Raw genomic sequence first — 52719 nt, 5'->3', positions numbered from 1 at the left:
GCCGTGGTCGGCGCGGCGGCGGTGGGCGCCGCGGCCCCGCTCGGCGTCGCCTCCGTGGTGGCCGCCACCGGCGAGGTCGCGCCCGCGCCGTGCGCCGTGCCGGCCTCCGAACCGCCGACGGCCTTCACGACCGCGACGATCCCGGCGATCAGCAGCAGCACCAGGACGATCGTCACCACGGCCAGCCGCCGTCGGCCCTTACGCGGATCGGCGCCCGCCGCCTGCGTCGCACCCAGCGTCCACTCGCTGGTCACCGGCCGGATCGGCTCGGTCTCCGGCGCCGCGGGCGGGGCTGGCTCCGCCGCGGGGACCACCGCCGGGACGGCCGCCGGCTCCTGGTCCTTCGCCTTGCTGCCGACCCGCACGGTCCCGAGCAGCCCGCCGATCGTCCGCTTCGCGGTGCCATCGGGGGACGGCGGCTGCTCCTCCGCCTTCTCGCCGGTCTTCTCGGCGGCCTTCCGGTCGGCCTTCGCCACCGGGGCGGGAGCCGCAGCCGCCGATCCGGCGGCCGACTTGACCGGCATCGCGTGCTCGGTCGTCGACTCGGCCTTGGCGGTGGCCTCGGCGACGACCCGCTTGAGCATCGACCGGGTCTGCGAGGCGTCCAGCCGGTCGGCCGGGTCCTTCTCCAGCAGCCCCTCGATCACCGGCAGCAGCGCCCCGGCGTTCTTCGGCGTGGCGAGCTCCTCGGTCATCACCGCCGTCAGGGTGGCCAGCGCCGACCCGCGGTCGTACGGCGGCCGGCCCTCCACCATCGCGTACAGCGTGCCGCCCAGCGACCACAGGTCGGCCGGCGGCCCGGGCTTCTGCCCACGCGCGCGCTCCGGGGATATGTACGAGGGCGCGCCGACCAGCATGCCGGTCGAGGTGACCGAGGCGTCACCCTCCACGCTGGCGATGCCGAAGTCGGTGAGCACCACCCGGCCGTCCTCGCCGATCAGCACGTTCGACGGCTTCACGTCCCGGTGCAGGATGCCCAGGGCGTGCGCGGCGCTCAGCACGCCCAGCACGTCGAGCGCGATCTCGGCGGCCCGGGCGGGCGCCAGCGGCCCGTCCTCCTTGATGACGTCGGCCAGCGAGCGGGACTCGACCAGCTCCATGACGATCCACGGCCGGTCGTCCTCCTCGACCACGTCGAAGACGGTGACCGCCGAGCCGTGCCGGATCCGCGCGGTGGCCTTGGCCTCGCGCAGCGTCCGGACGATCAGCCGGTGCTTCTCCTCCTCCTCGACGCTGGCGTTCATGCGCAGTTCCTTGACCGCGACAATCCGGCCCAGCATCTCGTCCTCGGCGCGCCAGACGGTGCCCATACCGCCGCGCCCGAGCACCCCGTCCAGCCGGTAGCGTCCGGCCAGGAGTCGGCCGGTGGAACCCTGCGCCTGGGTCATTCGAAACGTTCCCCCATGTGCTGCTGGCGGTCGAGGTGACAGCGCGTCGGCCCGGCGTCTGGGCCCGAACGCCAAGCCTCCATCATCCCCTGTCCACCGGGCCCGCGACCACCCGGCCCCCGGCACGAGGTGCGACGGACCGCAACAACCCCGGCTCTCCGTGCCCGATCTGTGATCGAAAACTCGCCGAGATTCGTCCCGAACACTGTTACGGTGCGGCAGCTCACCGTCTTTTCCGGGGGGATCCGACACCCATGACCGCACCCGCCTGGGGCACTGACGAACAGTCGGGCCGACCGCGAACGGCCCAGCACTACACGGTGGCGCCCGCCGTCGGCGCCCCGGAGGGCTACGTCGCGCCCGGCATGCCCGGTGTCCCGGTGGCCGGATACGAATCCGTCGTCCCCGCCACCCGCCGCCGGCGCCCCCGCCGGCGGGTCGGACTCGCCGTCAGCGTCGCGGTCGCCGCGATGCTCCTCGGCGCCCTCGCCTACGGCTGCGCGCCGCTGCGGGCCGCGGACAGCGTCGGCTGGCTGGCCATCGCCCCCACCGCCGCCGTCTCCTGGCCGCTCGGCCGGCTCGGCGGCCGCAGCCGGGTGCTGCCCCTGCTGGGCGCGCTGCTCGCGGCCGGCGCGCTCTTCCTCGGCCAGTTGCTCCTCCAGGGCCGCGTGCTCCACTCGCGCGGCCTGCCCGGCACCCCGCCGCGCGCCCTCGTCCACGACGTCCTGGCCGCGTGGCGCGCCGACCTGCGCCCGCTGGACCTCGCCTTCTACGGCATAGCCCTGGTCGGCGGCTTCATCCTCACCCGCCGCACCGCCGTCCGCGGCTGACGGAACGACGAGGGCCCCCGCCGTTCGCACGGCGGGGGCCCTTGTCAGCGTTCGCCTCAGCGGTGGTCGAGCGCCGGGTTGACGGTGACCTCGACCCGCTGGAACTCCTTGAGCTCCGTGTAGCCGGTGGTGGCCATCGCCCGGCGCAGCGCGCCGAACAGGTTCATGGTGCCATCGGGGGTGTGCGACGGGCCGGTGAGGATCTCCTCGGTGGTGCCGACCGTGCCGAGGTCCACCCGCTTGCCGCGCGGCAGCTCCTCGTGGACGGCCTCCATGCCCCAGTGGAAGCCCTTGCCGGGCGCGTCGGTGGCGCGGGCCAGCGCGGCGCCGATCATGACCGCGTCGGCGCCGCAGGCGACGGCCTTCGGGATGTCGCCGCTGTAGCCGACGCCGCCGTCCGCGATCACGTGCACGTAGCGGCCGCCGGACTCGTCCATGTAGTCGCGGCGGGCGGCGGCCACGTCCGCGACGGCGGTGGCCATCGGCACCTGGATGCCGAGCACGTTGCGGGTGGTGTGGGCGGCGCCGCCGCCGAAGCCGACCAGCACGCCGGCCGCGCCGGTGCGCATGAGGTGCAGGGCGGCGGTGTACGTGGCGCAGCCGCCGACGATGACCGGGACGTCCAGCTCGTAGATGAACTGCTTGAGGTTCAGCGGCTCGGCGGCGCTGGAGACGTGCTCGGCCGAGACGGTGGTGCCGCGGATGACGAAGACGTCGACGCCAGCGTCCACGACGGCCTTGGAGAACTCGGCGGTGCGCTGCGGCGAGAGCGCGGCGGCGGTGACCACGCCGGACTCGCGGACCTCCTGGATCCGCTGCTTGATCAGCTCGGCGCGGATCGGCGCGGCGTAGATCTCCTGGAGGCGGCGGGTGGCGACGGCCTCGTCGGTGATCGAGGCGATCTCGTCGAGCAGCGGCTGCGGGTCCTCGTAGCGGGTCCACAGGCCTTCCAGGTTCAGCACGCCCAGACCGCCGAGGCGGCCGATGGCGATGGCCTGCTGCGGCGAGACCACGCTGTCCATCGGGGCGGCCAGGAACGGCAGCTCGAAGCGGTAGGCGTCGATCTGCCAGGCGATCGAGACCTCCTTCGGGTCCCGGGTACGGCGGCTGGGGACGACGGCGATGTCGTCGAAGGCGTACGCCCGGCGGCCGCGCTTGCCTCGCCCGATCTCGATCTCGGTCACTTCGAGCCCTTCTGCTGTGTTGCTCATGCCCGCCGGGTCACCCCGGCCGCCCCCAGTATCCCGCACGGACCGTGCGCACGCCCCGACGGCCCGGCCCGCGGACACGCGCGAGGGGCCCGCCGCTGCGGACGGCGACGGGCCCCTCGGGGAGTGCGGACGATCAGCGCGACGAGTAGTTCGGCGCCTCGACGGTCATCTGGATGTCGTGCGGGTGGCTCTCCTTGAGACCCGCCGAGGTGATCCGCACGAAGCGGCCCTTGCTCTCCATCTCGGCGATGGTGGCGGCCCCGACGTACCCCATGGTCTGGCGCAGACCGCCGACCAGCTGGAACAGCACCGCGGACAGCGGGCCGCGGTAGGGCACCTGGCCCTCGATGCCCTCGGCGATGAGCTTCTCGTCGGAGCTGACGTCGGCCTGGAAGTAGCGGTCCTTGGAGAAGGACTTCGCCTGGCCGCGGGACTGCATGGCGCCCAGCGAGCCCATGCCGCGGTAGGACTTGTACTGCTTGCCGTTGATGAACAGCAGCTCGCCCGGGGACTCCTCGCAGCCGGCCAGCAGCGAGCCGAGCATGACGGTGTCGGCACCGGCGGCCAGCGCCTTGCCGATGTCGCCGGAGTACTGCAGGCCGCCGTCGCCGATGACCGGCACGCCAGCCGCCTGGCAGGCCTGGGCGGCCTCGTAGATCGCGGTGATCTGCGGGACGCCGATGCCGGCGACCACCCGGGTGGTGCAGATCGAGCCCGGGCCGACGCCGACCTTGACGCCGTCCACACCGGCGTCGATCAGCGCCTGGGCGCCGTCGCGGGTGGCGACGTTGCCGCCGACCACGTCGACCTTGACGGCCGACTTGATCTTCTCGATCCAGGCCAGCGCGTTGTGGCTGTGGCCGTGCGAGGTGTCCACGACCAGGAAGTCCACACCGGCCGCGACCAGGGCCTGGGCCCGGTCGAACGCCTCGGCGCTGGCACCCACGGCGGCACCGACCAGCAGACGGCCCTCGGCGTCCTTGGCGGCGTTCGGGTACTTCTCGGCCTTGACGAAGTCCTTGACGGTGATCAGGCCCTTGATACGGCCCTCGTCGTCGACCAGCGGCAGCTTCTCGATCTTGTGCCGGCGCAGCAGCGCCATCGCGTCCTCGCCCGAGATGCCGACCTTGCCGGTGATCAACGGCATCGGGGTCATGATCTCGCGGACCTGACGGCTGCGGTCCGACTCGAAGGCCATGTCGCGGTTGGTGACGATGCCGAGCAGCTTGCCCGCCTCGTCCGCGACCGGCACGCCGGAGATGCGGAACTTGGCGCACAACGCGTCGGCCTCGGCCAGGGTGGTCAGCGGGCCGACCGTGATCGGGTCGGTGACCATGCCGGACTCCGAGCGCTTCACCAGGTCGACCTGGTTGGCCTGGTCCTCGACCGACAGGTTCCGGTGCAGGACACCGACACCGCCCTGGCGGGCCATCGCGATCGCCATCCGGGCCTCGGTGACCTTGTCCATCGCGGCGGAGAGCATCGGGAGGTTCACGCGCACGTTCCGGGAGACCCGCGAGGAGGTGTCGACCTGGTTCGGCAGCACCTCGGAGGCCCCGGGCAGCAGCAGGACGTCATCGAACGTGAGCCCGAGCATGGCGAACTTCTCGGGTACGCCTGCGGCGTTGTAAGACATTTCGGGGGTACCTTCCGTGGCCGGCCGTTTGATCCGCACACGCCCTGAGGGTGGGGACGCGTTCATCGCTCACTCGCGCAGACCGCCGAAAGCCGGGTGGACTTTGGAGGATCCTCCAGGGGAACCCCGTTCGCACCCGTGAAACTTTGGCAACCTGCCCAGGCGCCGATACCCCATGGTACTGGCACCGGGATTGTGGTCCTCGCGTGCCCTTGACAACACCCTCCGCCCATGAGCCATTCCGGCCGCTCCCGGCGGCAGCGTCAGGAGGACTCCTCCGCGAGCGCCCGCAGCCGGCTCAGGGCACGGTGCTGCGCCACCCGGACGGCCCCCGCCGACATCCCCAGCACCTCGCCGGTCTCCTCCGCGGACAGCCCGGCGGCCACCCGCAGCAGCACCAGCTCGCGCTGACGGGCCGGCAGGTTGGAGAGCAGTTCCTTCGCCCAGGCCGCGTCACTGCTCAGCAGCGCCTGCTCCTCCGGACCGAGCGCCTCGTCCGGCACCTCCGGCAGGTCGTCCTGCGGCACCACGGTCGAGGCGGGCCCGCGCATCGCGGCCCGCTGCAGATCGGCGATCTTGTGCGCGGCGATGCCGTAGACGAAGGCCTCGAACGGCCGCCCCTGGTCCTTGTACCGGGGCAGCGCGCACAGCACGGCGACGCACACCTCCTGCGCGATGTCGTCCACGTGGTGCCTGGCCCCGCCGGGCAGCCGGACCAGCCGGCCGCGGCAGTACCGCAGCGCCAGCGGGTGGACGTACGCGAGCAGCGCGTCGATGGCCGGGCCCTCGCCGCGGACGGCGGCCGCGACCAGCTCGCCCACCAGCGGCGACCCGCCGCCGCCGAGCACGGGCGGACGACCGGGGCCGGTGCCACCGCCGGGCACCCCACCCGGCGGGCCGGAATCGGCGTACGACGGATCGCCACCCGGGCCGGAGGGCTCGGCCTCCACCGGGTCCGCCTGGCCGGCCGCACCGGCGACGTCGTCACGCATCGGTCCATGGTGCCTGGTCGAACGGGAAAACGCGGCACCGCGTCCGGAGTTGTGCACCGGAACGTTATGCGGTGCGGCACCGCGCGGCGTGCCGCCGGGCACCACCGGCCCCTCCTGCACCGTGCCGCCTCCCGCCCCGCCGCCGTCGGTGGTCCCGTCCGCCGCGCCGTCCGCCGAGTGTCCTGCGGCTGCGTGGTTCGCCGCAGTGCCTGTCCGCTGGTCCCCGAGGTGCTCCACCACTCCATGGTGCAACCTCGGGACCGTAACGTCACACGTCCGTGCGGCACCCGTCCCCGGAAACACCGGCGGCGCGCCGCAGCCGGCGGCGCCGCCTGCGGTCAGCGGACCAGGCCCCAGCGGAAACCCAGCGCCACCGCGTGGGCCCGGTCCGAGGCCCCGAGCTTCTTGAACAGGCGCCGGGCGTGGGTCTTGACGGTGTCCTCGGAGAGGAACAGCTCACGGCCGATCTCGGCGTTGCTGCGGCCGTGGCTCATGCCCTCCAGCACCTGGATCTCACGCGCCGTCAGCGTCGGCGCCGCGCCCATGTCGGGGCTGCGCAGCCGGCGCGGGGCGAGCCGCCAGGTCGGGTCGGCGAGGGCCTGGGTGACGGTGGCCCGCAGCTCGGCGCGCGAGGCGTCCTTGTGCAGGTACCCGCGGGCGCCGGCGGCGACCGCGAGGGCGACGCCGTCGAGGTCCTCGGCGACGGTGAGCATGATGATGCGCGCGCCCGGGTCGGCGGACAGCAGCCGCCGGACCGTCTCGACCCCGCCGAGGCCGGGCATCCGGACGTCCATCAGCACGAGATCGGAGCGGTCGGCCACCCAGCGGCGGAGGACCTCCTCCCCGTTCGTCGCGGTGGTGACCCGGTCCACACCGGGTACGGTCGCGACGGCGCGGCGAAGCGCCTCGCGGGCGAGCGGGGAATCGTCGCAAACGAGAACGGAAGTCATGACCGTCGTCCTCCGCAGCTGATCCGCGTCACGTTGAGCCTCCTGGCTGGTACGAACCTCTCCGACACGGCCGATCGGCGACAGAGTCCGTGCTGATCGCCTCAACTTCCCCGCGATCGTTCCCGACGTCCGGCGCCCGCTAACCGCCTCCGCACTTCCAACGACCGTCACTCGAATGAGTTACGGCCTTCGGGGCCATCTCCACCACTGTACGTGGCCAACCCATTACCGATCAGCCGCATCGCGGTGCACACGCCGCACTTTTGTGCAGCTCGCGCGCGGTCGGCGTGCGACCCGCACACCGGCGCGGGGCTCCGTGCGCCCCTCGGACCACCCGATTGCCACGTCCGCGCCTGCGGAAGTCCATGCCCACTTCGCCCGTTTTTATAGCTTTCGTATGGTCATTGACTGTTGTGCCACTCTGTGGGTGACTTGTCCATGGAGTTGCCTTAAGTCATATTTCCAGGTGTCCACACCAGTGCACCGACGCCCCGCCACGCCCGCAGCGAGCTCCGCTGGGGCCGGCCCGCGGCCGACGAGCCTCTGAAGGGAATGAGCCATGGCAGATTTCTCCCGCCTCCCCGGTCCCAACGCGGACCTCTGGGACTGGCAGCTCTCCGCAGCCTGCCGTGGCGTGGACAGCTCGCTCTTCTTCCACCCCGAAGGCGAACGCGGGGCCGCGCGGAGCTCGCGCGAGGCCAGCGCCAAGGAGGTCTGCACGCGCTGCCCCGTGATCGCCGAGTGCGCGGCGCACGCGCTGGCGGTCCGCGAGCCGTACGGCGTCTGGGGCGGGATGACCGAGGACGAGCGCGAGGAGCTGCTCGGGCGCTCGCGGCACCGGCTGGTGGAGGTCCCACTGGTCGCGCCGACGGTCGCCCAGCGCTAGCGCCACGCCGAGGCCGCGCCGTGAAGAAACGTTTCTTCGCGGCGCTCCAAGCCCCCCGGCCGGTGACCCTGCGTCAGCGGGCCCCGGCGGCCCCCGCGAGCCGCTCCAGCATCAGCGCCACGGCCGGCACCTCGGCCAGGTCCGGCAGGGTCAGCGCGACCACCTGCCGCACCGCCGGCGCCCCCGAGGCGGTCCGCACCGGCGCCGTCGACACCCCGTCAGGCCGCACCGACTCCAGCGCCAGCCGCGGCAGCACCGCCACCCCCAGCCCGGCCGCCACCAGACCGACCACCGCCGGGTAGTCGTCCGTCGCGAAGTCGATCCGGGGCTCGAACCCCGCACCGGCGCACAGCTCCACCAGGTGCCCGCGGCACTGCGGGCAGCCGGCGATCCACTGCTCCCCCGCCAGCTCGGCCAGCTCCACCGCGCCGCCGCGCCCCGCCAGCGGGTGCGCGGCCGGCAGCAGGCCCACCAGCGGGTCGTCCAGCAGCGGCGTGACCACCAGGTCGGACCAGTCGGTGCCGGCGCTCAGCTGCTGCGCCTCCAGGTTCGCCTCGGCCCGCGCCTCGCGCGGCGTGCCGTGCGCGGGCACCGGGAGAGCGGTGGCGCCCTCGGACTGCGGGTAGCGGAAGGCCAGCGCGATCTCGCACTCGCCGCCGCGCAGCATCGCCAGCGACTCCGGCGGCTCCGCCTCGACCAGCGACACGCGCACCCCCGGATGGCTGTCCCGCAGGCGGGCGACGGCGGGCGGCACCAGGGTGGAACTCGCGGTCGGGAAGGACACCAGCCGCACCCGCCCGGCCCGCAGCCCGGCGATGGCCGCGACCTCCTCCTCGGCCGCCGACAGCCCGGCCAGGATCCCGGTGGCGTGCTTGAGGAGCACCCGTCCGGCCTCGCTCAGCTGCATGCCCCGGCCCGAACGGACCACCAGCGGGGTGTCCACGGACTTCTCCAGGGCCTTCATCTGCTGGCTGATGGCGGGCTGGGTACAGCCCAGCTCGCGCGCGGCGGCGGAGAAGGAGCCGGTGCGGGCGACGGCACGCAGGACGCGCAGGTGGCGGGCCTCGATCATGCCTCAGTTATAAGGCAATCTTTGCCGAACGCAAAATTTCACTGATAGTTGAGTCTTCAAGCGGACTCGCGGACCCCCGGGCCCGAACGCCGGAGGCCCGGCCCGCCTCCCAGGATGGGGGCGGACCGGGCCTCCGGTCCACTTCAGGGGCCTCAGTGCGAGTGGCCGTGACCGCCGTGCGAGTGGCCGTGACCGGCGTCGGCGGCCTCCTCCTTCTTCTCCACCACGAGGGTCTCGGTGGTGAGCAGCAGGGAGGCGATCGAGGCGGCGTTCTCCAGGGCGGAGCGGGTGACCTTGACCGGGTCGATGACGCCGGCCTTCACCAGGTCGCCGTACTCGCCGGTGGCGGCGTTGTAGCCCTGGCCGGCCTCCAGCTCGGCGACCTTGGAGGTGATGACGTAGCCCTCCAGGCCGGCGTTCTGGGCGATCCAGCGCAGCGGCTCGTGCAGCGCCTTGCGGACCACGGCGACACCGGTGGCCTCGTCGCCCGACAGGCCCAGGCCGCCGTCCAGCACCTTGGCGGCGTGGACCAGGGAGGCGCCACCGCCGGCGACGATGCCCTCCTCGACCGCGGCGCGGGTCGCCGAGATGGCGTCCTCCAGGCGGTGCTTGCGCTCCTTCAGCTCCACCTCGGTGGCGGCGCCGACCTTGATGACGCAGACGCCGCCGGCCAGCTTGGCCAGGCGCTCCTGCAGCTTCTCGCGGTCCCAGTCGGAGTCGGTGCCGGCGATCTCGCCCTTGATCTGGGCGACGCGGCCGGCCACGGCCTCGGCGTCGCCGGCGCCCTCGACGATGGTGGTCTCGTCCTTGGTGATGGTCACGCGGCGGGCGCTGCCCAGCACGTCCAGACCGGCCTGGTCGAGCTTGAGGCCGACCTCCTCGGAGATCACGGTGCCGCCGGTCAGGGTGGCCAGGTCGCCGAGGATCGCCTTGCGGCGGTCGCCGAAGCCCGGGGCCTTGACGGCGACGGCGTTGAAGATGCCGCGGATCTTGTTCAGCACCAGGGTCGACAGCGCCTCGCCGTCGACGTCCTCGGCGATGATCAGCAGCGGCTTCGAGGCACCGCCCTGCAGGATCTTCTCCAGCAGCGGCAGGAGCTCCTGGATCGAGGAGATCTTGCCCTGGTGGATCAGGATGTACGGGTCCTCCAGGACCGCCTCCTGCCGCTCCGCGTCGGTGACGAAGTACGGCGACAGGTAGCCCTTGTCGAACTGCATGCCCTCGGTGAACTCGAGCTCGACGCCGAAGGTGTTCGACTCCTCGACGGTGATGACACCGTCCTTGCCGACCTTGTCGATCGCCTCGGCGATCAGCTCGCCGACCTGGGTGTCCTGGGCGGAGAGGGACGCGACGGCGGCGACGTCGTCCTTGCCCTCGATCTCGCGGGCCACCGAGAGCAGGTGCTCGGAGACGGCGGCGACGGCCTTGTCGATGCCCTTCTTCAGGGCGGCCGGGCCGGCACCGGCGGCGACGTTGCGCAGACCCTCGTTGACCAGGGCCTGGGCCAGCACGGTGGCGGTGGTGGTGCCGTCGCCCGCGACGTCGTTGGTCTTGGTGGCGACCTCCTTGACGAGCTGAGCGCCAAGGTTCTCGTACGGGTCGTCCAGCTCGACCTCACGGGCGATGGTGACACCGTCGTTGGTGATGGTCGGGGCGCCGAACTTCTTGTCGATGACGACGTTGCGGCCCTTGGGGCCGATGGTCACCTTGACGGTGTCGGCCAGCTTGTTGACACCGCGCTCCAGCGAGCGGCGGGCGTCCTCGTCGAACTGCAGGATCTTCGCCATGTTCCCTATTCCCTCGGGGCTGCGGCCGGCCCACCGGCCGCCGAACTACGTGAACCAACAACCACGCCCCGGGCCCCTGTCACTTGGGACACGGATCCGGGGCGGGTCGGAACGACTTACTTCTCGATGATGGCGAGAACGTCGCGGGCGGAGAGGACGAGGTACTCCTCGCCCTGGTACTTCACCTCGGTGCCGCCGTACTTCGAGTACAGGACGATGTCACCGACGGCGACGTCGAGCGGCAGACGCTGGCCGTCCTCGAAGCGGCCCGGGCCGACGGCCAGGACGACACCCTCCTGGGGCTTCTCCTTGGCGGTGTCCGGGATAACCAGGCCGGAGGCCGTGGTGGTCTCGGCGTCGAGCGGCTGGACCACGATGCGGTCCTCGAGCGGCTTGATGGCAACCTTGCTGCTGGTGGTCACGTCCGAGCTCCCCTTCGGAGATTACGGGGTTTTCTAACGGGTAAGGGGCGAACCTGCGCACCTGCCGTCGCGGGGGTCAGGCACGCGTCTTCGCGTTAGCACTCCCCAGGTGGAGAGTGCCAAGGACGACCATAGGCCCGTGTTAGCACTCAGTCAACCAGAGTGCCAACGACGCGCCCCGCCGTCCCGGCCCGCGGACGCGCGGCCGCCGTCCCGCGCGGCCCTGCACGACCGCCCGGGACCGGCCACCACACCGCCCGACCGGCGAGAATGGCCCCGTGGACACCGAGAACCTCCAGCCGCTGCTGACCCCCGAGGGACAGGACCTGCTCGCCGCGTTGCGCGAGTTCACGCCCGAGGAGGAGCTCGCGCTGGCCACCCGGCTGCGGCGCGAGCACCCGGCCGACCTGGTGTCGGCGGCGTTCGGGCAGGCGCGGCTGCGCCAGCGCGCCCGCGCGAAGTTCGGGGCGGACGCCGACCTGATGTACTTCACGCCCAACGGCGTCGAGCAGTCCACCCGGCGCAGCGTCGCCGAGTGGCGCGCGCAGCGCTTCGCCGGGCTCGGGGTGCGGCGGCTGGCCGACCTGTGCTGCGGGATCGGCGGGGACGTCCTGGCGCTGGCCCGGGCCGGGATCGAGGTGCTGGCCGTCGACCGGGACCCGGCCGCCTGCGCGGCCACCGCCGCCAATGCCGCCGCGCTGGGCCTCGCCGACCTGGTCGAGGTGCGCTGCGCGGACGTCGCCGACGTGGACGTCACCGGCTACGACGCGGTGTTCACCGACCCGGCGCGACGGACGGCGCGCGGCCGGGTGTTCGACCCGGAGGCGTACGCCCCGCCGCTCTCGTGGGCCGTCGAGGCCGGCCGCCGGACCCCGATCGGCGCGCTGAAGGTCGCGCCGGGCATCCCGCACGAGGCCGTCCCCGAGGACGCCGAGGCCGAGTGGGTCTCCGACCACGGGGACGTGAAGGAGGCGGTGCTCTGGTTCGGCACCAAGGCCGCCCACCCGCACCGCGCGACGCTCCTGCCGCACGCCGCGAGCCTCACCGGCGGCGATCTGCCCGACCCGGCGGCCGGGCCGGTCGGCCGGTACCTGTACGAGCCGGACGGCGCCGTGATCCGCGCCCACCTGGTGGCCGAGGTGGCCGAGCAGGTGGGCGGACGGCTGATCGACCCGAAGATCGCCTACCTGACCTCGGACGAGCTGGTCCCGACGCCGTACGCGCACGCCTTCGAGCTGACCGACGTGCTGCCCTTCCACATCAAGAAGCTGAAGGCCCTGCTGCGCGAGCGTGGGGTCGGCACGGTGGTGATCAAGAAGCGCGGGATGGCGATCACCCCGGAGGAGCTGCGCCGCCAGCTCAAGCCCTCCGGGCCGAACTCCGTCACGGTGATCCTCAGCCGCACCGACAACGGCCCGCTGATGATGCTCGGTCAGCCGGTCTGATCGGCCGCGCCTGACGGACGGAGCGGCTGACCGGACGGACGGACCGGACGGCTACGCCGGCGGCTGGATGTAGTCGTCCAGCCGGGCCACCGAGAAGCCCTGCTCCTGGATCCGGGCCAGCAGCTCGCCGAACATCTGGGTCATCGTGGCGCCCTTGAGCTCCTTCGGCCCGCGGAAGTGGGCCAGGATGATGTCGCCGGGCTTCAGCTTCTTGTCCGCCGCCTGGTACTGCATGTCGTGGATCTGCATCGACTCGCGCCACAGCACGACCGCCCGCGGACCGCACTCCTGCACCGAGGTGTTGAGCGTCGGCGTGTTGGCGCCGTCCCCGAACGGCGGGCGGAACAGCAGCGGCGCGGTGCCGTACTGCTGGGTGAGCGCGCTCTGGTCGTCGCAGATCTCGGACTTCTGCTTGTCCGGCGTGAGCTTGCTCATCACCGGGTGGGTGACGGTGTGGTTCTGGATGTGGTTGCCGAGCGCCTGGAGTGGCTTGAAGTAGCCGTAGTCGTTCTTGACGATGTCCTTGGTCAGGAACATCGTGATCGGCACCTTGAGGTCGGTCAGCATCTCGACGAACTTCGGGTCCTTCTCGGCGCCGTCGTCGATGGTGATGAAGACGACCTTGTCGCTCGTCTTCACGTCGCTGAACACCGGTACGGTGCCGGTCCGTTCGAGCTTGACGGGCTTGTCGGCGGGCGGCGCGGGGGCCGGGGCCAGCGGCTTGAGGTTCCACTTCGCCCACGCGGCGTCGCCCGCGGCCTGCGCCGCCGCGGGCGTGGTCGCCGCGGCGGTCGGCGCGGCGCCGCCGGCGGGCTGGCCCCCGGCCGGGGCCGCGCTCGTGGGTGCCGGGGCGGCGGCGCCGTCCCCGTTGCCGCCGCACCCGGTGGCGAGGGCCAGCAGGGCCAGCGCCCCCGCCGCGTACGCCTTGGTCCTGTTCCGGCCGTCCTGCTTCACCGCACGCGCTCCTGGTCCGTCCGCCGTTTCTCAGCTAGCACGGTAGTGGCCCGGCGCGCGGTTCCCGTACCGGCCTACTCGACGTGCTCGCTGGTGAAGGACCAGCGGTGCACCGGACGGCCGAGCAGCTCGGCCGGCGGCTCGGCGACGGGCACCGGCTCGCCGCTCCACCAGGCGATCAGCAGCACCCGCTCACCGGGGGCGCCGAACAGTTCGAGGCGCTCCAGGCCCGCCGAGCCGCGCAGCGCCGGGATCGCCGTCTCCCGTGCCCAGGAGGCGAGTTCGGCCCCGCGGCCGTCGGCGGCGCGGGCCTCCCACATCATGGCGACGGTCACCCGGCACCGCCGCCGAGGGCGTCGTACGCCTGGCCGTGGACGTCGCCGTGGTGCAGGTCCGCGGCCGGGACGTGGACGTCGGTGACGGGCAGCGAGGAGTCCGCCGACAGGTCGAAGGCGGACGGCGCGCGGTCGCGCCACACCATCTCGGAGCCCAGCGCGGCCACCATCGCGCCGTTGTCGGTGCACAGGCCCGGGCGCGGCACCCGCAGCTTGATCCCGGCCCGGTCACAGCGCTGCTGGGCCATCTCGCGCAGCCGCGAGTTGGCCGCGACCCCGCCGCCGATCATCAGGTGGTCGACGCCGTTGTCCTTGCACGCCTTGACGGCCTTGCGGGTGAGCACATCGGTGACCGCCTCCTGGAAGGACGCCGCCACGTCGGCGACCGGCACCTCCTCGCCGGCCCGGCGCTTGGCCTCCACCCACCGGGCGACGGCGGTCTTCAGGCCGGAGAAGGAGAAGTCGTACGCGGGGTCGTTCCGGCCGCTCAGGCCGCGCGGGAAGGCGATCGCCTTGGGGTCGCCCTCGCGGGCCGTGCGGTCCACGATCGGGCCGCCGGGGAAGCCCAGGCCGAGCACCCGGGCCACCTTGTCGAAGGCCTCGCCGGCCGCGTCGTCGATGGTCGCGCCGAGCGGGCGGACGTCGGTCGTGATGTCCTCGCTGAGCAGCAGCGAGGAGTGCCCGCCGGAGACCAGCAGCGCCATGGTCGGCGAGGGCAGCCGGCCGTGCTCCAGCTGGTCGACGCAGATGTGCGAGGCGAGGTGGTTGACCCCGTACAGCGGCTTGTCGAGCGCCCAGGCGTACGCCTTCGCGGCGCTGACGCCGACCAGCAGCGCGCCGGCCAGGCCGGGGCCCGCCGTCACGGCGATGCCGTCCAGGTCGCTCGCCTTGACCCCGGCGGTGTCCAGGGCGCGCTGGATGGTCGGGACCATCGCCTCCAGGTGGGCCCGGCTGGCGATCTCCGGGACGACGCCGCCGAAGCGGGCGTGGTCGTTGACGCTGGAGGCGACCGCGTCGGCCAGCAGCGTGGTGCCGCGCACGATGCCGACGCCGGTCTCGTCGCAGGAGGTCTCGATGCCGAGGACGAGCGGTTCGTCAGCCATGGCGGGTGTCCTCAATGTCCTTCGGGTCGGTGCTGTCGGTGCTGTCGGTGCTGGGGTGGTCGAGGCGCATCACCAGCGCGTCGACGTTGGCGGGCTGGTAGTAGCCGCGCCGGATGCCCACCGGCTGGAAGCCGTGGCGCTCGTACAGCCGCTGGGCGCGCGGGTTGTCCACCCGCACCTCCAGCAGCAGTTCGGCGCAGCCCCGCCGGGCGGACTCCCGGATCAGGTCGGTGAGCAGCGCCGCGCCGAGGCCGACGCCCTGGTGGCGTTCGTCGACGGCGATGGTCTGGACGTCGCCCTCGCCGGCGATCGCCATCAGTCCGGCGTAGCCGACGATCGTGCCGTCCGCGGCGGTGGCGACGGTGTAGTGGCGGGTGCCGCCGGGGTGGGTCTCGGCCAGCTCGGACCAGTACATCCCGTGGGACCAGGCGTCCTCGGGGAAGAGCCGCAGCTCCAGTTCCATCACCGGCTCGATGTCCCACCAGCGCATCGGGCGCAGGGTGGTGCCGTGGTTCACGCCGGGAGCACCGCCTTGTAGCCGGCCGGCACCTGGGCGTCCGGGCGGCGCAGGTACAGCGGCACGTTCGGCAGCAGCTCGCGCCCGGCGGCCAGCTCGGCGGCGGCGAAGCCGGCCAGGGCGCCGGCCGAGACGTGCTCGGGGCCGTGCGCGCCCGGGAAGGCGTCGGGGTAGAGCAGCGCGCCGGCGCCGACCGATCGCGGCTGCGGCGACAGCTCGGCCGGGCGGTCCACGCCGGGGCCCTCGGTGCGGCGGCCGTCGGCGTCGTAGGAGGCCCAGTAGACCTCCTTGCGGCGCGCGTCGGTGGCCACCGTGAACGGCTGCCCGGCCAGGCCCTCGGCGCGCGCCTGGAACGCGATCGCGTCCAGGGTGCAGACGCCGTGCACCGGCAGGCCCAGCGCGTGGCCGAGCGCGGCGGCGGTCACGAGGCCGACCCGCAGGCCGGTGTACGGGCCGGGGCCGACGCCGACGGCGATGCCGGTGAGCTGCTGCTTGTCGACGCCGGCCGTCCGCAGCACCCGGTCGATGGCGGGCAGGAGCAGTTCGCCGTGGCGCCGGGCGTCGACCTGGTCGGTCTCGGCGAGGACGGCCGTGCCGTCGTGGACGGCGGCGGTGACGGCGGGGGTAGCGGTGTCGAACGCGAGCAGCAGCACGGGTCAAGGTTAGACCGACGTTGGGCCGACCGGCCGATCGATACGGCGTACCACTGCGGAACACACGTCCGAGCCGCTGCGGAGCGGCCCGCGGGACCTGGCACGATTAGGGCGGTACGTACAGCGGACGGCGGCGGGAGCGGCAGTGGCGAAGATGGGTCCTGGAGTGGTGGTCACGGGGCTGACCCTGGGAGCCCTGGCGGTCGTGAGCCTGCTGGCCTTCCAGGCGAACGGCGCCCAGGACCGCGCGGGCGCCGCCCGGCCGACCGCCACCGCGACGGCCGGCGGCCCGGCCACCTCGGCGGCGCCGAGCACGACCCCGACCCCGACGGCACCGACGCTGCCGGCCTCCTCGGGCACCGGCACGCGGGTCGTCTACTCGGTCTCCGGCCACTACGTGTGGCTGATCGAGCCGAAGAAGAACCCGCAGGTGGTCGCGGCGTTCCCGGTCACCCCGGGCACGGTCGAGCCGACCCCCGGCGCGTACCCGGTGTACAGCCGCACGGCCACCACCACCGGGACGGACGGCAAGCAGATCGAGCACGTGGTGCGCTTCGCGCAGCAGAACGGCGTGGTCTTCGGCTTCAGCGCGGCCGTGGACGGCGCGACGCCGACCGCCGACCCCAAGACCAAGACCGGCGGCATCCGCAGCTCCCGCCAGGACGGTCAGCTGCTGTGGGACTTCGCCCCGAAGGACACCAAGGTGGTCGTGGTCGCCTGAGGCGTGCCCGTCCGACTCGTGGTCACCCGGCGCGCGCGTCCGACCAGGGCCGTCAGGCCGCGCGGGGCGTGTCCGTCCCGGCGTCGTCGGCCCGGCGCGGCGCCGGTTCGGGCGGGGTGGACACCGCCTCGGCCGCGGCGCACGCGGCCAGCAGCGCCCGCATCGGCTCCCCCGGAGCGCGACGGGCGGACTCTCCGGCCCCGGTGGTGCGCACGGCGCGCTCCGGGGCGGGGGTGGTGCTCGACATGGCGCCTCCCTAGTTAGGCAGACCTAACCGCAGCACCCATCCCATCACGCCCGGCGCCCCCCTCGCAACACTTTCCCGACAGCCTGTCGGCAAACGGACGGCGAAGCCTCCGCACGGTCCGACGGGCCGTCACGCCAGCTTCGCCAGCTCGACGTCCTCCCAGCGCGCCCCGATGCCGGTCAGCAGCACGCGGCGCGGGTCGTGGTCCTCGCCCGCGGTGTCGCCGATCGCCCGCTCGATCCGCACCTCCAGGCGGTCCTCGGACAGCCGCTCGACCTTGCCCTCGCCCCACTCGACCACCACCACCGACTCGGGCAGCGACACGTCGAGGTCGAGGTCCTCCATCTCGTCCAGGTCGCCGCCCAGCCGGTACGCGTCCACGTGCACCAGGGCCGGACCGCCCACGAGCGACGGGTGCACCCGGGCGATCACGAAGGTCGGCGAGGTCACCGCGCCGCGCACCTGCAGGCCCTCCCCCAGGCCCCTGGTCAGCGTGGTCTTCCCCGCGCCCAGCTCACCCGAAAGGAGCACCAGGTCCCCCGGCCTCAGCAGCGCGGCCAGCTCCCGGCCGAGCCGGCCCATCCGCTCCGGGGTGGGGACGGTGAGAGTGGCGTGCGAGCCCATGCGCGTGTCTTGCCCTTCGGTCCGTACCGGGCGCGCCGACCACCGGCCGCCCCCGCTACCGTGCCACATCCGCGGCCGGGCGCGCGCCGCGGTCCCCGGCCGTCCCTCAGACCGGATCGAGGACGGACGGCGGCGGCTCGGCGGCCCCGCCGAACGCCGCGGCCCGCCTGAGCAGCGCGGCCAGGTGGTGGTCCACCAGCTCCGGGCGCTCCAGCATCACCAGGTGGCCGGCGCCCTCGACGATCACCAGCTCGGCGCCGGGCAGTTGCTCGGCCATCGCCTCGCTGTGCGCGGGCGGCGTCAGGAGGTCCTTGGTGCCGGCCAGCACCAGCGCCGGCAGGCCGCGCAGGGCCGCCAGCGCGGCGGTCTTCTCGTGCGCGCCGAACACCGGGTAGAACTCGGCGACGACGTCGATCGGCGTGGCGTCCAGCAGCTGCTCGGCGAAGCGCACCACGCCCGGGTCGACGTCCTTCGAACCGAAGGAGAACTTCCGGTAGAACACGGCCGCGACGTCCGAGCCGAACCGGCGGGTCGCCTCCACCAGCTCCACCTGACGGCCCAGCAGCTTGACCACCCCGGGCGCGACCCGCTTGAACAGCTTCGCGCCCGCCGACGGCAGGCCCAGGCTGACCTGGTCCCAGTTCCCCGCCAGCGTGCCCACCAGCGCTACGCCGGCCACGCGCTCGCGGAACAGCTCCGGGTGCTGGTCGGCCAGCGCCATCACCGTCATGCCGCCCATCGAGTGGCCGACCAGCACCAGCGGCCCGGTCGGCGCGACGGCGTCGATCACCGCCTTGAGGTCCCCGCCCAGCTGGTCGATGCTCGCGGGCTCCCCGGCCAGGTAGGAGCGGGAGCGCTCCGAACGGCCGTGGCTGCGCTGGTCCCAGAAGACCAGCCGCAGGCCGTCGCGCAGCGCGGCCCGCTGGAAGTGCCAGCTGTCCTGGTTCAGGCAGTAGCCGTGGCTGAAGACCACGGTCAGCGGCTCGGCGGCACCGCCCGCGTCGTCCCAGCCGGTGCCGTCCAGCTCGACGTACAGCTCGGTGCCGTCCGGTGCGGCCACCGTCCGCGGGCGCCCGCGCAGCGAACCGTACGGCGCACCGGCGTCCAGCTCGGCCCGGGCCCGGCGGCGGGTCGCCCGGCCGACCGTCAGCCGTTCGATCGCCACGCCGGCCGCGGCCCCCGCCGCCAGCACGCCGACCGAGATCCCGATCACGCCCGCCCGGCTCACCCCGGACGCCGCCTTCGCGACCGCCCCGGCCGGGCCGTCGGACTCCGTCATGCGCGGACCGTGCCGTCCAGGTGGCGCCGCGGCACCCGGGCGCCGATCCGGGTCACGATCTCGTACGCGATGGTGCCGCAGGCCCGGGCCCAGTCCTCCGCGGTCGGCTCGCCGCGCTCACCGCTGCCGAACAGCAGCACCTCGTCGCCGACCCGAGGGGTGTCCCCGCCGAGGTCCACGACGAACTGGTCCATCGCCACCCGGCCCGCCACCGTGCGCCACTTGCCGCCGATCTGCACCGGCCCGGTGCCGCTCGCGTGCCGCGGGACGCCGTCGCCGTAGCCCACCGGGACGAGCCCCAGCGTGGTCGGCCCCGGGGTGGTGTAGTGGTGGCCGTAACTGACCCCGTGCCCGCCGGGCACGTGCTTCACCAGCGCCAGCCGCGCCGTCAGCGACATCACCGGGCGCAGCCCGAAGTCGGCCGGCGAACCCACCTCGGGCACCGGCGACAGCCCGTACGCGGCCAGGCCCGTACGGACCAGGTCGAAGTGCGACTCCGGCAGCAGCAGCGCGGCCGGCGAGTTCGCCAGGTGCCGCACCTCGGGGCGCAGCCCGGCGGCCTCCGCGTACGCCAGCGCGGTGTGGAAGGCGTCCAGCTGGGCCTGGATCGACGGGTGCCCGGGCTCGTCCGCGGCGGCGAAGTGCGACCAGACGCCGACGACCGTGAGCAGCCCCTCGGCCTCGGCGCGGCGGGCGGCGTCGACCAGGGCCGGCCAGTCGTGCGGCTGGCAGCCGTTGCGGCCGAGGCCGGTGTCCGCCTTCAGGTGCACGCGGGCCGGGATGCCGGTCTCGCGGACCGCTGGGAGCAGCTCGTCGAGCGCCCACTGCCCGCTGACCGAGATGTCCAGGTCGGACAGGAGCGCCTGCCGCCACGGGCCGCCCGGCGTCCACAGCCAGCACAGGACGCGGGCCTGCTCCGGGCCGATGCCCGCGGCCCGCAGCGCCAGCGCCTCCTCGGGCGTCGCGCAGCCCAGCCACCCGACCCCGTTCGCGACCGCCTCGCGGGCACACGCGACCGCGCCGTGGCCGTAGGCGTCCGCCTTGACCGCGAGCATCACCGCCGCGCTTGCGACGCGTTCGCGCAGCGCGGCGAGGTTGCCGCGCAGGGCGCCCAGATCGATGGTCGCCTCGGCCCGTACGCCGTCGGTGAGGGTGGCCGAGCCGGCCGTCTTCGCAGTTGTCATCAGGGTCAGTCTCCCAGACGTCCCGGAGTCCTCGCCGAACGCCCCGTCGGCGCGGCGCCCCACGGCCGCCGTCCACCCGCTGCTCCGACCTGCACCGGACCGGCTCTCCGCTACCACGGACGCCCCGGCCCCACCCCCGGTTCCGCTCCCCTCCTCACACGAGAAGTCGGCCGAACCGACTTCCCACCGGAGCGAACTGTCCAACCCCGACACGAGAGCAGCACACCGAAAGTCGGCCCACCCGACTTCCCACGCCTCACCCTGAGCCCCGCATACCCGCCCGCACATCTCGCCGCACCCAGGACGTCGCCGCCGCCCACGGAGGGCACCGCTCGCCACCCCACCCGGGCGTCCCTCCACGCCATCCAGGGCGCCGACTGCGCCGCTTCATGGTGGCCGCCCCGACCTGAGAGCATGCGCGCGCCACCTCACCTGCACGCCCTGCCTCGCCACCGCCGGCGCCGCGTGTGCCGCCCCGGAGACAGGCCGCGCCACACCCCCGGCAACGCCTCGGCCACCGGCTCGGAGGCAGGCCGCGCCACACCACCACCAGCGCACCCACCACCCGGCAGCCGGCCAGGTCAAGCGAGCACGCCACCGCCCCTCGCCCCGCCCTACCCCGCCCGCCACACCACCGGCAACGCCTCGGCCACCGCCATGGCCGTCGTCGGGGCGCCCGGTGTGCCCGCTGCCCGGCGGCCGGCCAGGCCAGGCCAAGCGAGCAAGCCACCGCCCCTCGCCCCGCCCTACCCCGCCCGCACGGCCCGCCACACCACCGGCAACGCCTCGGCCACCGCCATGGCCGTCGTCGGGGCGCCCGGTGTGCCCGCTGCCCGGCGGCCGGCCAGGCCGTGGAGGTAGGCGGCGACCGAGGCGGCGTCCAGTGGGGTCAGACCGGCCGCGAGGAGGGAGCCGGCCAGGCCTGCCAGGACGTCGCCGCTGCCGGCGGTCGCCAGCCAGGAGGTGCCGGTCGGGTTGACGCGGACCGCGCCGCCGGGGTCGGCGATCACCGTCGTGGAGCCCTTGAGCAGGACGGTCGCCCGGTAGGCGGCGGCGAGGCGGCGGGCGGTGGTCAGCCGGGTGGCGGCCAGGTCGTCGGCGGCCGGGGGTGGTGTGCCGTCGGCGCCGGCGAGCAGCCGGGCGGCCTCGCCGGTGTGCGGGGTGAGCAGGGTGGGCGCGGTGCGGCCGGCCAGGGCGGCCGGGCCGAGGCGGCCGAGTTCGGTCAGCCCGTCCGCGTCGACCAGCACCGGGACGTCGCTCTCGAGCGCCTCGGCGAGGGTCTGCCGGGCGGTCTCGCCGCCGCCCGGGCCGACCACCCACGCCTGCACCCGTCCGGCGCCGTGCGGCCCGCCCTCGGTGACGAGCGTCTCGGGGAAGCGCCGCACGACCTCCTCGGCCGCCGCGCCGACGTACCGGACCGCGCCGGCGCCGCCGCGCAGCGCCGCGGCGACGGCCAGCACCGCAGCACCGGGGTACGTCGCCGACCCGGCCGCCACGCCGACGACGCCGCGCCGGTACTTGTCGCTCTCGACGCCCGGCTCGGGCAGCAGCGCCGCCACGTCCGCGTGCTGGAGGGCGGTCACGTCCGCCTCCGGCAGTTCCAGCCCGATCCCGACGAGTTGGAGCGTCCCCGCGTACGAGGCGCCCGGGTCGACGAGCAGGCCGGGCTTGTACGTGCCGAAGCACACGGTGACGTCGGCGCGCAGCGCTTCGCCCGGCACCTCGCCGGTGTCGGCGTCGACCCCGCTCGGCAGGTCCACGGCCACCACCAGGCCGCGCCGGGCGGCCTGCGCGTACGGCAGCGCCCCGGACCGCAGCCCGCCGCGGCCGCCGATGCCGACGATCCCGTCCAACACCAGGTCCGCGCGCGAGAAGCCGGCCAGGCCGACTTCCTGGTCCACGACCACCCGTCCGCCCGCCGCCCGCACCGCGGCGAGCCCGCCCGCGTGCGCTCGCTCGGGCGCGAGCAGCACCGCCGTCGCCCGCGCACCGCGCCGGGCCAGCGCGGCGGCGGCGTACAGGGCGTCACCCCCGTTGTCCCCGCTGCCCGCGAGCACCACCACCCGGCTGCCGTACACCCGGCCCCGGCGGCCCGTCAGCAGCCGCGCGCACGTCGCCGCGAGCCCCGCGGCCGCCCGCTGCATCAGAGTTCCGTCGGGCAGCCGGGCCATCAGCTCCCCCTCGGCGGCCCGGACGACTTCCACACGGTGTGCATGACGCATTCGGAAGCTCCTTCAGCAGACGCCGACGCCGGCCCGCGGCACACTTTCGAGTGACCCTACTTCGATCCCCCGCCGGCACCGGTCCGTACGCCTACGGTGTCGCACGTGGACCTGCTCCAGACGTTCCTGAGGCTGCATGTGCCTCAGTTCTTCAAATCCGAGCTCTTCCAGCCCGAAGAGGAGATCGTCCTCGCGCCATCAGCGGGCGGCACTCACGAGCACGCGGTCGCGTGGTTCGCCCGGACCGTGGCCCGGGAAGCGGTCGAGGAGCTGTACGTCAGCACGGCCAGGGGGCTGATCATCCCGGCGGGCCGGTTCGTCCCGGCCGCCACCGTGGCCCCGGTGGGCCACTTCCGGGATCAGGCTCCGTGGGCGCCGTCCGCCGGCGTCGCGCTCGTCCTCGAACTCCCGTCGACCTGTCCGCACAGGGCGCGCGAGCCGAAGCGCCTCGGCTACGCCGCCGCCGACATCCCCTGCTACCTGCTGGTCGACCGCACTGCGGGCAGGGTCACGCTGTTCACGGACCCCGAGAACGGCGACTACACAGCCCACACCCAGACCGACTTCGGCAAGCCGGTCGACCTGCCCGCCCCGTTCTCCTTCACGCTCGACACGGCGCCCCTGCGGTAGCCGCAGGGGCGCCGTGGAGAGGGGCCGGGACTACTCGACCGTGACGGACTTCGCCAGGTTCCGCGGCTGGTCGACCTCGTGGCCCTTGGCCGTGGCCAGCTCGCAGGCGAAGACCTGGAGCGGGACGGTGGACACCAGCGGCTGGAGCAGCGTCGGGGTCGCCGGGATGCGGATCAGGTGGTCGGCGTACGGCACGACCGCCTCGTCGCCCTCCTCGGCGATCACGATCGTCCGGGCGCCACGGGCGCGGATCTCCTGGATGTTGGAGACGATCTTGTCGTGCAGGATCGAACGCCCGCGCGGCGAGGGCACGACCACGACGACCGGCAGCCCCTCCTCGATGAGCGCGATCGGGCCGTGCTTCAGCTCGCCGGCCGCGAAGCCCTCGGCGTGCATGTAGGCGAGCTCCTTGAGCTTGAGCGCGCCCTCCAGGGCCACCGGGAAGCCGACGTGGCGGCCGAGGAACAGCACCGAGCGGGCGTCGGCCAGCGAGCGGGCCAGCTCGCGCACCGGCTCCATCGTCTCCAGCACCTGCTCGACCTGCTTCGGCGCGTCGCCGAGCTCGCGGATGATCGTGAAGATCTCGTCGCCCCACTTGGTGCCGCGGACCTGGCCCAGGTACAGGGCGACCAGGTAGCAGGCGACCAGCTGGGTGAGGAACGCCTTGGTCGACGCGACGGCGACCTCGGGACCGGCGTGCGTGTACAGCACCGCGTCCGACTCGCGCGGGATCGTCGAGCCGTTGGTGTTGCAGATCGCCAGCACCTTGGCGCCCTGCTCGCGGGCGTGCCGCAGGGCCATCAGGGTGTCCATGGTCTCGCCGGACTGCGAGATCGCGATGACCAGCGTGCCCGGGCCCATGATCGGGTCGCGGTAGCGGAACTCCGAGGCGACCTCGACCTCGCAGGGGATGCGGGTCCAGTGCTCGATCGCGTACTTGGCGATCATGCCGGCGTGGAACGCGGTGCCGCAGGCGACGATGACGACCTTGTCGACGGAGCGCAGGTCGGCGTCGGAGATCCGCAGCTCGTCGAGGGTCAGGCGGCCGTCGGTGCCGATCCGGCCGAGGAGGGTGTCGGCGACGGCCTTCGGCTGCTCGGCGATCTCCTTGAGCATGAAGTAGTCGTAGCCGCCCTTCTCGGCGGCGGAGGCGTCCCAGTCGACGTGGTACTCGCGCACGTCGGCCGGGGTGCCGTCGAAGTTGGTGACGGTCACGCCGTCGAGGCGCAGCTCGACGACCTGGTCCTGGCCCAGCTCGATCGCCTCGCGGGTGTGCGCGATGAAGGCGGCGACGTCCGAGGCGAGGAAGTTCTCGCCCTCGCCGCGCCCGACGACCAGCGGCGAGTTGCGGCGGGCGCCGACGACGACGTCCGGCATGTCGGCGTGCACGGCGACGAGGGTGAAGGCGCCGTCCAGCCGGCGGCAGACCACCCGCATGGCCTCCGCGAGGTCGCCCTGGTAGGCCTCGCCGAGCAGGTGCGCCACGACCTCGGTGTCGGTCTCGGAGCGCAGGGTGTGGCCGCGCTCGGCGATCTCGGCGCGCAGCTGGGCGAAGTTCTCGATGATGCCGTTGTGCACGACGGCCACGCGGCGGTCGTCGTCCAGGTGGGGGTGGGCGTTGGCGTCCGTCGGGCCGCCGTGGGTGGCCCAGCGGGTGTGGCCGATGCCGGTGGTGCCGCCGGGCAGAGGGGACTCGGCGAGCGACTTCTCCAGGTTGGCGAGCTTGCCGGCCCGCTTGTCGGTGGCGAGGCTCCACTGCCCGTCGGAGCCCTGGACCTGCACGGCGACACCGGCCGAGTCGTAGCCCCGGTACTCCAGTCGCTGCAGGCCTGCGATTACTACGTCGAGGGCGGACTGCGCGCCCACGTATCCAACAATTCCGCACATGCGTGCCAGCATAAGGGCGGGTCTGGGCCCGTTTTCCCACCTTTCGCGAACAGTGCGTGACCGACACCACAACCACCGTGAACGCCGCCACCGCTCACAATGGAGGACGTGCTGACCGAACTCTGTACCCGGGGCGCGACCGCCCCCGGCCCCTCGCCGTCCCCCTACGTGGACCTCAGCCGGGCCGAGTGGAGCGCCCTTCGCGAGCGTACGCCGCTGCCACTGACCGCCGAGGAGGTCGAGCGGCTGCGCGGTCTCGGCACGGCGCTCGACCTGGACGAGGTCCGGGACGTCTACCTGCCGCTGTCCCGGCTGCTGAACCTCTACATCCACGCCACGCACGACCTGCGGGGCGCGCTGGGCACGTTCCTGGACACTCCGGACACCGAGCGCACCCGCACGCCGTTCATCATCGGCGTGGCCGGCTCCGTCGCGGTCGGCAAGTCGACCACCGCCCGGCTGCTGCAGGCTCTGTTGGCCCGCTGGCCCGAGCACCCGCGGGTCGAACTGGTCACCACCGACGGCTTCCTGCTGCCCAACGCCGAGCTGCGCCGCCGCGGCCTGATGGCCCGCAAGGGCTTCCCCGAGTCCTACGACCGCCGCGCGCTGATGCGCTTCGTCGCGGACGTGAAGGCGGGCAAGGACCGCGTCAGCGCCCCGGTCTACTCGCACCTGGTGTACGACATCGTGCCGGACGAGCGGCTCACCGTGGAGCGCCCGGACATCCTGATCGTCGAGGGCCTGAACGTCCTCCAGCCCGCCCTGCCCGGCACCGACGGCCGGACCCGCCTCGCGGTGGCCGACTACTTCGACTTCTCGATCTACGTCGACGCCCGCACCGACGACATCGAGCACTGGTACCTGGACCGCTTCCGCAAGCTGCGCGAGACCGCCTTCCAGGACCCGAACTCCTACTTCCGCCGCTTCACCGAGGTGCCGGAGGAGGAGGCGATGGACTACGGCCGCCAGGTCTGGCGCACCATCAACAAGCCCAACCTGCTGGAGAACGTGCTGCCGACCCGGGGCCGGGCCACCCTGGTCCTGCAGAAGGGCCCGGACCACAAGGTCCGCCGGGCCCTGCTGCGCAAGCTCTGACGCCCCCTCGGAGCAGACCGCGAAGGCCCCCGCCGCGCCCCCCTGATGTCCAGGGGCCGCGGCGGGGGCCTTCGTCACGTCCGGGCTCAGCCCAGGTGCGTCCGCACGGCCTCGGCCAGCTTGGCGGCGACGCCCTCGGCCTGGACGGCGTCCGCGGCCTCGACCATGACGCGCACCAGCGGCTCGGTGCCCGACGGGCGCAGCAGCACCCGGCCGGTGGAGCCCAGCTCGGCCTCGGCCTCGGCGACCGCGGCGGCCAGCTCGGTGCTGGTCTTCACGCGGCCCTTGTCGACGCCCTTGACGTTGATCAGGACCTGCGGCAGCCGGGTCATCACGGCGGCCAGGTCGGCGAGCGGCTGCTTGGTGGCGGCCAGGCGGGCGCCCAGCATCAGGCCGGTCAGGGTGCCGTCGCCGGTGGTGGCGTGGTCCAGCAGGATGACGTGGCCGGACTGCTCGCCGCCGAGCGCGAAGCCGTGCTCCTTCATCGCCTCCAGCACGTAGCGGTCGCCGACGGCGGTCTCCACCAGGTCGACGCCCTCGCGCTCCATCGCCAGCTTGAAGCCGAGGTTGGACATCACGGTGGCGACCGCGGTGTTGCGGCGCAGGGTGCCGGCCTCCTTCATGGCGACGGCGAGGATGGCGATGATCTGGTCGCCGTCCACCTCGTTGCCGTCGGCGTCGGCGGCCAGGCAGCGGTCGGCGTCGCCGTCGAGGGCGATGCCGAGGTCGGCCTGGTACTCCTTCATCGCCGTGCGCAGCCGGTCCAGGTGGGTGGAGCCGACGCCGTCGTTGATGTTGAGGCCGGTGGGCTCCGCGCCCAGGGTGTGGACGACCTCGGCGCCGGCCCGGGCGAAGGCCTCGGGGGCGACGTAGGCGGCGGCGCCGTGGGCGCCGTCGATGACGACCTTGATGCCGTCCAGGCGGTTGGGCAGGACGCCGATCAGGTGGGCGACGTACTTGTCGAAGCCCTCGGTGTACTCGCGCACCCGGCCGACGGCCGCGCCGGTCGGACGGTTCCACTCCTCGCCGCCGAGGGCGTGGGCGCGGTAGTGGGCCTCGATCGCGTCCTCGATCGTGTCGTCCAGCTTGTGGCCGCCGCGGGCGAGGAACTTGATGCCGTTGTCCGGCATCGCGTTGTGGCTGGCGGAGAGCATCACGCCGAAGTCGGCGCCGAGCGCGCCGGTGAGGTACGCCACGGCCGGGGTGGGCAGCACGCCGACGCGCAGCACGTCGACGCCGGAACTGGCCAGGCCCGCGATGACCGCGGCCTCCAGGAACTCGCCCGACGCCCGCGGATCGCGACCGACCACCGCGACCGGCCGGTGGCCGTCGAAGGCGCCGGCCTCGCCGAGCACGTGGGCCGCCGCGACCGACAGGCCGAGCGCGAGCTCCGCCGTCAGGCCCACGTTGGCCACTCCGCGCACGCCGTCCGTACCGAAGAGTCGTCCCACTGTCCCGTCCTCCATCAACCAGTCCCGGAAGTCCACTCGGTCCCCGGCCGCCGCACAGTAGCCGGGGAACGCGTCGCCCCGGAGTACACGTGGTACTCCGGGGCGACGGTTGCGCGCAAACCAGGGGGCGGCGCCGCCAGGGCGGTACGCACCCCCTGGGACGCGATTAGCGCTTGCTGTACTGCGGCGCCTTGCGGGCCTTCTTCAGACCGGCCTTCTTGCGCTCGACGGCGCGGGCGTCACGGGTCAGGAAGCCGGCCTTCTTCAGCGCGCCGCGGTTGTTGTCCACGTCGGCCTCGTTCAGGGCACGGGCCACGCCGAGGCGCAGCGCGTAGGCCTGGCCGGAGACGCCGCCACCGCTGATGCGGGCGACGACGTCGTAACGGCCGTCCAGCTCGAGGAGCTTGAAGGGCTCGTTCACGGTCTGCTGGTGCACCTTGTTGGGGAAGTAACCCTCGAGGGTGCGACCGTTGATCTTCCACTGGCCGGTGCCGGGGACGATGCGCACGCGGGCGATCGCCTCCTTGCGACGGCCCAGGCCGGCGCCGGGGACGGCCTCGCCGAAGCGGCCGGCCAGCGACTCGGAGGTGTAGCTCTCCTCGGAGGTGTACTCGCCCTCGACGGCCTCAACGGCCTCGTCGAAGTCGACCTCAAGGGTTTCAGTGGTCTCGGCCACGGTGTTCCTCAGCTCTTTTCAGTGTTGGGGGGCTTGGTGGCCGAATTACTGCGCGACCTGGGTGATCTCGAACGGCACCGGCTGCTGGGCAGCGTGGGGGTGCTGGTCGCCCGAGTAGACCTTCAGCTTCGAGAGCATCTGACGGCCCAGGCTGTTCTTGGGGATCATGCCCTTGATGGCCTTCTCGACGGCCTTCTCCGGGTTGTTCGCCAGCAGGTCGTCGTAGCGCACCGAGCGCAGACCGCCCGGGAAGCCCGAGTGGCGGTAGGCCAGCTTCTGGGTCTTCTTGTTACCGGACAGGTGCACCTTGTCGGCGTTGATGATGATGACGAAGTCACCAGTGTCAACGTGCGGCGCGTAGATCGCCTTGTGCTTGCCCCGGAGGAGGTTGGCGGCCTGGGAAGCCAGGCGGCCGAGCACGACGTCGGTCGCGTCGATGACGTGCCACTGACGCTGGACGTCGCCGGGCTTGGGGCTGTACGTACGCACGGTCGTAGCCTTCGCTTTTCAGTGAGTGAGTCCTGACAGGAGCACCCGGACGGAAGAGCAGCCTGATCACCCTTGGACGCAATTCAAGGATGACCGCTGGTCGTCGACCTGATGTCTCCGGCGTACCGACCTCTCACGTGAGATAGAGCGAGCCAATACGCACATCAAGCGTCCAGGTTACCGGGCGGGCGGGGAGGGGTCAAAATCCCGCTCCCACCGGCCGGGGGACCGGCCGCCCGTCACTCAGCGTTCGCGCTCGACCCGGGTGACGTCCCAGACCGGCTCGGACGACTCAAACACCCGGCCGTCGGCCCCGAACACCAGGTAGCGGTCGAAGGTCCGGGCGAACCACCGGTCGTGGGTGACGCACAGCACCGTGCCCTCGAAGGCCTCCAGCCCGGCCTGCAGCGCCTCGGCGCTCTCCAGGTCCAGGTTGTCGGTCGGCTCGTCGAGCAACAGGGCCGTCACGCCGGAGAGTTCGAGCTTGAGGATCATCAGCCGGGCCTGCTGGCCGCCGGACAGCGACTCGAACTTCTGCTCCTCCTGCCGGTCCAGCTCGTAGCGGCGCAGCGCGCCCATCGCGGCGCCGCGGCTGAGCGCGTGCTCCTCCTCCACGATCGAGCGGACGGTGCGCCCGAACAGCTCCGGGTGGGCGTGCGTCTGCCGGAAGTGGCCCGGGACGACCCGGGCGCCGAGCTTCCACGCCCCCGTGTGCGCGACCGTCTCGTCGCCGGCCAGCAGCCGCAGGAGGTGCGACTTGCCGGCGCCGTTGGCGCCGAGCACCCCGACCCGCTCGCCGTAGAAGACCTCCAGGTCGAAGGGCTGCATCAGGCCGGTGAGCTCCAGCTGGTCCATGGTGAAGGCCCGGACGCCGGTGCGCCCGCCCTTGAGCCGCATGGTGATGCTCTGCTCGCGCGGCGGCTCCTCCGGGCGGCCGGCCTCCTCGAACTTCTTCAGCCGGGTCTGGGCGGCGGCGTAGCGGGTGGCGAGCGCGTGGCTGACGGAGGCGGCCTGGCGCAGGGTGACGACCAGCTTCTTGAGCTTGGCGTGCTCCTCGTCCCAGCGCCGGCCGAGCTCCTCGAAGCGCGCGAAGCGGTCCTTGCGGGCCTCGTGGAAGCTGTCGAAGCCGCCGCCGTGCACCCAGACGCTGCTGCCGGCCGCGCCGGACTCGACGGCGATGATCTTGTCCGCGGTCTTCGAGAGCAGCTCGCGGTCGTGTGAGATGTACAGCACGGTCTTCGAGGTGGCCTTGATGGCCTCCTCCAGCCAGCGCTTGCCCGGGACGTCCAGGTAGTTGTCCGGCTCGTCGAGGAGGAGCACCTCCTCCGGGCCGCGCAGCAGCGTCTCCAGGACGAGCCGCTTCTGCTCGCCGCCGGAGAGGGTGTTCAGGCCGCGCCACTGGGCCTTGTCGAAGGGCACGCCGAGGGCCGCCATGGTGCAGACGTCCCAGTCGGTCTCGTAGTCGTAGCCGCCGACGTCGGCCCAGTCGGAGAGCGCCTGGGCGTAGGCCATCTGGGTCTTCTCGTCGTCCTGCGCGATCATCGCGAGCTCGGCGGCGTCCACCGCGCGGGCGGCGGTGGCGATCCGCTCGGGGGCGACGGAGACCAGCAGGTCGCGCACGGAGGCGTCGGCCGGCAGCGCGCCGGGGGTGGCCGACCGGTCCTCGCGGCCGGTGGTGCCGACGAACTGGCGCATCACGCCGAGCCCGCCGCTGATCGTCACCGAGCCGCCGTGCGGCTGGATGTCGCCCGCGATCATGCGCAGCAGCGTCGTCTTGCCGGCGCCGTTGGCCCCGACCAGGGCGACCGCGGCGCCCTCGCCGACCCGGAAGGACGCGTCGTCGAACAGCACCCGTCCGTCCGGCAGGTAGTACTCAAGGTGCGAAATCTCGACGTGTCCCATGGGAGCGATTGTCCCAAGCCGACGCCTCCGGCCAAAACGGATTTGGAGCCGGCCTCCGGAGACGGGCCCTAACCGGCGGCCGGCTGCCCGGGCAGGGTCCGCATGCGCCGGGCCTGGCGGTTGCGTTCGGCCAGCTGGTCGTCGGCCGGGTAGCCGACCTCCTCCAGCGTGAGCCCGTACGGCCGGATCACGTTGACGGCCGAGTTGCGGACGCCGCCGGCCAGCACCTCGCCGGGGAACTCCACCGGCCGGTGCCCGTCGCCGACCAGCAGCATCGCGCCGACCAGCGCCCGGACCATGTTGTGGCAGAACGCGTCGGCGCGGACGGTGGCGACCGCGAGCGAGCCCTCCTGGGCGGCGTAGGGGTCCACCGGGACGCGGTCCCAGTGGAGCTCCAGCAGGGTGCGGATGGTCGTCGCGCCCTCGCGCTTCTTGCAGTACGCGGCGAAGTCGTGCTCGCCGAGCAGCAGCTTGGCGGCCTCGTTCATCCGGTCGAGGTCGAGCGGCCGGTCGTGCCAGAGCACGTGCCCGCGCAGCAGCGGGTCCACCCCGCCCTGGTGGTCGGCCACGCGGTACGCGTAGCGCCGCCAGATCGCCGAGAAGCGCGCGTCGAACCCGGGCGGCGCCTCGCCGACCCGGTAGATCCGGACGTCCCCGGGCAGCCGCCCGGCCAGCCGGCGCAGCAGCTTCTCGCGGTGCGCCTCCCACAGCTCGGCCGGCAGGTCGACGTGCGCGACCTGGCCGCGCGCGTGGACGCCGGCGTCGGTGCGGCCGGCCACGGTCAGCGGGAACAGCTCGCCGCTGCGGGTGACGACCTGCAGCGCGCTCTCGATCTCCTCCTGGACCGTCCGGCGGCCGCCCTTCTGGCGGGCCCAGCCGGAGAACTCGGCGCCGTGGTAGGCGAGGTCGAGCCGGACCCGGACGTAGCCGTCGGCCGGGCCGTCCTTCACCGGCGGCTGCTCGGCGCAATCGTTGACCACTGCTTCTCTTCTCCCGGGGACCTCGAAGACAAGGAACGGGCCCGCTCCCCCATCGCTGGGAGAACGGGCCCGCGGTACACCTAGAGGTGTCAGGCCTGCTCGGCGGCCTCGGCCTCGTCGGCCTTGGTCTCGACGGCGGCGGCCTCGTCGGCCTCCTTGACGGCGCGCTTGGTGGCGGCCTCGGCCTCGCCGACGGCGGTCTGCGCGACGGTCAGCGCCTCGACCAGCTCGATCACGGCCATCGGGGCGTTGTCGCCACGACGGGGACCGACCTTGGTGATGCGGGTGTAGCCACCCGGGCGGTTCTCGTAGCGCGGCGCGATCTCGGTGAAGAGGGTGTGCAGCACGGCGATGTCGGTGATCGTCTTGCGCACCAGGCGACGGTTGTGGATGTCGCCCTTCTTCGCCTTGGTGATCAGCTTCTCCGCCAGCGGGCGCAGGCGGCGGGCCTTGGCCTCGGTGGTGGTGATGCGGCCGTACTGGAACAGCTCACGGGCCAGACCGGCGAGCAGCAGCGGCTCGTGGTGCGGGCCACCGCCGAGGCGGGCACCCTTGGTGGGACGCGGCATGGAATTACTCCTTGGATCTCCGACTGCGGCCGTACCAGGTACCGCAGCGGGCGTACGGGCACTGTGCCCGCACGACTTTCACGACGACGGGGACGGTCCTCGCGAGAACCGCCCCCGCGGCCAAATCTCTTAGTACTGCTCGGTCTCGGCGTAACCCGCGTCGTCCAGGTCGTCGGCGCCGAAGGCGTCGGCGGCCGCGGTCGGGTCGAACCCGGGCGGGCTGTCCTTGAGGGCCAGGCCCATGCCGGCCAGCTTCGCCTTGACCTCGTCGATCGACTTCGCACCGAAGTTGCGGATGTCGAGCAGGTCGGCCTCGGAGCGGGCCACGAGCTCACCCACGGTGTGGATGCCCTCGCGCTTGAGGCAGTTGTAGGAGCGGACCGTGAGCTCCAGCTCCTCGATCGGCAGCGCCAGGTCGGCGGCCAGGGCGGCGTCCGTCGGGGACGGGCCCATGTCGATGCCCTCGGCGTCGATGTTCAGCTCGCGGGCGAGGCCGAACAGCTCCACCAGGGTCTTGCCGGCCGAGGCCATGGCGTCGCGCGGACGCATGGCGGGCTTGGTCTCGACGTCGACGATCAGCTTGTCGAAGTCGGTCCGCTGCTCGACACGGGTGGCCTCGACCTTGTAGGTGACCTTCAGCACGGGGCTGTAGATCGAGTCGACCGGGATGCGGCCGATCTCCTGGCCGGAGGCCTTGTTCTGGACGGCGGAGACGTAGCCGCGACCGCGCTCGACGGTCAGCTCCATCTCCAGCTTGCCCTTGCCGTTCAGCGTGGCGAGGACCAGCTCCGGGTTGTGCACCTCGACACCGGCCGGCGGCGCGATGTCGGCGGCGGTGACGACACCCGGGCCCTGCTTGCGCAGGTACATCACGACCGGCTCGTCGTGCTCCGAGGAGACGACCAGCTGCTTGATGTTGAGGATGAGGTCGGTCACGTCCTCCTTGACGCCCGGCACGGTGGTGAACTCGTGCAGGACGCCGTCGATGCGGATGCTGGTGACAGCGGCACCCGGGATCGACGACAGGAGCGTGCGGCGCAGGGAGTTGCCGAGGGTGTAGCCGAAGCCCGGCTCCAGCGGCTCGATCACGAACCGCGAGCGGAACTCGTCGACGACCTCTTCGGTCAGCGAGGGGCGCTGAGCGATAAGCATGGGGGGTAATCCTCCGGTTGTCTTCGGCACCCACTATTTGATGCCGACAGGACCAAGCGTACGGGGTCTCGCACAAAACGAGACCCCGTACGTGGTTTAAAGCAGGACCCAGCGTGCCCGAAGGCGCTGCGTCAGACGCGGCGGCGCTTCGGCGGACGGCAGCCGTTGTGCGGGGTGGGGGTGACGTCCTGGATCGAGCCGACCTCCAGGCCGGTGGCCTGGAGCGAACGGATCGCGGTCTCGCGGCCGGAGCCCGGACCCTTCACGAAGACGTCAACCTTGCGCATGCCGTGCTCCTGCGCGCGACGGGCAGCGGCCTCGGCGGCCATCTGCGCGGCGAACGGGGTGGACTTGCGCGAGCCCTTGAAGCCGACGTGGCCGGCGGAGGCCCAGGAGATCACGTTGCCCGCGGGGTCGGTGATCGAAACGATGGTGTTGTTGAACGTGCTCTTGATGTGCGCGTGGCCGTGAGCGACGTTCTTCTTTTCCTTGCGGCGGATCTTCTTCGCGCCGGCAGCCTGACGACCCTTGGGGGGCATAAGTCTGTTCTCCTACTGAGGTGGTCGGTCCGCTGACCCGCGGGCCGGAGGGATGTCCGGTTACGGGACGGACTACTTCTTGCCCGGCTTCTTCTTGCCGGCGATCGCGCGACGCGGGCCCTTGCGGGTACGCGCGTTGGTGTGGGTGCGCTGGCCGCGGACCGGCAGGCCACGGCGGTGACGCAGACCCTCGTAGCAGCCGATCTCGACCTTGCGGCGGATGTCGGCGGCCACCTCACGGCGGAGGTCACCCTCGACCGTGTAGTTGGCGTCGATGTACTGGCTCAGCTTGACGAGGTCTTCCTCGGAGATGTCGCGAACGCGGACATCCGGGTTGACACCGGTCTCGGCCAGGGTCTGCTGGGCGCGGGTACGGCCGATGCCGTACACGTAGGTAAGGGCGATCTCGATCCGCTTCTCACGGGGGAGATCAACGCCGGCGAGGCGTGCCATTCAAGGCTCCTGTGTTTCTTCAGAGGTCTTGCGTGCTACCTACTCCGACATCTCACGATGAGGGAGCCCCGGCCTCTGACCGGGGGCGGCAGTCCGTCCGGTGTCCCGTAGACGGATCGGGTAGCCCGCTTATGACGTTTTTCGCGTCGCGCGAAGTACTACGAGAAATGCTGGGGAGAGATCAGCCCTGGCGCTGCTTGTGGCGCAGGTTGTCGCAGATCACCATGACCCGGCCGTGGCGGCGGATCACCTTGCACTTGTCGCAGATCTTCTTGACGCTCGGCTTGACCTTCATGTTCAGGTTCTCCGGGTCTAGATCTGACGTTCTTACTTGTAGCGGTAGACGATCCGGCCGCGCGTGAGGTCGTAGGGGCTGAGCTCCACGACGACCCGGTCGTCCGGCAGGATGCGGATGTAGTGCATGCGCATCTTGCCACTGATGTGCGCGAGGACCTTGTGACCGTTCTGCAGCTCGACCTTGAACATCGCGTTCGGCAGAGACTCGATCACGGTGCCCTCGATCTCAATGGCGCCTTGCTTCTTAGCCATGAACTGCGAGATCCACCTTCCGGGACCGGCTACCGTATGCGGAACGCTCGTGCGAACCTGGGTTCACCCCGTCCCCGAGGGGAAGAGGGCGCGCTGAAGCACGCTACGAGTGAGCCGACGGTCCATCCTACGCCAGCGCGTCCGATGGGCCAAAACGAGGCTCCCGCGGGACGGCCGCGTCACACCCCGGCGGACACCGCCAGCGGCTCGACGTGCGCGGTGCACGCCGAGCAGCGGCGGGCCGCCTCGGGGATGTCGGTCAGGCACTCGGGGCACGGACGCTTCGGGGTGGCCGGCTTCTTGGGCATGTACCGGGCGGTGGCCTTGCTCACCGGCAGGACGACGCAGAAGTAGAGCACCGCGGCGGTCATCACGAACGCGATCACCACGTTGAGGAACTGCCCGTACGGGAAGGTCACGTTGGCGACCGTCGCCTTGTACGAGCCGAAGTCGCCGGCCGCGCCGACGACCACGCCGACCAGCGGGGTGAGGAACGCGGACACGAAGCCGGTCACCACCCCGGTGAACGCGGCCCCGATGACGACACCGACCGCCATGTCGACGACGTTGCCGCGCATCATGAAGTCGCGAAATCCCTTGAGCACGTGCTCTCTCCTCGCTCTGAGCCCACAAGTAGCCACTGCCAGCCGATAAAAATAGGACAAAAGCCCTGGAGGTCCAAACCTCCAGGGCTCCGGTGCCTTGTCGGCGACGGCAGTCGGCCGCCGGGCGACTACGCGAGCGGGTCCGGCGCGGCCGTGACGCCGAGCTTCGCGAGCTCCGCCTTGCCGCCGTCGAAGGCGGTCAGGACCAGCGGGCCCTGCTCGGTGACGGCGACGGAGTGCTCCCAGTGCGAGGCCCAGGTGCCGTCGTTGGTGACGACCGTCCAGTCGTCCTCCAGCACGGTGGTGTGCGGGGTGCCCAGCGAGACCATCGGCTCGATCGCCAGCACGGTGCCGGGGATCAGCTTCGGGCCCTTGCCGCGGCCGCGCTCGACGTAGTTCAGGACGTGCGGTTCCATGTGCATCGCGGTGCCGATGCCGTGACCGCCGTAGCCCTCGGTGATGCCCCACTTGCCCTTCGGCGGCAGCGGCTGGCGGCGGATGAAGCCCTCGATCGCCTTGGAGACGTCGACCAGGCGGTTGCTCTTCTTCATCTGGGCGATGCCGGCCCACATCGAGCCCTCGGTCACCCGGCTCAGCATCTCGACCTCGGGGCGGACCTCGCCGACGGCGACGGTGATCGCCGCATCGCCGTGCCAGCCGTCCAGGATGGCGCCGCAGTCGATCGAGATGATGTCGCCCTCCTGCAGCACCCGGTCGCCGGGGATGCCGTGCACGACCTCGTTGTTCACCGAGGCGCAGATCACGCCCGGGAACCACAGGCCGCCGTGGTGCGCGCGGAAGTTGGAGGTGGCGCCGTGGTCGGTGATCACCTTGTCCGCGACGTCGTTCAGCTCCTGGGTCGTCACCCCCGGGGCGACCGCCTCACGGCAGGCCTTCAGCGCTTCGGCGACGACCAGCCCGGCCGCTCGCATCTTCGCGATCTGCTCGGGGGTCTTGATCTCCACCATCAGGGTCACGCCTTCCACGTTCCGTTTGCCACTGCGTACCACCGTACGACGCCGTACGGCCGCGCTGCCCGGGATAGGGAGCGCGGCCGTACGTACGTCGCTAAAAAACTCAGCTGTCCTGCTTCAGCGCCTCGATCGCGCGCTGCGTCACCTCGTCCACCTTGCCGAGCGCCGAGATCGTCGCCACCAGGCCCTGCTGGACGTAGTAGTCGATGATCGGCTCGGTCTCCGTGTGGTAGACCTCCAGGCGCGTGCGCACCTTCTCCTCGGTGTCGTCCGAGCGCTGGTACAGCTCGCCGCCGCACTCGTCACAGACGCCCGCGACCTTCGGCGGGTTGTAGTCCACGTGGAACACGTGGCCGCCGTCGTTGCGGCACAGGCGCCGGCCGGCGATCCGGCGGACGACCTCGTCCTCGGGGACCTCCAGGTCCAGCACGCCGTCGAGCGTGATGCCCTGCTCGACGAGGAACTCGTCCAGCGCCTTCGCCTGGCCCAGGTTGCGGGGGAAGCCGTCGAGCAGGAAGCCGTTCGCGGCGTCCGCCTGCAGCATCCGGTCCTTGGCCATCCCGATGGTCACCTCGTCCGGCACCAGGCGACCCGCGTCCATGTAGCTCTTGGCCTCGAGCCCCAGCGGGGTGCCCTGGCCGATGTTGGCGCGGAACAGGTCTCCGGTGGAGATGTGGGGGATGGACAGGGTCTTGGCGAGCAGGTGCGCCTGAGTACCCTTCCCGGCCCCGGGAGGACCAACGAGGACGATACGCATCAGCGGAGGAACCCTTCGTAATTGCGCTGCTGGAGCTGGCTCTCGATCTGCTTCACAGTTTCGAGTCCGACGCCGACGACGATGAGAACGCTGGTGCCGCCGAACGGGAAGTTGGTCTGCTGTCCGAAGGCGACCAGGGCGATCATCGGGATCAACGCGATCAGGCCCAGGTAGAGCGAACCCGGCCACGTGATCCGGGTCAGCACGTAGTTCAGGTACTCGGCCGTCGGCCGGCCGGCCCGGATGCCCGGGATGAAGCCACCATACTTCTTCATATTGTCGGCAACTTCTTCGGGGTTGAAGGAGATCGCGACGTAGAAGAAGGCGAAGAAGACGATCAGCAGGAAGTAGGTGGCCATGTAGATCGGGTGGTCACCCTTGACGAAGTTCGTCCGGATCCAGGTCGCCCAGCCGGCCTGGCTGTTGGTCAGCTGGACCACCAGGGCGGGGATGTACAGCAGCGACGAGGCGAAGATGACCGGGATGACACCGGCCTGGTTCACCTTGAGCGGGATGTAGGTCGAGGTGCCGCCGAACGCGCGGCGGCCGATCATGCGCTTCGCGTACTGCACCGGGATCCGGCGCTGGGCCTGCTCGACGAAGATGACCAGCATCACAACGATGACGCCGACGGCCACGACGGAGAGGAACTCGACCCAGCCGCCACCGATGGTGCCGGACTGCTTGATCGCCCACATGTTGGAGGGGAACTGCGCCGCGATCGAGGTGAAGATCAGCAGCGACATGCCGTTGCCGATGCCGCGGTCGGTGATCAGCTCGCCCAGCCACATGATGACGGTGGTGCCGGCGGTCATGGTGAGCACCATGACGGCGACCCGGAACACGCCGGTGTCCGGCACGATCTGGTTCGCCAGCGGGCAGCCGGAGAACAGCGCACCGCTGGAGGCCGTCGCGACGATGCCGGTGCCCTGGAGCACGGCGAGCGCGATGGTCAGGTAGCGGGTGTACTGGGTGATCTTCGCCGTACCGGCCTGGCCCTCCTTCTTCAGCGCCTCGAGTCGCGGGATCACGACGGTGAGGAGCTGGAGGATGATGCTGGCCGTGATGTACGGCATGATGCCGAGCGCGAAGATCGTGAGCTGAAGAAGCGCGCCACCACTGAACAGGTTGACGAGCCCGAAGAGGCCGCTGTTCTTGGTCTCCTTCACGCACTCGTTCACGGCCGTGAAACTCACGCCGGGAATCGGGATGTGCGAGCCCAGCCGGAACAGCACCATGATGCCCAGCGTGAACAGCAGCTTCTTGCGCAGGTCGGGCGTCTGGAACGCCCGCGCGAACGCACTGAGCACGGTGCCTCCTGCGCCTCCCGCACGTCGTCGGCGGGAGGGTCGGTCCTGAATGGGGAGTTTGCGGTTCGGGCCCCCGTACAGACGGCACAGGCGAGCCTACGCGCAGCCTACAAGGGAACTCCACGGACTCTAACAGTGCGCAGCCACTCGGAAGAAGCGCGTACGGCCCCTCCCCCACTCACGGGGTACGGGATGCCCGGATTTGCCACACAAAAGAACGAGGACCACTCCGGCCGGTTTTCGGTCCGTGGCCGAACCGGAAAAGCGCGAACCCCGCACTTCCCGGAGGAAGTGCGGGGTTCGGAGCTGTGATCAGCGGGCTCAGACGAGCTCGGTGACCGTACCGCCGGCGGCGGTGATCTTCGCGGCGGCGGAGCCGGAGACGGCGTCGACCGTCACCTGCAGCGCGACCGAGATCTCGCCGGTGCCGAGCACCTTGACGAGCGAGTTCTTGCGAACCGCGCCCTTGGCGACCAGGTCCTCGACCGTGACCTCTCCACCCTGCGGGTAGAGCTCGGCCAGCTTGTCGAGGTTGACGACCTGGAAGGTGATCTTGAACGGGTTCTTGAAGCCCTTCAGCTTCGGCAGGCGCATGTGGAGCGGCATCTGGCCACCCTCGAAGCGCTGCGGAACCTGGTAGCGGGCCTTGGTGCCCTTGGTGCCACGACCAGCGGTCTTACCCTTGGAGCCCTCACCACGACCCACGCGGATCTTGTCGGTCTTGGCACCCGGGGCGGGACGCAGGTTGTGGATCTTGATCGGGTTGTCGCCCATGATCAGTCCACCTCCTCAACCGTCACCAGGTGACGGACCGTGTGGGCCATCCCGCGGATCTCGGGACGGTCCTCCTTCACCACGACGTCGTGCATGCGCTTGAGACCAAGCGAACGCAGGGTGTCACGGTGATTCTGCTTGCTGCCGATGTACGACTTGGTCTGCGTGATCTTCAGGCGAGCCATCAGGCGCTCACCCCAGCAGCACGCGCCCGCAGCAGAGCGGCGGGGGCCACGTCCTCCAGCGGCAGGCCACGACGGGCGGCGATCTCCTCGGGGCGCACGAGGCCCTTCAGAGCAGCCACGGTGGCGTGCACGATGTTGATCGCGTTGTCCGAGCCGAGCGACTTCGACAGGATGTCGTGGATGCCGGCGCACTCCAGGACGGCGCGCACCGGACCACCGGCGATAACACCGGTACCGGGGGCGGCGGGCTTCAGGAGCACGACGCCGGCGGCCTTCTCACCCTGGATGGGGTGCGGGATGGTGCCCTGGATACGGGGGACCTTGAAGAAGTTCTTCTTGGCCTCCTCAACACCCTTGGCGATGGCGGCCGGAACCTCCTTCGCCTTCCCGTAACCAACACCCACGGTGCCGTCACCATCGCCCACCACGACCAGCGCGGTGAAGGAGAAGCGACGACCACCCTTGACAACCTTGGCGACACGGTTGATCGCGACAACGCGCTCGACGTAAGCGGTCTTCTCGACGGCGGGGGCGTTGCCCCGGTCGTCACGCTTACGGTCGCGCCGCTCGCCACCGCCGGTGCCACCGCCGGCGCCGCTACCGCGGCGCTGGGGTCCAGCCATTGGAATTACCTCTCTCGATTACGTCCGTCGACTGAGTCGACGAGCGGCTTAGAAGTCGAGCCCGGCCTCGCGGGCCGCGTCCGCCAGGGCGGCGATGCGGCCGGCGTACCGGTTGCCCGCGCGGTCGAAGACGACCGACTCGATGCCGGCGGCCTTGGCGCGCTCGGCGACCAGGCTCCCGACCTTCTTGGCCAGCTCGGTCTTGTCGCCCTCGGCGCCCTTGATGGACACGTCGAGGGTGGACGCCGACGCCAGGGTGTGACCCTTGGCGTCGTCGATGACCTGGGCGACCATGTGACGGTTCGAACGCGTCACGACGAGGCGCGGACGCACCTCGGTGCCGACGACGCGCTTGCGAACGCGGATCGCGCGGCGCTTGCGAGCGGCGCTCTTGTAGGCGTTGCCCTTGCCGATCTTGACAGAGACACTCATCGCTTACTTACCACTCTTTCCGACCTTGCGGCGGATGACCTCGCCCGCGTACTTGACACCCTTGGCCTTGTACGGGTCCGGCTTGCGCAGCTTGCGGATCTTCGCGGCGACCTCGCCGACCTTCTGCTTGTCGATGCCGTCCACGTGGAACTTGGTGGCCGACTCGACGACGAAGGAGATGCCCTCGGGGGCCTCGACCAGGATCGGGTGGCTGTAGCCCAGCTGGAACTCCATGTCGGAGCCCTTCGCCAGAACTCGGTAGCCGACACCGCTGATCTCCAGCGACTTGCGGTAGCCCGCGGTCACGCCGGTGATCATGTTCGCCACCAGCGTGCGGGAAAGACCGTGCAGGGCCTTCGACAGACGCTCGTCGTTGGGGCGGGTGACGAGCAGCGTGCCGTCCTCGCCCTTACCGATCTCGATCGGCGCGGCGACGACGTGAGTGAGGGAACCCTTGGGGCCCTTCACCGAGATCGCCTGGCCATCGATGGTGACGTCCACGCCAGCGGGGACCTGGATGGGCAGCCGTCCAATGCGCGACATTGCTGTACCTCCGTTTCCCGAATTACCAGACGTAGGCGAGAACTTCTCCGCCTACGCCCTTCTTGGCGGCCTGCTTGTCGGTGAGGAGACCCGAGGACGTGGAGATGATCGCCACGCCCAGGCCGCCGAGCACCTTCGGCAGGTTGGTGGACTTTGCGTAAACGCGCAGACCCGGCTTGCTGATGCGCTTGATGCCGGCAATGGAGCGCTCACGGTTGGGACCGAACTTGAGCTCGATGGTCAGCTTCTTGCCGACCTCGCCCTCGGCCGGCTCCTCAACCTTGTAGGAGGAGATGTACCCCTCCTGCTGCAGGATCTGGGCGACGTGCGCCTTGATCTTGCTCGCCGGCATCGCCACGGAGTCGTGGTACGCCGAGTTCGCGTTACGCAGACGAGTGAGCATGTCTGCGATGGGGTCGGTCATGGTCATGATGGCCTCAGGCCTCTCTCGCCGTGGTTTCTCCGCGCCAGGTCCCCCCGCCGCACTCCGAGGAGTGCGGCGGGGGCACAGACGCAGGGGACCTGCGGCGTCGTAAGACTGGGTGCGAGCCCTCCCAGAGAAGGGCCACGGGCATCCATGGGGAAGCCGTGGCAGGGGGCCCGACCCCACAACCTTACGGGAATCCGTACGGGAGCCCAAAACGGGCTGATGTGGGGCCGGGCACCTCTGCGTCGCTAGCGGTGCCTAAAGCTCTGGACTACCAGGAGCTCTTGGTCACGCCCGGCAGCTCGCCGCGGTGCGCCATCTCACGAAGGCAGACACGGCAGAGGCCGAACTTGCGGTACACCGAGTGCGGACGGCCGCAGCGCTGGCACCGGGTGTAGGCCCGGACGCCGAACTTCGGCTTGCGCTCGGACTTCGCGATGAGGGACTTCTTCGCCATTGGCTCACGCCTCCTTGAACGGGAAGCCCAGAGCGCGCAGGAGCGCCCGGCCCTCGTCGTCGGTCTGAGCGGTGGTCACGACGGTGATGTCCATACCGCGCTGACGGTCGACCTTGTCCTGGTCGATCTCGTGGAACATGACCTGCTCGGTCAGACCGAACGTGTAGTTGCCACGGCCGTCGAACTGCTTCGGGGAGAGGCCACGGAAGTCACGGATACGCGGCAGGGCCAGCGACACCAGACGGTCCAGGAACTCCCACATGCGGTCACCGCGGAGGGTGACGTGGGTGCCGATCGGCTGGCCCTCGCGCAGCTTGAACTGCGCGATGGACTTACGGGCCTTGGTCACGGCCGGCTTCTGACCGGTGATCGCGGTCAGGTCGCGGATCGCGCCCTCGATCAGCTTGCTGTCACGGGCGGCCTCGCCGACACCCATGTTGACGACGACCTTGACCAGGCCGGGCGTCAGCATGACGTTCTCGTACGAGAACTGCTCCTGCAGCTGACCCTTGATCTCGGAGTTGTAACGCTCCTTGAGACGGGGGGTCACCTTCTCAACAGTCGTCTCAGACATCAGATGTCCTCACCGGTTCGCTTGGCAACGCGGATCTTGTTGCCCTCGTCATCGAAGCGGTAGCCAACGCGGGTGACGACCTTCTTGCCGTCCTTCTCCACGACCAGCTGGACGTTGGAGACGTGCACCGGGGCCTCGACGGTGACGATGCCACCCTGAGTGCCCGGGCCCGGCTTGGTGTGCTTCTTGACCCGGTTCACACCCTCGACCAGGACCTTGTTCTCGGCGGGCATGGCCTGGATGACCTTGCCCTGCTTGCCGCGGTCCTTGCCGGTGATGACCTGAACCAGGTCACCCTTCTTGATCTTCATGCTGTTCGCCATGGGTTAGAGCACCTCCGGCGCAAGCGAGATGATCTTCATGAACTTCTTGTCGCGCAGCTCGCGGCCCACCGGGCCGAAGATGCGGGTGCCACGGGGGTCACCCTCGGTGTTCTTGAGGACGACGGCGGCGTTCTCGTCGAACCGGATGTACGAACCGTCGGGACGACGGCGCGACTTCACGGTACGGACGACGACGCACTTGACGACGTCACCCTTCTTCACCGAACCGCCGGGGATCGCGTCCTTGACGGTCGCGACGATGACGTCCCCGATGCCGGCGTAGCGGCGACCGGAACCACCGAGAACGCGGATGCAAAGGATTTCCTTCGCGCCCGTGTTGTCGGCGACTCGCAGTCGCGACTCCTGCTGGATCACAGCTTTCTCCTGATCGTCAACGAGAGCTGACGGGCCGGCCGCTGCTCACACCAGCGCCCGCACGGGACCTGGTGCACATACGGCCGTACCGCATCAACTTCGTTACTTGGCCTTCTCGAGGATCTCGACGACGCGCCAGCGCTTCGTCGCGGACAGCGGGCGGGTCTCCGCGAGGAGGACCCGGTCGCCGATGCCGCAGGCGTTCGCCTCGTCGTGCGCCTTCAGCTTGTTCGTACGGCGGATGACCTTGCCGTACAGAGCGTGCTTGACGCGGTCCTCGACGGCGACGACGACGGTCTTGTCCATCTTGTCGCTGACGACGAGACCCTCACGGGTCTTGCGGAAACCGCGCGTCTCGTTGGTGTTCTCAGTCATCAGGCGTTCTCCACCGTCTCGATGCCCAGCTCGCGCTCGCGCATCAGGGTGTAGATCCGCGCGATGTCCTTACGGACGAGCTTGAGCCGTCCGTGGTTGTCGAGCTGCCCGGTCGCCGCCTGGAAGCGGAGGTTGAACAGCTCCTCCTTGGCCTCACGGAGCTTGGCAACGAGACCCTCGTTGTCCAGCTCGCGGAGGTCAGCAGCCTTGGTGCCGGCCGACATCAGCTCTCACCTGCCTCGCGCCGGATGATCCGGCACTTCATCGGGAGCTTGTGAGCAGCGCGGGTCAGCGCCTCACGAGCCACCTTCTCGTTGGGGTACGACAGCTCGAACATGACCCGACCCGGGTGCACGTTCGCGATCCACCACTCGGGCGAACCCTTACCGGAACCCATGCGGGTCTCGGCCGGCTTCTTGGTGAGCGGACGGTCCGGGTAGATGTTGATCCAGACCTTGCCGCCACGCTTGATGTGACGGGTGACGGCGATACGAGCGGACTCGATCTGCCGGTTCGTCACGTAGGCCGGGGTGACGGCCTGGATGCCGTACTCGCCGAACGCGAGCTCGGTGCCACCCTTGGCAGCGCCGCGGCGCTTGGGGTGGTGCTGCTTGCGGTGCTTGACCCGACGGGGGATCAGCATGACGGTCAGGCCTCCGTTCCGGTGTTCTCGGCAGCCGGAGCCTCGGCGGCCGCGGCCGCGGGGGCCTCGGCAGCGGCGGGGCGACGGCCACGGCCACCGCGCTCGCCACCACGGCGCTCGCCACCGCGGGCGGGACGACCACCCTCGGGACGGGCCGGGCGGTTGCCCGAGCGGGCAGCGGCGTTCTCAGCGCGGACCTCGGCGATGTTCTTGACGTCGCCCTTGTAGATCCAGACCTTCACACCGATGCGGCCGAAGGTCGTCTTGGCCTCGAAGAAGCCGTAGTCGACGTTCGCGCGCAGGGTGTGCAGCGGCACACGGCCCTCGCGGTAGAACTCCGAACGGCTCATCTCGGCGCCGCCGAGACGACCGGAGCACTGGACCTTGATGCCCTTGGCGCCGGACTTCATGGTGCCCTGCATCGACTTGCGCATGGCACGGCGGAAGGAGACGCGGGAGGACAGCTGCTCCGCGACGCCCTGAGCCACGAGCTGGGCGTCCAGCTCGGGGTTCTTGACCTCGAGGATGTTCAGCTGGACCTGCTTGCCGGTCAGCTTCTCGAGGTCGCCGCGGATGCGGTCGGCCTCGGTGCCACGGCGGCCGATGACGATGCCGGGGCGAGCGGTGTGGATGTCAACGCGGACGCGGTCGCGGGTGCGCTCGATCTCGACCTTGGAGATGCCGGCGCGCTCCATGCCCTTCGTCATCATGCGACGAATGGCGACGTCTTCCTTGACGTAGTCCTTGTACAGCTTGTCGGCGTACCAGCGGGACTTGAAGTCCGTGCTGATGCCGAGGCGGAACCCGTGCGGGTTAACCTTCTGGCCCATTACCGGGTCCCTTCCTTGCTGCTGACGACCACGGTGATGTGGCTGGTCCGCTTGCGGATCCGGTAGGCACGACCCTGCGCACGCGGACGGAACCGCTTCAGGGTCGGGCCCTCGTCAACGTACGCCTCGCTGATGACGAGGTCGTCCACGTTGGAGTGGTTGTAGTTGTGCGCGGCGTTGGCAATGGCGCTGTCGAGCACCTTGCCGACGGGCACGGTGGCGGCCTGCGGAGCGAAACGCAGGACGGCCTGGGCCTCCGTGGCCGGCAGGCCACGGATGAGGTCCACCACGCGGCGGGCCTTCATGGGCGTGACGCGGATGTACCGCGCCTGGGCCCTGGCTTCCATGGTTGTCCCCTTGCTGGTGTAAGTCATTGAGTCGGTAATCTCGCTGGCGACTAGCGACGCTTCGACTTGCGGTCGTCCTTGACGTGACCGCGGAAGGTACGCGTCGGCGCGAACTCGCCGAGCTTGTGGCCGACCATCGACTCGGTGACGAACACCGGGACGTGCTTACGGCCATCGTGCACCGCGATCGTGTGGCCGAGCATGGCCGGGAAGATCACGGAGCGACGGGACCAGGTCTTGATGACGTTCTGGGTACCCGCCTCGTTCTGCGCGTCCACCTTCTTGAGAAGGTGGCCGTCGATGAAGGGGCCCTTCTTGAGACTGCGCGGCATCTGACCTGCTCCTAGCGCTTCTTGTTGGTCTTGCGGCGGCGCACGATGAGGGCGTTCGAAGCCTTCTTCGGGCTACGAGTGCGACCCTCCTTCTGGCCCCACGGCGAGACCGGGTGGCGGCCACCAGAGGTCTTACCCTCACCACCACCGTGCGGGTGGTCGATCGGGTTCATGGCGACACCACGCACGGTCGGGCGGACGCCCTTCCAGCGCATACGGCCGGCCTTGCCCCAGTTGATGTTCGACTGCTCGGCGTTGCCGACCTCGCCGACGGTGGCGCGGCAGCGCGCGTCGACCAGGCGGATCTCGCCGGAGGGCATGCGCAGGTGCGCCATCTTGCCCTCACGCGCGAGCAGCTGGATGCCGGCACCGGCGGAGCGGGCCATCTTGGCACCGCCACCGGGACGCAGCTCCACCGCGTGGATGGTGGTACCGACCGGGATGTTGCGAAGCGGCAGGTTGTTGCCCGGCTTGATGTCGGCGCCAGCGCCGTTCTCGATCCGGTCACCCTGCGCGATGCCGCGCGGCGCGATGATGTAGCGCTTCTCGCCGTCCGCGTAGTGCAGGAGCGCGATGCGCGCGGTGCGGTTCGGGTCGTACTCGATGTGCGCGACCTTGGCCGGCACGCCGTCCTTGTCGTGACGACGGAAGTCGATCACGCGGTAGGCGCGCTTGTGACCGCCACCCTGGTGGCGAACGGTGATCCGACCGGCGTTGTTACGGCCGCCCTTGCTGTGCAGGGGGCGAACCAGCGACTTCTCCGGCGTGGACCGCGTGATCTCTACGAAGTCGGCCACGCTGGAGCCACGACGGCCCGGCGTAGTCGGCTTGTACTTGCGGATGCCCATTTGGCTCTCTCGTCCTCGTCCTTATCGACGATCACGATCTCCGTTAGGAGACCGGACCACCGAAGATGTCGATGCGGTTGCCCTCAGCCAGCGTCACGATGGCGCGCTTGGTGTCCTTGCGCTTGCCAAAGCCCGTCTTGGAGCGCTTGCGCTTGCCCTGACGGTTGAGCGTGTTGACGGACTCGACCTTGACCGAGAAGACCGCCTCGACGGCCTGCTTGATCTGGGTCTTGTTGGCACCGGGCGACACGACGAACGTGTACTTGTTCTCGTCGAGGAGCGAGTAGCTCTTCTCCGAGATGACCGGCTTCACCAGGACGTCACGGGGGTCCGTGAACGTCTTGCTCGTGATCTCTGCAGCCATCAGGCGGCGCTCCCTTCGAGCTCGCCCTCAGCAGCCACGGCCTTGGCGGACGCGGCGGGACCCGCCACGAAACGCTCGAAGGCGGCCTGGGTGAAGACCACGTCGTCGGAGACGAGCACGTCGTAGGTGTTCAGCTGACCGGCGTCCAGGATGTGCACGTGCGGCAGGTTCCGGGCGCTCTTCAGACCCAGCTCGTCGGCACGCTCGACGACGAGGAGGATGTTCTTGCGCTCGGTGATCTTGCCGAACAGACCCTTGGCGGCCTTGGTCGACGGCGCCTCGGTCGCGACCACGTCGGTGACGACGTGGATGCGGTTGTGGCGGGCCCGGTCGGTGAGCGCACCGCGCAGGGCGGCGGCGATCATCTTCTTCGGGGTCCGCTGCGAGTAGTCGCGCGGCACGGGACCGTGCACGACGCCACCGCCGGCGAACTGCGGGGCGCGGGTCGAGCCCTGACGGGCGCGGCCGGTGCCCTTCTGGCGGTACGGCTTCTTGCCGCCACCGCGGACCTCGGCACGAGTCTTGGTCTTGTGGGTGCCCTGACGGGCCGCAGCGAGCTGCGCCACGACGACCTGGTGCATCAGCGGAACGCTGACCTTCGCGTCGAAGATCTCGGCCGGCAGCTCGAGGCTGCCGGTCTTGTCGCCCGAGGGCGACAGGATGTCAATGGTGCTCATATCCTCACAGCCCCTTCGCCGCGGTGCGGACGAGGACGAGGCCGCCGTTCGGGCCCGGGATTGCGCCCTTGATCAGGAGCAGCCCCTTCTCCGCGTCAACGGCATGGATGGTCAGGTTCTGGGTGGTCACACGCTCGTGGCCCATCCGGCCGGCCATCCTCACGCCCTTGAACACGCGACCCGGGGTGGCGCAGCCACCGATCGAGCCGGGCGAGCGGTGCTTGCGCTGCACACCGTGACCGGCGCCGAGGCCCCGGAAGTTGTGGCGCTTCATGACACCGGCGAAGCCCTTGCCCTTGGAGGTGCCGGTCACGTCGACCTTGACACCCGCCTCGAACAGCTCCGCGGTGATCTCCTGGCCGAGGGTGTACTCGGAGGCGTCCGCGGTACGGAGCTCGACCAGGTGGCGGCGGGGGGTGACACCGGCCTTGGCGAAGTGACCCGCGAGGGGCTTGTTCACCTTGCGCGGGTCGATCTCGCCGAAGCCGATCTGGACGGCGTCGTAGCCGGCCGGGCTGTCGGCGGTGTGGACCTGGGTCACGACATTGGGCCCAGCCTTGACGACGGTCACCGGAACGATCCGGTTGTTCTCGTCCCAGACCTGGGTCATGCCGAGCTTCTCGCCCAGGATGCCCTTAATCTGCTTAGCCATCTTCGGTGCGCCTCTCAGAGCTTGATCTCGATGTCGACGCCCGCCGGCAGGTCGAGACGCATGAGCGAGTCAACCGTCTTCGGCGTGGGGTCGAGGATGTCGATCAGACGCTTGTGAGTGCGCATCTCGAAGTGCTCGCGCGAGTCCTTGTACTTGTGCGGCGAGCGGATGACGCAGTACACGTTCTTCTCAGTGGGCAGCGGCACCGGGCCCGCGACCTGCGCACCAGTACGAATCACCGTCTCGACGATCTTCTTCGCCGAGGAGTCGATGACCTCGTGGTCGTAGGCCTTGAGCCGGATGCGGATCTTCTGTCCCGCCATGGCTACTCAGTAGTCCTTTGTCCTTAGTTGCCGCACGACTCCCTCTCCGACCCCCGCGCTCGGGCGTGTCGCACTCGCGCTTGCAAAAAACCGGCGAAGAACTCGTCGGTTTCAAGATTTCGGGGTGGGGGAGCCGGGCCGAGACCCCGCTCACGCTTCCCGGAAGATTCCCGTACTTTCGCCCCGCAGCTGCCGTGGCGTAGAACTCACGCTTGACGGCCATCACGGGAACGACGAGTACCTGGGACTCGCTTCCGGTCCTCCCGGCGGGAGGCGCGCAGCATCGGCACTCAACCGAGCAACTTGGACATACTGCCACATGGAGCAGCCCGGATGCCAATCGGGGCCGGTGAGGTGTACCTCACCGGCCCCGATCGTCACCCGTTGGGGGTCAGTCCTTCGGCGGGCGGCCGCACACGACGTCGTACTCCTTCGAGGTCGCGTTGGCGCAGTAGAGCTTCTTCTGGTCCGGCCCGAAGGTGTACTCGGACAGGTTCATGTTGATCGGGTTGCAGGCCTGCTTCCCGTTGTACGGCGAGTACTTGGGGCACTTCCCGTTGTCCAGCTGCTGGAGGTGGGCACGCAGCGCGTCCAGGCCCATGTCCTCGACGCCCGGGTTGGTGGACGGCATGAAGCGGTTGGCCGACCACGAGCCGCCCATGGTGGCGAACAGGGCGATCGCGCAGATCAGGCCGGCGGCCAGCTGGGACAGCACGCGCGGCGAGATCCGGGCGGCCCGGGCCGGGGCGACCTCCTCCAGCGTGCCGCGGATCCAGCCGAAGACGCGCTCGTACGTGAGCATCACGCCGAGGACGGCCAGGATGATCAGGCAGTAGAAGATGATCCAGGTGGTGCGCGGGTACAGCTGGACGGCCTGGGTGTGCTCCATGTGGGAGGCGAACCAGAAGCGCAGCAGCCAGGCGCCGGCGAGCACGAAGCCCGCGGTGCGGACCACGACGTTGCGCAGGCCGAGGCCCACGCCGATGCCCACGCCCAGGAGCAGCAGGACGCCGAAACCGGTCTGGCCGGCCAGCTCGCCCGATGCCGGGTAGTCGTGGTAGGTCAGGTCTCCGGCGCGGTCGGAGGCCCAGCCCATGACGTACGCCGGGTCGATGTAGGTGTTGATGTACGCGTAGCGGTCCATCGTCGTGGCGCCCAGGCGGACCAGCTGGTACAGCAGCGGCGCGCCGATCACGGCGGCGGTGACCAGCAGGGTGCCGAGGAACACGAGCGCGCGCTTGATCGCGACCCGGCCCCGCCGCCACGGGAACAGCATCAGGCCGAGGATGAACGAGCCGGGCGCGGCCCACAGGTACCAGCCCGAGTACCAGAGGAACATCACGCCGAACGCGGCGCCGAAGCCGAGGCCGCGCAGCACCGCGGAACGGACCGAGAGCTCGTCGGCGCGGCGGATCTCACGGAAGCAGGCCGCCAGCAGCGGCAGCAGCACCAGCATCGAGCCGTGGCTGTACGGGCGGATCGGGTCGAGGAAGACGATCGAGGTCGGCACGGCGACGGCCATCGCCCAGAACGGGCGCAGCAGCATCCGCCACGAGAGGTAGGCCATCGGCCCCACCAGCGCGCTGAGGATCAGCTGCAGGTCCTTGAGCGCGTGGCCCACGCCGGCGACGCCGTGGTGGAAGAGCTTGGCCCAGACCGCGAGCAGGGCGGGGAACAGCGGGGGGTAGACCCCCGGCAGGCCCTTGCCGCGCATCATGTCGTTGGCCATGCCCATGAGGTTGCCGGGGTCGCCCTCCTGGCCGCCCAGGCCCCACGGGGTGCCGTGCAGCGCGACCACGATGCCGCCGGCGACGACACCGGTGCCGAGGCCCGCGACGGCCGCGCACGCCAGGCGCTGCGCGACCTGGTAGTAGCGCAGCGTGCCGCGGTAGGCGAGGAACAGCAGCACCGCGAGGACGGGGATGCCGAGCAGCGCCGCGTACTGCTGGATCTTGGCGAGGCCGCTGACCTGGCCGATCCGGGTGACGGGATTGACGCTGATGTGCGTGCACAGCAGCATGAACCCGAGGGCGACGACGACGCTGACCACGCCCTCCCCCAGCGGGAGGAACCAGCGCTTCTCGGTCCAGCGCTCGAAGCGGCCGCCCGCCCGGGCCGTCGTCGTCTCTCCGGACGACGCGCCTCTGGCGCCGCCGGGCGTGCTGGAGGGGGCGCCGACGACGTCCGGTGCCAAATCCGTCATGTCAATTCGCTTCCGTGAAGCGGCACTCTGCCGCAGGTCGGGCCGGCTCGCCGGGCGAGCGGGGTCGGCGGGCGCCGGCCGGGGGGCACCCGGTCGCCACGGAACATCCCCGGAAAGCCGACGGGACGTCCACGCCCGACACGCTAGCAAGCCGATGCCGGGCCCCACCCGTTCGGTCACGGGGTACGGGCCCGGCGGTCACGCGCCGTGATCAGCTACGGCCGGCCAGTTCGCGGCGCGGTGCCGCGGCCTTCTTGGTGGCCGGCTGGATCAGCTTGAGGTGCTTGGGCATCCGGCGGATCATCGCCAGCAGCAGGACCAGGCCGGCCCGGGCGAGGTAGATCGTCGCCTTGATCGGGGAGGCGCTGGGCGTGCCGGTGGTCCGCTCGCGCATCGCGACCGGCACCTGCCGGATCACGAAACCGCAGCGGGCGGCGCCGACCATGCTCTCGATCGTGTCGCCCAGGTACTCGACCGGGTACCACTGGGAGAAGAACTCGATCATCGGCTTGTTGCAGGCCTTGAAGCCCGAGGTGGTGTCGGTGAGCCGCGTGCGGGCGACCCGGGACAGCACCACGGAGAGCAGCTTCATCGCCCAGGAGCGCGGGCCGCGCACCTTGTACGAGCCCTCGCCGGCGAAGCGGGCCCCGATGACCAGGTCCGCCTCGTCCAGCTTGGCGATCAGCGTCGGCACGTACGACGGGTCGTGCTGGCCGTCGGCGTCGCACTGCAGCGCGATGTCGTAGTCGTGCAGGTGCGCGTAGCGGTAGCCGAAGCGCATCGCGCCGCCGACGCCCAGGTTGTAGGGCAGCTGGGCGACCTTGGAGCCGTGCGCGGCGGCGACGGCCGCGGTGTCGTCCACCGAGCCGTCGTCGACGACCAGGGTGTCGACGCCGGGCAGCTTCTGCTGGATCTCCCGCAGGATCTTGGGCAGCCCCTCGGCCTCGTTCCAGGCCGGGAGGATGATCAGTACCCGCTTGCCGTCGATCATGCCGTCACCCCGGGGTCGTTCGCCTTGGCGGCGTCGTTGTTGCTGCGCGCGATCGGGTAGTCGTGGTGCTCGGCCAGGTAGGCGCGCATCATCGCGACGTCCTCGGCCAGCGTGCGGGTCTCGGCCTCCAGCCGGGAGGCCTCCCAGCTCAGGTGCAGCGAGACCATCAGCACCAGGATGAAGCCCGCGAACAGGACCAGGCTGACGCCGGAGGCGATGCCGAGCCGGCGGGCGGTGGAGTCCAGGATCGTCGGGAAGAACCCGAGCGGCGCGACGACGACGCCGATCGCGAGCCAGATCGCCGCGTACTTCTCCCGGAGCTGCTGTCGGCGCAGCAGCTCCAGGATGTAGACGAGCACCAGCACGCCGGTGATCGAAGTGATGACGGTGAGATGCACGACGGGGAGCGCCTTTCAGCGGCTGTGTGGCGTGGCCAGAGTAATGACAGTTTAAAAGGCGCGGCGGAACGGACTGCCGCCGCCGGTTGTACGGGGCCCGCGCAGATGGTGTCAGACTTCTGACGACTGACGCGCCGCCATGGTTGCACCCGGTTCCACGGCGGTCGCGGCCGGAGCCGTCAGGGACCGCGCGAGCGCCCACAGCATGGCAGCAGCGCTCACCGCGGCACCAGCCAGGTAGGCCAGTTCGACGCGGGTCGCGATCGCCCCCGGCACCGCGGTGACGGCGACGAGCACCACCGTGCCGGCCAGCCAGGACAGCAGCTGCCGCTGGTGGCGGCCGAGCGAGAGCAGCGCCTGGCCGAAGACGGTCGCGAGCATGTAGCAGAGCGTGCCGAGCGACAGCCACAGGAAGTCGGCCGAGCCGAGCACGTCCTGCGCCTTGAAGAACAGCCGGATCGCCCACGGGCCGAGGATCACCGTCGGCACGCCGGCCGCGGTGCACATCAGGGCGACGATGCCGCCGGTGCGCAGCAGGACCTTGCGG

The 52719-nt window shown here is 71.0% G+C and carries 65 protein-coding genes (1 of these 65 cut by a window edge); 6 read left to right on the top strand and 59 right to left on the bottom strand.

Translation table 11 applies throughout. From position 1 onward, the window contains the following. Positions 1-1388 (bottom strand): serine/threonine-protein kinase (locus tag ACFVU9_RS12880; RefSeq protein ID WP_387592816.1); only part of this gene is annotated, 1388 nt, incomplete at its 3' end. 254 nt (positions 1389-1642) lie between these two features. Here ACFVU9_RS12880 and ACFVU9_RS12875 point away from each other — a divergent pair. Further along, entirely contained in the window at positions 1643-2218 is a 576-nt protein-coding gene (locus ACFVU9_RS12875) for a hypothetical protein (RefSeq protein WP_387592813.1), read from the top strand. Between the two features lie 56 nt (positions 2219-2274). Here ACFVU9_RS12875 and ACFVU9_RS12870 read toward each other — a convergent pair whose 3' ends face one another. From ACFVU9_RS12870 to ACFVU9_RS12855, 4 genes are all read right to left on the bottom strand, one after another. Then, positions 2275-3402, bottom strand: a complete 1128-nt coding sequence (locus ACFVU9_RS12870) for a GuaB3 family IMP dehydrogenase-related protein (protein WP_363651523.1) — start codon at positions 3400-3402, stop codon at positions 2275-2277. 160 nt (positions 3403-3562) lie between these two features. After that, complete coding sequence (gene guaB, locus ACFVU9_RS12865; protein WP_380435965.1) at positions 3563-5065, bottom strand: IMP dehydrogenase; 1503 nt, start codon at positions 5063-5065, stop codon at positions 3563-3565. 263 nt (positions 5066-5328) lie between these two features. Then, complete coding sequence (gene shbA / locus ACFVU9_RS12860; protein WP_380502147.1) at positions 5329-6057, bottom strand: RNA polymerase sigma factor ShbA; 729 nt, start codon at positions 6055-6057, stop codon at positions 5329-5331. A gap of 338 nt (positions 6058-6395) precedes the next feature. Next, the gene (locus tag ACFVU9_RS12855) at positions 6396-7007 is read right to left on the bottom strand and encodes a response regulator transcription factor (protein ID WP_014136228.1); all 612 of its coding nucleotides are present in this window, start codon (positions 7005-7007) and stop codon (positions 6396-6398) included. Positions 7008-7566: 559 nt separating this feature from the next. Between ACFVU9_RS12855 and ACFVU9_RS12850 the strand changes: the two genes are divergently transcribed. Then, positions 7567-7893: a WhiB family transcriptional regulator gene (locus ACFVU9_RS12850; RefSeq protein WP_380435961.1), complete on the top strand. Its 327-nt coding sequence runs from the start codon at positions 7567-7569 to the stop codon at positions 7891-7893. A 73-nt stretch (positions 7894-7966) separates the two neighbouring features. Here the strand turns inward: ACFVU9_RS12850 and ACFVU9_RS12845 are convergent, their stop codons facing one another. The 3 genes from ACFVU9_RS12845 to groES all read right to left on the bottom strand — a co-directional run bounded on the left by ACFVU9_RS12845 (position 7967) and on the right by groES (position 11174). Further along, positions 7967-8965 carry a LysR family transcriptional regulator gene (locus tag ACFVU9_RS12845; RefSeq protein WP_387592809.1) on the bottom strand — a complete coding sequence of 333 codons (999 nt, stop codon included), beginning with the start codon at positions 8963-8965 and terminating at the stop codon, positions 7967-7969. 152 nt (positions 8966-9117) lie between these two features. Next, positions 9118-10752, bottom strand: coding sequence for a chaperonin GroEL (gene groL / locus ACFVU9_RS12840; RefSeq protein WP_380435955.1), 1635 nt, complete (start codon positions 10750-10752; stop codon positions 9118-9120). A gap of 116 nt (positions 10753-10868) precedes the next feature. Further along, positions 10869-11174 (bottom strand): co-chaperone GroES, encoded by a 306-nt coding sequence (gene groES, locus ACFVU9_RS12835; RefSeq protein ID WP_014136232.1) that lies wholly within the window; start codon positions 11172-11174, stop codon positions 10869-10871. A gap of 278 nt (positions 11175-11452) precedes the next feature. Here groES and ACFVU9_RS12830 point away from each other — a divergent pair, with 278 nt between their 5' ends. After that, on the top strand, positions 11453-12619 hold the full coding sequence (locus tag ACFVU9_RS12830) for a methyltransferase domain-containing protein (protein WP_380496076.1): 1167 nt from the start codon (positions 11453-11455) through the stop codon (positions 12617-12619). Positions 12620-12670: 51 nt separating this feature from the next. On the opposite strand, the gene ACFVU9_RS12825 is transcribed toward ACFVU9_RS12830, so the two are convergent. The 5 genes from ACFVU9_RS12825 to tsaB form a co-directional block, all read right to left on the bottom strand. Then, positions 12671-13573, bottom strand: coding sequence for a polysaccharide deacetylase family protein (locus ACFVU9_RS12825; RefSeq protein ID WP_380435952.1), 903 nt, complete (start codon positions 13571-13573; stop codon positions 12671-12673). 74 nt (positions 13574-13647) lie between these two features. Beyond that, positions 13648-13908 (bottom strand): hypothetical protein, encoded by a 261-nt coding sequence (locus tag ACFVU9_RS12820; RefSeq protein WP_380496074.1) that lies wholly within the window; start codon positions 13906-13908, stop codon positions 13648-13650. Then, entirely contained in the window at positions 13905-15011 is a 1107-nt protein-coding gene (tsaD, locus tag ACFVU9_RS12815; protein WP_380435950.1) for a tRNA (adenosine(37)-N6)-threonylcarbamoyltransferase complex transferase subunit TsaD, read from the bottom strand. Before tsaD ends, ACFVU9_RS12820 begins: the two co-directional genes overlap by 4 nt. Beyond that, entirely contained in the window at positions 15004-15501 is a 498-nt protein-coding gene (rimI, locus tag ACFVU9_RS12810; RefSeq protein ID WP_380496092.1) for a ribosomal protein S18-alanine N-acetyltransferase, read from the bottom strand. Before rimI ends, tsaD begins: the two co-directional genes overlap by 8 nt. 23 nt (positions 15502-15524) lie before the next feature. Beyond that, a complete protein-coding gene (tsaB, locus tag ACFVU9_RS12805) occupies positions 15525-16181 on the bottom strand; it encodes a tRNA (adenosine(37)-N6)-threonylcarbamoyltransferase complex dimerization subunit type 1 TsaB (protein WP_380502152.1) in 657 nt (218 codons plus the stop codon). Between the two features lie 154 nt (positions 16182-16335). Between tsaB and ACFVU9_RS12800 the strand changes: the two genes are divergently transcribed. Further along, positions 16336-16902, top strand: a complete 567-nt coding sequence (locus ACFVU9_RS12800) for a hypothetical protein (protein ID WP_380435986.1) — start codon at positions 16336-16338, stop codon at positions 16900-16902. Between the two features lie 52 nt (positions 16903-16954). Here ACFVU9_RS12800 and ACFVU9_RS12795 read toward each other — a convergent pair whose 3' ends face one another. The 5 genes from ACFVU9_RS12795 to ACFVU9_RS12775 all read right to left on the bottom strand — a co-directional run bounded on the left by ACFVU9_RS12795 (position 16955) and on the right by ACFVU9_RS12775 (position 22458). Further along, positions 16955-17149: a hypothetical protein gene (locus ACFVU9_RS12795; protein ID WP_380435946.1), complete on the bottom strand. Its 195-nt coding sequence runs from the start codon at positions 17147-17149 to the stop codon at positions 16955-16957. A 129-nt stretch (positions 17150-17278) separates the two neighbouring features. Continuing rightward, entirely contained in the window at positions 17279-17773 is a 495-nt protein-coding gene (gene tsaE / locus ACFVU9_RS12790; protein ID WP_359962313.1) for a tRNA (adenosine(37)-N6)-threonylcarbamoyltransferase complex ATPase subunit type 1 TsaE, read from the bottom strand. Positions 17774-17879: 106 nt separating this feature from the next. Further along, complete coding sequence (locus ACFVU9_RS12785) at positions 17880-19052, bottom strand: alpha/beta fold hydrolase (RefSeq protein ID WP_380496068.1); 1173 nt, start codon at positions 19050-19052, stop codon at positions 17880-17882. Further along, on the bottom strand, positions 19049-20236 hold the full coding sequence (alr, locus tag ACFVU9_RS12780) for an alanine racemase (RefSeq protein ID WP_387592802.1): 1188 nt from the start codon (positions 20234-20236) through the stop codon (positions 19049-19051). The genes ACFVU9_RS12785 and alr overlap by 4 nt, the downstream gene beginning before the upstream one ends. Positions 20237-20982: 746 nt before the next feature. Next, a complete protein-coding gene (locus ACFVU9_RS12775) occupies positions 20983-22458 on the bottom strand; it encodes an NAD(P)H-hydrate dehydratase (RefSeq protein WP_387592799.1) in 1476 nt (491 codons plus the stop codon). 105 nt (positions 22459-22563) lie between these two features. On the opposite strand from ACFVU9_RS12775, the gene ACFVU9_RS12770 reads away from it, so the two are divergent. Then, positions 22564-23088: a Uma2 family endonuclease gene (locus ACFVU9_RS12770; protein WP_387592796.1), complete on the top strand. Its 525-nt coding sequence runs from the start codon at positions 22564-22566 to the stop codon at positions 23086-23088. 30 nt (positions 23089-23118) lie between these two features. Here ACFVU9_RS12770 and glmS read toward each other — a convergent pair whose 3' ends face one another. Further along, the gene (glmS, locus tag ACFVU9_RS12765; RefSeq protein WP_387592793.1) at positions 23119-24975 is read right to left on the bottom strand and encodes a glutamine--fructose-6-phosphate transaminase (isomerizing); all 1857 of its coding nucleotides are present in this window, start codon (positions 24973-24975) and stop codon (positions 23119-23121) included. A gap of 99 nt (positions 24976-25074) precedes the next feature. On the opposite strand from glmS, the gene coaA reads away from it, so the two are divergent. After that, positions 25075-26070, top strand: a complete 996-nt coding sequence (gene coaA / locus ACFVU9_RS12760; protein ID WP_380435934.1) for a type I pantothenate kinase — start codon at positions 25075-25077, stop codon at positions 26068-26070. A gap of 86 nt (positions 26071-26156) precedes the next feature. On the opposite strand, the gene glmM is transcribed toward coaA, so the two are convergent. The 40 genes from glmM to ACFVU9_RS12560 all read right to left on the bottom strand — a co-directional run. After that, positions 26157-27521, bottom strand: a complete 1365-nt coding sequence (gene glmM, locus ACFVU9_RS12755; protein WP_380435932.1) for a phosphoglucosamine mutase — start codon at positions 27519-27521, stop codon at positions 26157-26159. A gap of 166 nt (positions 27522-27687) precedes the next feature. Then, positions 27688-28197 (bottom strand): 30S ribosomal protein S9, encoded by a 510-nt coding sequence (gene rpsI, locus ACFVU9_RS12750; RefSeq protein ID WP_049649053.1) that lies wholly within the window; start codon positions 28195-28197, stop codon positions 27688-27690. A gap of 45 nt (positions 28198-28242) precedes the next feature. After that, positions 28243-28686, bottom strand: a complete 444-nt coding sequence (gene rplM, locus ACFVU9_RS12745) for a 50S ribosomal protein L13 (protein ID WP_030055846.1) — start codon at positions 28684-28686, stop codon at positions 28243-28245. A gap of 243 nt (positions 28687-28929) precedes the next feature. Then, positions 28930-30588 carry an ABC-F family ATP-binding cassette domain-containing protein gene (locus tag ACFVU9_RS12740; RefSeq protein ID WP_387592787.1) on the bottom strand — a complete coding sequence of 553 codons (1659 nt, stop codon included), beginning with the start codon at positions 30586-30588 and terminating at the stop codon, positions 28930-28932. A gap of 68 nt (positions 30589-30656) precedes the next feature. Then, positions 30657-31568 (bottom strand): tRNA pseudouridine(38-40) synthase TruA, encoded by a 912-nt coding sequence (truA, locus tag ACFVU9_RS12735; RefSeq protein ID WP_380435927.1) that lies wholly within the window; start codon positions 31566-31568, stop codon positions 30657-30659. Positions 31569-31657: 89 nt separating this feature from the next. Then, positions 31658-32137, bottom strand: a complete 480-nt coding sequence (gene rplQ, locus ACFVU9_RS12730) for a 50S ribosomal protein L17 (protein ID WP_359962289.1) — start codon at positions 32135-32137, stop codon at positions 31658-31660. 129 nt (positions 32138-32266) lie between these two features. Continuing rightward, positions 32267-33289, bottom strand: coding sequence for a DNA-directed RNA polymerase subunit alpha (locus ACFVU9_RS12725; RefSeq protein ID WP_030055844.1), 1023 nt, complete (start codon positions 33287-33289; stop codon positions 32267-32269). Positions 33290-33420: 131 nt separating this feature from the next. Beyond that, on the bottom strand, positions 33421-33828 hold the full coding sequence (rpsK, locus tag ACFVU9_RS12720) for a 30S ribosomal protein S11 (protein ID WP_030232513.1): 408 nt from the start codon (positions 33826-33828) through the stop codon (positions 33421-33423). Between the two features lie 72 nt (positions 33829-33900). After that, positions 33901-34281: a 30S ribosomal protein S13 gene (rpsM, locus tag ACFVU9_RS12715; protein WP_097237495.1), complete on the bottom strand. Its 381-nt coding sequence runs from the start codon at positions 34279-34281 to the stop codon at positions 33901-33903. A 181-nt stretch (positions 34282-34462) separates the two neighbouring features. Continuing rightward, the gene (gene rpmJ / locus ACFVU9_RS12710; RefSeq protein WP_003956441.1) at positions 34463-34576 is read right to left on the bottom strand and encodes a 50S ribosomal protein L36; all 114 of its coding nucleotides are present in this window, start codon (positions 34574-34576) and stop codon (positions 34463-34465) included. 32 nt (positions 34577-34608) lie between these two features. Beyond that, positions 34609-34830 carry a translation initiation factor IF-1 gene (gene infA, locus ACFVU9_RS12705; RefSeq protein WP_003956442.1) on the bottom strand — a complete coding sequence of 74 codons (222 nt, stop codon included), beginning with the start codon at positions 34828-34830 and terminating at the stop codon, positions 34609-34611. 179 nt (positions 34831-35009) lie between these two features. Continuing rightward, positions 35010-35435, bottom strand: a complete 426-nt coding sequence (gene mscL / locus ACFVU9_RS12700) for a large conductance mechanosensitive channel protein MscL (RefSeq protein ID WP_387592782.1) — start codon at positions 35433-35435, stop codon at positions 35010-35012. Positions 35436-35563: 128 nt separating this feature from the next. Then, on the bottom strand, positions 35564-36403 hold the full coding sequence (map, locus tag ACFVU9_RS12695; protein WP_380496090.1) for a type I methionyl aminopeptidase: 840 nt from the start codon (positions 36401-36403) through the stop codon (positions 35564-35566). A gap of 109 nt (positions 36404-36512) precedes the next feature. Continuing rightward, complete coding sequence (locus ACFVU9_RS12690) at positions 36513-37166, bottom strand: adenylate kinase (RefSeq protein ID WP_380435923.1); 654 nt, start codon at positions 37164-37166, stop codon at positions 36513-36515. Beyond that, the gene (secY, locus tag ACFVU9_RS12685; protein ID WP_380435921.1) at positions 37166-38476 is read right to left on the bottom strand and encodes a preprotein translocase subunit SecY; all 1311 of its coding nucleotides are present in this window, start codon (positions 38474-38476) and stop codon (positions 37166-37168) included. The genes ACFVU9_RS12690 and secY overlap by 1 nt, the downstream gene beginning before the upstream one ends. Before the next feature lie 321 nt (positions 38477-38797). Continuing rightward, complete coding sequence (gene rplO / locus ACFVU9_RS12680) at positions 38798-39250, bottom strand: 50S ribosomal protein L15 (protein ID WP_380435919.1); 453 nt, start codon at positions 39248-39250, stop codon at positions 38798-38800. A 2-nt stretch (positions 39251-39252) separates the two neighbouring features. After that, on the bottom strand, positions 39253-39435 hold the full coding sequence (rpmD, locus tag ACFVU9_RS12675; RefSeq protein ID WP_030055835.1) for a 50S ribosomal protein L30: 183 nt from the start codon (positions 39433-39435) through the stop codon (positions 39253-39255). Next, on the bottom strand, positions 39435-40058 hold the full coding sequence (gene rpsE / locus ACFVU9_RS12670) for a 30S ribosomal protein S5 (RefSeq protein WP_030055834.1): 624 nt from the start codon (positions 40056-40058) through the stop codon (positions 39435-39437). The genes rpmD and rpsE overlap by 1 nt, the downstream gene beginning before the upstream one ends. Positions 40059-40106: 48 nt before the next feature. Next, positions 40107-40490 (bottom strand): 50S ribosomal protein L18, encoded by a 384-nt coding sequence (rplR, locus tag ACFVU9_RS12665; RefSeq protein ID WP_030280785.1) that lies wholly within the window; start codon positions 40488-40490, stop codon positions 40107-40109. Positions 40491-40493: 3 nt separating this feature from the next. Next, entirely contained in the window at positions 40494-41033 is a 540-nt protein-coding gene (gene rplF / locus ACFVU9_RS12660; RefSeq protein WP_380435917.1) for a 50S ribosomal protein L6, read from the bottom strand. Positions 41034-41055: 22 nt separating this feature from the next. Further along, positions 41056-41463 (bottom strand): 30S ribosomal protein S8, encoded by a 408-nt coding sequence (gene rpsH / locus ACFVU9_RS12655; RefSeq protein ID WP_030280781.1) that lies wholly within the window; start codon positions 41461-41463, stop codon positions 41056-41058. Between the two features lie 268 nt (positions 41464-41731). Then, positions 41732-41917 carry a type Z 30S ribosomal protein S14 gene (locus ACFVU9_RS12650; RefSeq protein WP_030055830.1) on the bottom strand — a complete coding sequence of 62 codons (186 nt, stop codon included), beginning with the start codon at positions 41915-41917 and terminating at the stop codon, positions 41732-41734. A 4-nt stretch (positions 41918-41921) separates the two neighbouring features. Continuing rightward, entirely contained in the window at positions 41922-42491 is a 570-nt protein-coding gene (rplE, locus tag ACFVU9_RS12645) for a 50S ribosomal protein L5 (protein ID WP_030393302.1), read from the bottom strand. Continuing rightward, positions 42491-42802: a 50S ribosomal protein L24 gene (gene rplX / locus ACFVU9_RS12640; RefSeq protein ID WP_030055828.1), complete on the bottom strand. Its 312-nt coding sequence runs from the start codon at positions 42800-42802 to the stop codon at positions 42491-42493. Before rplX ends, rplE begins: the two co-directional genes overlap by 1 nt. Before the next feature lie 15 nt (positions 42803-42817). Next, a complete protein-coding gene (rplN, locus tag ACFVU9_RS12635) occupies positions 42818-43189 on the bottom strand; it encodes a 50S ribosomal protein L14 (protein WP_030055827.1) in 372 nt (123 codons plus the stop codon). A gap of 102 nt (positions 43190-43291) precedes the next feature. Then, positions 43292-43564 (bottom strand): 30S ribosomal protein S17, encoded by a 273-nt coding sequence (rpsQ, locus tag ACFVU9_RS12630; RefSeq protein ID WP_030055826.1) that lies wholly within the window; start codon positions 43562-43564, stop codon positions 43292-43294. Next, on the bottom strand, positions 43564-43788 hold the full coding sequence (rpmC, locus tag ACFVU9_RS12625) for a 50S ribosomal protein L29 (protein ID WP_063348970.1): 225 nt from the start codon (positions 43786-43788) through the stop codon (positions 43564-43566). The genes rpsQ and rpmC overlap by 1 nt, the downstream gene beginning before the upstream one ends. Beyond that, positions 43788-44207: a 50S ribosomal protein L16 gene (rplP, locus tag ACFVU9_RS12620; protein WP_030055824.1), complete on the bottom strand. Its 420-nt coding sequence runs from the start codon at positions 44205-44207 to the stop codon at positions 43788-43790. The genes rpmC and rplP overlap by 1 nt, the downstream gene beginning before the upstream one ends. A 5-nt stretch (positions 44208-44212) precedes the next feature. Further along, complete coding sequence (gene rpsC / locus ACFVU9_RS12615) at positions 44213-45037, bottom strand: 30S ribosomal protein S3 (protein ID WP_188301636.1); 825 nt, start codon at positions 45035-45037, stop codon at positions 44213-44215. After that, complete coding sequence (gene rplV / locus ACFVU9_RS12610) at positions 45037-45384, bottom strand: 50S ribosomal protein L22 (protein WP_030055822.1); 348 nt, start codon at positions 45382-45384, stop codon at positions 45037-45039. The genes rpsC and rplV overlap by 1 nt, the downstream gene beginning before the upstream one ends. Before the next feature lie 50 nt (positions 45385-45434). Further along, the gene (gene rpsS, locus ACFVU9_RS12605; RefSeq protein ID WP_030055821.1) at positions 45435-45716 is read right to left on the bottom strand and encodes a 30S ribosomal protein S19; all 282 of its coding nucleotides are present in this window, start codon (positions 45714-45716) and stop codon (positions 45435-45437) included. Positions 45717-45727: 11 nt separating this feature from the next. Next, positions 45728-46564, bottom strand: a complete 837-nt coding sequence (gene rplB / locus ACFVU9_RS12600; protein WP_063348968.1) for a 50S ribosomal protein L2 — start codon at positions 46562-46564, stop codon at positions 45728-45730. Positions 46565-46607: 43 nt separating this feature from the next. Next, positions 46608-46928 (bottom strand): 50S ribosomal protein L23, encoded by a 321-nt coding sequence (gene rplW / locus ACFVU9_RS12595; RefSeq protein WP_063348967.1) that lies wholly within the window; start codon positions 46926-46928, stop codon positions 46608-46610. Beyond that, positions 46928-47605, bottom strand: coding sequence for a 50S ribosomal protein L4 (rplD, locus tag ACFVU9_RS12590; protein ID WP_380435914.1), 678 nt, complete (start codon positions 47603-47605; stop codon positions 46928-46930). Before rplD ends, rplW begins: the two co-directional genes overlap by 1 nt. A 4-nt stretch (positions 47606-47609) precedes the next feature. Next, positions 47610-48257 carry a 50S ribosomal protein L3 gene (gene rplC / locus ACFVU9_RS12585; protein WP_380435912.1) on the bottom strand — a complete coding sequence of 216 codons (648 nt, stop codon included), beginning with the start codon at positions 48255-48257 and terminating at the stop codon, positions 47610-47612. Positions 48258-48271: 14 nt separating this feature from the next. Continuing rightward, a complete protein-coding gene (gene rpsJ / locus ACFVU9_RS12580; RefSeq protein WP_012785157.1) occupies positions 48272-48580 on the bottom strand; it encodes a 30S ribosomal protein S10 in 309 nt (102 codons plus the stop codon). A 391-nt stretch (positions 48581-48971) separates the two neighbouring features. Next, entirely contained in the window at positions 48972-50783 is a 1812-nt protein-coding gene (locus tag ACFVU9_RS12575; RefSeq protein ID WP_380435910.1) for a hypothetical protein, read from the bottom strand. A 211-nt stretch (positions 50784-50994) separates the two neighbouring features. Continuing rightward, entirely contained in the window at positions 50995-51774 is a 780-nt protein-coding gene (locus ACFVU9_RS12570) for a glycosyltransferase family 2 protein (RefSeq protein ID WP_329927667.1), read from the bottom strand. After that, the gene (locus ACFVU9_RS12565; protein WP_359962256.1) at positions 51771-52172 is read right to left on the bottom strand and encodes a DUF2304 domain-containing protein; all 402 of its coding nucleotides are present in this window, start codon (positions 52170-52172) and stop codon (positions 51771-51773) included. Before ACFVU9_RS12565 ends, ACFVU9_RS12570 begins: the two co-directional genes overlap by 4 nt. A 111-nt stretch (positions 52173-52283) precedes the next feature. Further along, a protein-coding gene (locus ACFVU9_RS12560) for a hypothetical protein (RefSeq protein WP_380435907.1) crosses the window boundary here: on the bottom strand, positions 52284-52719 show its 3' portion. 881 nt of this gene lie beyond the right edge of the window; 436 of the gene's 1317 nt are visible here — the last part of the coding sequence; its start codon lies off the right edge, out of view; it ends in the stop codon at positions 52284-52286.

Origin of the sequence: Kitasatospora sp. NPDC057936, assembly GCF_042887525.1 — a bacterium.
GTDB lineage: Bacteria > Actinomycetota > Actinomycetes > Streptomycetales > Streptomycetaceae > Kitasatospora.
Note: the sequence above shows the minus strand (reverse complement) of the source record. Positions and strands in the feature narration are given on the sequence as shown.

Bases quoted from the DNA above. Each gene is read 5' to 3' on its own strand.
- ACFVU9_RS12875 (WP_387592813.1), top strand. From the start codon at position 1,643: ATGACCGCACCCGCCTGGGGCACTGACGAACAGTCGGGCCGACCGCGA.
- guaB (WP_380435965.1), bottom strand. From the start codon at position 5,065: ATGTCTTACAACGCCGCAGGCGTACCCGAGAAGTTCGCCATGCTCGGG.
- shbA (WP_380502147.1), bottom strand. From the start codon at position 6,057: ATGCGTGACGACGTCGCCGGTGCGGCCGGCCAGGCGGACCCGGTGGAG.
- ACFVU9_RS12855 (WP_014136228.1), bottom strand. From the start codon at position 7,007: ATGACTTCCGTTCTCGTTTGCGACGATTCCCCGCTCGCCCGCGAGGCG.
- ACFVU9_RS12850 (WP_380435961.1), top strand. From the start codon at position 7,567: ATGGCAGATTTCTCCCGCCTCCCCGGTCCCAACGCGGACCTCTGGGAC.
- ACFVU9_RS12845 (WP_387592809.1), bottom strand. From the start codon at position 8,965: ATGATCGAGGCCCGCCACCTGCGCGTCCTGCGTGCCGTCGCCCGCACC.
- groL (WP_380435955.1), bottom strand. From the start codon at position 10,752: ATGGCGAAGATCCTGCAGTTCGACGAGGACGCCCGCCGCTCGCTGGAG.
- tsaD (WP_380435950.1), bottom strand. From the start codon at position 15,011: ATGGCTGACGAACCGCTCGTCCTCGGCATCGAGACCTCCTGCGACGAG.
- rimI (WP_380496092.1), bottom strand. From the start codon at position 15,501: ATGCGCTGGTGGGACATCGAGCCGGTGATGGAACTGGAGCTGCGGCTC.
- ACFVU9_RS12800 (WP_380435986.1), top strand. From the start codon at position 16,336: ATGGGTCCTGGAGTGGTGGTCACGGGGCTGACCCTGGGAGCCCTGGCG.
- ACFVU9_RS12795 (WP_380435946.1), bottom strand. From the start codon at position 17,149: ATGTCGAGCACCACCCCCGCCCCGGAGCGCGCCGTGCGCACCACCGGG.
- tsaE (WP_359962313.1), bottom strand. From the start codon at position 17,773: ATGGGCTCGCACGCCACTCTCACCGTCCCCACCCCGGAGCGGATGGGC.
- ACFVU9_RS12785 (WP_380496068.1), bottom strand. From the start codon at position 19,052: ATGACGGAGTCCGACGGCCCGGCCGGGGCGGTCGCGAAGGCGGCGTCC.
- alr (WP_387592802.1), bottom strand. From the start codon at position 20,236: ATGACAACTGCGAAGACGGCCGGCTCGGCCACCCTCACCGACGGCGTA.
- ACFVU9_RS12775 (WP_387592799.1), bottom strand. From the start codon at position 22,458: ATGCGTCATGCACACCGTGTGGAAGTCGTCCGGGCCGCCGAGGGGGAG.
- glmS (WP_387592793.1), bottom strand. From the start codon at position 24,975: ATGTGCGGAATTGTTGGATACGTGGGCGCGCAGTCCGCCCTCGACGTA.
- coaA (WP_380435934.1), top strand. From the start codon at position 25,075: ATGGAGGACGTGCTGACCGAACTCTGTACCCGGGGCGCGACCGCCCCC.
- ACFVU9_RS12740 (WP_387592787.1), bottom strand. From the start codon at position 30,588: ATGGGACACGTCGAGATTTCGCACCTTGAGTACTACCTGCCGGACGGA.
- rplQ (WP_359962289.1), bottom strand. From the start codon at position 32,137: ATGCCGCGTCCCACCAAGGGTGCCCGCCTCGGCGGTGGCCCGCACCAC.
- ACFVU9_RS12725 (WP_030055844.1), bottom strand. From the start codon at position 33,289: ATGCTTATCGCTCAGCGCCCCTCGCTGACCGAAGAGGTCGTCGACGAG.
- rpsK (WP_030232513.1), bottom strand. From the start codon at position 33,828: ATGCCCCCCAAGGGTCGTCAGGCTGCCGGCGCGAAGAAGATCCGCCGC.
- rpsM (WP_097237495.1), bottom strand. From the start codon at position 34,281: ATGGCACGCCTCGCCGGCGTTGATCTCCCCCGTGAGAAGCGGATCGAG.
- rpmJ (WP_003956441.1), bottom strand. From the start codon at position 34,576: ATGAAGGTCAAGCCGAGCGTCAAGAAGATCTGCGACAAGTGCAAGGTG.
- infA (WP_003956442.1), bottom strand. From the start codon at position 34,830: ATGGCTAAGAAGCAAGGCGCCATTGAGATCGAGGGCACCGTGATCGAG.
- map (WP_380496090.1), bottom strand. From the start codon at position 36,403: ATGGTGGAGATCAAGACCCCCGAGCAGATCGCGAAGATGCGAGCGGCC.
- ACFVU9_RS12690 (WP_380435923.1), bottom strand. From the start codon at position 37,166: ATGCGTATCGTCCTCGTTGGTCCTCCCGGGGCCGGGAAGGGTACTCAG.
- rplO (WP_380435919.1), bottom strand. From the start codon at position 39,250: ATGGGCGACAACCCGATCAAGATCCACAACCTGCGTCCCGCCCCGGGT.
- rpmD (WP_030055835.1), bottom strand. From the start codon at position 39,435: ATGGCTCGCCTGAAGATCACGCAGACCAAGTCGTACATCGGCAGCAAG.
- rpsE (WP_030055834.1), bottom strand. From the start codon at position 40,058: ATGGCTGGACCCCAGCGCCGCGGTAGCGGCGCCGGCGGTGGCACCGGC.
- rplR (WP_030280785.1), bottom strand. From the start codon at position 40,490: ATGAGTGTCTCTGTCAAGATCGGCAAGGGCAACGCCTACAAGAGCGCC.
- rplF (WP_380435917.1), bottom strand. From the start codon at position 41,033: ATGTCGCGCATTGGACGGCTGCCCATCCAGGTCCCCGCTGGCGTGGAC.
- rpsH (WP_030280781.1), bottom strand. From the start codon at position 41,463: ATGACCATGACCGACCCCATCGCAGACATGCTCACTCGTCTGCGTAAC.
- ACFVU9_RS12650 (WP_030055830.1), bottom strand. From the start codon at position 41,917: ATGGCGAAGAAGTCCCTCATCGCGAAGTCCGAGCGCAAGCCGAAGTTC.
- rplE (WP_030393302.1), bottom strand. From the start codon at position 42,491: ATGTCTGAGACGACTGTTGAGAAGGTGACCCCCCGTCTCAAGGAGCGT.
- rplX (WP_030055828.1), bottom strand. From the start codon at position 42,802: ATGAAGATCAAGAAGGGTGACCTGGTTCAGGTCATCACCGGCAAGGAC.
- rpsQ (WP_030055826.1), bottom strand. From the start codon at position 43,564: ATGACTGAGAACACCAACGAGACGCGCGGTTTCCGCAAGACCCGTGAG.
- rpmC (WP_063348970.1), bottom strand. From the start codon at position 43,788: ATGTCGGCCGGCACCAAGGCTGCTGACCTCCGCGAGCTGGACAACGAG.
- rplP (WP_030055824.1), bottom strand. From the start codon at position 44,207: ATGCTGATCCCCCGTCGGGTCAAGCACCGCAAGCAGCACCACCCCAAG.
- rpsC (WP_188301636.1), bottom strand. From the start codon at position 45,037: ATGGGCCAGAAGGTTAACCCGCACGGGTTCCGCCTCGGCATCAGCACG.
- rplV (WP_030055822.1), bottom strand. From the start codon at position 45,384: ATGGAAGCCAGGGCCCAGGCGCGGTACATCCGCGTCACGCCCATGAAG.
- rpsS (WP_030055821.1), bottom strand. From the start codon at position 45,716: ATGCCGCGCAGTCTCAAGAAGGGCCCCTTCATCGACGGCCACCTTCTC.
- rplB (WP_063348968.1), bottom strand. From the start codon at position 46,564: ATGGGCATCCGCAAGTACAAGCCGACTACGCCGGGCCGTCGTGGCTCC.
- rplW (WP_063348967.1), bottom strand. From the start codon at position 46,928: ATGGCTGCAGAGATCACGAGCAAGACGTTCACGGACCCCCGTGACGTC.
- rplD (WP_380435914.1), bottom strand. From the start codon at position 47,605: ATGAGCACCATTGACATCCTGTCGCCCTCGGGCGACAAGACCGGCAGC.
- rplC (WP_380435912.1), bottom strand. From the start codon at position 48,257: ATGGCTAAGCAGATTAAGGGCATCCTGGGCGAGAAGCTCGGCATGACC.
- rpsJ (WP_012785157.1), bottom strand. From the start codon at position 48,580: ATGGCGGGACAGAAGATCCGCATCCGGCTCAAGGCCTACGACCACGAG.
- ACFVU9_RS12575 (WP_380435910.1), bottom strand. From the start codon at position 50,783: ATGACGGATTTGGCACCGGACGTCGTCGGCGCCCCCTCCAGCACGCCC.
- ACFVU9_RS12570 (WP_329927667.1), bottom strand. From the start codon at position 51,774: ATGATCGACGGCAAGCGGGTACTGATCATCCTCCCGGCCTGGAACGAG.